This window comes from Cognatishimia sp. F0-27, assembly GCF_020667845.1.
In the GTDB taxonomy this organism is placed as follows: domain Bacteria; phylum Pseudomonadota; class Alphaproteobacteria; order Rhodobacterales; family Rhodobacteraceae; genus JAFMPQ01.
In genome coordinates this window covers 1-57,671 of record NZ_JAFMPQ010000005.1, presented here as the reverse complement: position 1 = coordinate 57,671, position 57,671 = coordinate 1, and the positions used below count along the sequence as shown (strand labels likewise).

43 protein-coding genes (1 of these 43 running past the window's edge) are annotated in these 57,671 nt (G+C 63.3%); 14 read left to right on the top strand and 29 right to left on the bottom strand.

Annotated features, from left to right (window positions below):
* From J1C49_RS04440 to J1C49_RS04425, 4 genes are all read right to left on the bottom strand, one after another.
* Positions 1–236 carry the start of an ABC transporter ATP-binding protein gene (locus J1C49_RS04440; protein ID WP_227444602.1) on the bottom strand. Its footprint begins 1,318 nt before the window's first position, so 236 of the gene's 1,554 nt are visible here — the first part of the coding sequence; its start codon is at positions 234–236; its stop codon lies off the left edge, out of view.
* 40 nt (positions 237–276) lie between these two features.
* Positions 277–1,269 (bottom strand): BMP family protein, encoded by a 993-nt coding sequence (locus J1C49_RS04435; protein WP_227444601.1) that lies wholly within the window; start codon positions 1,267–1,269, stop codon positions 277–279.
* 200 nt (positions 1,270–1,469) lie between these two features.
* Positions 1,470–2,762, bottom strand: a complete 1,293-nt coding sequence (locus J1C49_RS04430; protein ID WP_227444600.1) for an amidohydrolase family protein — start codon at positions 2,760–2,762, stop codon at positions 1,470–1,472.
* Positions 2,763–3,014: 252 nt separating this feature from the next.
* Complete coding sequence (locus J1C49_RS04425) at positions 3,015–6,266, bottom strand: hypothetical protein (protein ID WP_227444599.1); 3,252 nt, start codon at positions 6,264–6,266, stop codon at positions 3,015–3,017.
* Positions 6,267–6,508: 242 nt separating this feature from the next.
* Here J1C49_RS04425 and J1C49_RS04420 point away from each other — a divergent pair, with 242 nt between their 5' ends.
* Entirely contained in the window at positions 6,509–7,039 is a 531-nt protein-coding gene (locus tag J1C49_RS04420) for an RNA polymerase sigma factor (protein WP_227444598.1), read from the top strand.
* Positions 7,040–7,044: 5 nt separating this feature from the next.
* Here J1C49_RS04420 and J1C49_RS04415 read toward each other — a convergent pair whose 3' ends face one another.
* Positions 7,045–7,620 (bottom strand): hypothetical protein, encoded by a 576-nt coding sequence (locus tag J1C49_RS04415; protein ID WP_227444597.1) that lies wholly within the window; start codon positions 7,618–7,620, stop codon positions 7,045–7,047.
* Positions 7,621–7,786: 166 nt separating this feature from the next.
* Here J1C49_RS04415 and J1C49_RS04410 point away from each other — a divergent pair, with 166 nt between their 5' ends.
* The 3 genes from J1C49_RS04410 (at position 7,787) to J1C49_RS04400 (ending at position 16,106) form a co-directional block, all read left to right on the top strand.
* Positions 7,787–8,971 (top strand): S8 family serine peptidase, encoded by a 1,185-nt coding sequence (locus tag J1C49_RS04410; RefSeq protein ID WP_227444596.1) that lies wholly within the window; start codon positions 7,787–7,789, stop codon positions 8,969–8,971.
* Between the two features lie 283 nt (positions 8,972–9,254).
* Positions 9,255–11,249, top strand: a complete 1,995-nt coding sequence (locus tag J1C49_RS04405; protein WP_227444595.1) for a DEAD/DEAH box helicase — start codon at positions 9,255–9,257, stop codon at positions 11,247–11,249.
* Between the two features lie 414 nt (positions 11,250–11,663).
* Positions 11,664–16,106: a hypothetical protein gene (locus J1C49_RS04400; protein ID WP_227444594.1), complete on the top strand. Its 4,443-nt coding sequence runs from the start codon at positions 11,664–11,666 to the stop codon at positions 16,104–16,106.
* 606 nt (positions 16,107–16,712) lie between these two features.
* Here J1C49_RS04400 and mnhG read toward each other — a convergent pair.
* From mnhG to J1C49_RS04365, 7 genes are read right to left on the bottom strand one after another with little or no spacing between them, the layout of a single operon-like run.
* The gene (gene mnhG / locus J1C49_RS04395) at positions 16,713–17,063 is read right to left on the bottom strand and encodes a monovalent cation/H(+) antiporter subunit G (protein ID WP_227444593.1); all 351 of its coding nucleotides are present in this window, start codon (positions 17,061–17,063) and stop codon (positions 16,713–16,715) included.
* A complete protein-coding gene (locus J1C49_RS04390; RefSeq protein ID WP_227444592.1) occupies positions 17,060–17,383 on the bottom strand; it encodes a monovalent cation/H+ antiporter complex subunit F in 324 nt (107 codons plus the stop codon). The genes mnhG and J1C49_RS04390 overlap by 4 nt, the downstream gene beginning before the upstream one ends.
* Positions 17,380–17,862: a Na+/H+ antiporter subunit E gene (locus J1C49_RS04385; RefSeq protein ID WP_227444591.1), complete on the bottom strand. Its 483-nt coding sequence runs from the start codon at positions 17,860–17,862 to the stop codon at positions 17,380–17,382. Before J1C49_RS04385 ends, J1C49_RS04390 begins: the two co-directional genes overlap by 4 nt.
* The gene (locus tag J1C49_RS04380; RefSeq protein WP_227444590.1) at positions 17,859–19,364 is read right to left on the bottom strand and encodes a Na+/H+ antiporter subunit D; all 1,506 of its coding nucleotides are present in this window, start codon (positions 19,362–19,364) and stop codon (positions 17,859–17,861) included. Before J1C49_RS04380 ends, J1C49_RS04385 begins: the two co-directional genes overlap by 4 nt.
* Complete coding sequence (locus J1C49_RS04375) at positions 19,361–19,723, bottom strand: Na+/H+ antiporter subunit C (RefSeq protein ID WP_227444589.1); 363 nt, start codon at positions 19,721–19,723, stop codon at positions 19,361–19,363. The genes J1C49_RS04380 and J1C49_RS04375 overlap by 4 nt, the downstream gene beginning before the upstream one ends.
* A 1-nt stretch (position 19,724) precedes the next feature.
* Entirely contained in the window at positions 19,725–20,144 is a 420-nt protein-coding gene (locus J1C49_RS04370) for a Na+/H+ antiporter subunit B (RefSeq protein WP_227444588.1), read from the bottom strand.
* Positions 20,141–22,537: a putative monovalent cation/H+ antiporter subunit A gene (locus J1C49_RS04365; RefSeq protein WP_227444587.1), complete on the bottom strand. Its 2,397-nt coding sequence runs from the start codon at positions 22,535–22,537 to the stop codon at positions 20,141–20,143. The genes J1C49_RS04370 and J1C49_RS04365 overlap by 4 nt, the downstream gene beginning before the upstream one ends.
* Positions 22,538–22,784: 247 nt before the next feature.
* Between J1C49_RS04365 and J1C49_RS04360 the strand changes: the two genes are divergently transcribed.
* The gene (locus J1C49_RS04360) at positions 22,785–23,702 is read left to right on the top strand and encodes a LysR substrate-binding domain-containing protein (RefSeq protein WP_227444586.1); all 918 of its coding nucleotides are present in this window, start codon (positions 22,785–22,787) and stop codon (positions 23,700–23,702) included.
* Between the two features lie 237 nt (positions 23,703–23,939).
* Here the strand turns inward: J1C49_RS04360 and J1C49_RS04355 are convergent, their stop codons facing one another.
* Positions 23,940–25,751: a methyl-accepting chemotaxis protein gene (locus J1C49_RS04355; RefSeq protein WP_227444585.1), complete on the bottom strand. Its 1,812-nt coding sequence runs from the start codon at positions 25,749–25,751 to the stop codon at positions 23,940–23,942.
* A gap of 43 nt (positions 25,752–25,794) precedes the next feature.
* Entirely contained in the window at positions 25,795–26,367 is a 573-nt protein-coding gene (locus J1C49_RS04350) for a cache domain-containing protein (RefSeq protein ID WP_227444584.1), read from the bottom strand.
* Between the two features lie 310 nt (positions 26,368–26,677).
* On the opposite strand from J1C49_RS04350, the gene J1C49_RS04345 reads away from it, so the two are divergent.
* From J1C49_RS04345 to typA, 3 genes are all read left to right on the top strand, one after another.
* Positions 26,678–28,246, top strand: coding sequence for a trimethylamine methyltransferase family protein (locus J1C49_RS04345; RefSeq protein ID WP_227444583.1), 1,569 nt, complete (start codon positions 26,678–26,680; stop codon positions 28,244–28,246).
* A gap of 66 nt (positions 28,247–28,312) precedes the next feature.
* Entirely contained in the window at positions 28,313–28,642 is a 330-nt protein-coding gene (locus tag J1C49_RS04340) for an SMR family transporter (protein ID WP_227444582.1), read from the top strand.
* A gap of 157 nt (positions 28,643–28,799) precedes the next feature.
* Complete coding sequence (typA, locus tag J1C49_RS04335; protein WP_227444581.1) at positions 28,800–30,617, top strand: translational GTPase TypA; 1,818 nt, start codon at positions 28,800–28,802, stop codon at positions 30,615–30,617.
* Between the two features lie 266 nt (positions 30,618–30,883).
* Here the strand turns inward: typA and J1C49_RS04330 are convergent, their stop codons facing one another.
* The 5 genes from J1C49_RS04330 to recA form a co-directional block, all read right to left on the bottom strand.
* Positions 30,884–31,159: a hypothetical protein gene (locus J1C49_RS04330; RefSeq protein WP_227444580.1), complete on the bottom strand. Its 276-nt coding sequence runs from the start codon at positions 31,157–31,159 to the stop codon at positions 30,884–30,886.
* A gap of 370 nt (positions 31,160–31,529) precedes the next feature.
* A complete protein-coding gene (locus J1C49_RS04325) occupies positions 31,530–32,000 on the bottom strand; it encodes an MOSC domain-containing protein (RefSeq protein WP_227444579.1) in 471 nt (156 codons plus the stop codon).
* Positions 32,000–32,290 (bottom strand): DUF1330 domain-containing protein, encoded by a 291-nt coding sequence (locus tag J1C49_RS04320; RefSeq protein WP_227444578.1) that lies wholly within the window; start codon positions 32,288–32,290, stop codon positions 32,000–32,002. Before J1C49_RS04320 ends, J1C49_RS04325 begins: the two co-directional genes overlap by 1 nt.
* Positions 32,291–34,969 carry an alanine--tRNA ligase gene (gene alaS / locus J1C49_RS04315; RefSeq protein ID WP_227444577.1) on the bottom strand — a complete coding sequence of 893 codons (2,679 nt, stop codon included), beginning with the start codon at positions 34,967–34,969 and terminating at the stop codon, positions 32,291–32,293.
* Between the two features lie 204 nt (positions 34,970–35,173).
* Positions 35,174–36,247 carry a recombinase RecA gene (gene recA, locus J1C49_RS04310; protein WP_227444576.1) on the bottom strand — a complete coding sequence of 358 codons (1,074 nt, stop codon included), beginning with the start codon at positions 36,245–36,247 and terminating at the stop codon, positions 35,174–35,176.
* A 182-nt stretch (positions 36,248–36,429) separates the two neighbouring features.
* Between recA and J1C49_RS04305 the strand changes: the two genes are divergently transcribed.
* Positions 36,430–37,023 carry a gamma-glutamyl kinase gene (locus J1C49_RS04305; RefSeq protein WP_227444575.1) on the top strand — a complete coding sequence of 198 codons (594 nt, stop codon included), beginning with the start codon at positions 36,430–36,432 and terminating at the stop codon, positions 37,021–37,023.
* A gap of 1,114 nt (positions 37,024–38,137) precedes the next feature.
* On the opposite strand, the gene J1C49_RS04300 is transcribed toward J1C49_RS04305, so the two are convergent.
* The 4 genes from J1C49_RS04300 to J1C49_RS04285 all read right to left on the bottom strand — a co-directional run bounded on the left by J1C49_RS04300 (position 38,138) and on the right by J1C49_RS04285 (position 43,893).
* On the bottom strand, positions 38,138–40,330 hold the full coding sequence (locus J1C49_RS04300) for an ATP-binding protein (RefSeq protein ID WP_227444665.1): 2,193 nt from the start codon (positions 40,328–40,330) through the stop codon (positions 38,138–38,140).
* A gap of 198 nt (positions 40,331–40,528) precedes the next feature.
* Positions 40,529–41,686 carry an RsmB/NOP family class I SAM-dependent RNA methyltransferase gene (locus tag J1C49_RS04295; RefSeq protein ID WP_227444574.1) on the bottom strand — a complete coding sequence of 386 codons (1,158 nt, stop codon included), beginning with the start codon at positions 41,684–41,686 and terminating at the stop codon, positions 40,529–40,531.
* Between the two features lie 7 nt (positions 41,687–41,693).
* Positions 41,694–43,142, bottom strand: coding sequence for an IMP dehydrogenase (gene guaB / locus J1C49_RS04290; RefSeq protein WP_227444573.1), 1,449 nt, complete (start codon positions 43,140–43,142; stop codon positions 41,694–41,696).
* 277 nt (positions 43,143–43,419) lie between these two features.
* Entirely contained in the window at positions 43,420–43,893 is a 474-nt protein-coding gene (locus J1C49_RS04285) for a DM13 domain-containing protein (protein ID WP_227444572.1), read from the bottom strand.
* 196 nt (positions 43,894–44,089) lie between these two features.
* On the opposite strand from J1C49_RS04285, the gene speB reads away from it, so the two are divergent.
* Entirely contained in the window at positions 44,090–45,046 is a 957-nt protein-coding gene (gene speB / locus J1C49_RS04280; RefSeq protein ID WP_227444571.1) for an agmatinase, read from the top strand.
* A gap of 141 nt (positions 45,047–45,187) precedes the next feature.
* On the opposite strand, the gene aroB is transcribed toward speB, so the two are convergent.
* Both aroB and J1C49_RS04270 read right to left on the bottom strand, forming a co-directional pair.
* Positions 45,188–46,339 carry a 3-dehydroquinate synthase gene (gene aroB, locus J1C49_RS04275; protein ID WP_227444570.1) on the bottom strand — a complete coding sequence of 384 codons (1,152 nt, stop codon included), beginning with the start codon at positions 46,337–46,339 and terminating at the stop codon, positions 45,188–45,190.
* Positions 46,336–46,908, bottom strand: a complete 573-nt coding sequence (locus tag J1C49_RS04270; protein ID WP_227444569.1) for a shikimate kinase — start codon at positions 46,906–46,908, stop codon at positions 46,336–46,338. Before J1C49_RS04270 ends, aroB begins: the two co-directional genes overlap by 4 nt.
* A 99-nt stretch (positions 46,909–47,007) precedes the next feature.
* On the opposite strand from J1C49_RS04270, the gene J1C49_RS04265 reads away from it, so the two are divergent.
* Genes J1C49_RS04265 through J1C49_RS04255 form a run of 3 tightly spaced genes read left to right on the top strand, consistent with a single transcriptional unit; the run spans position 47,008 to position 49,622 of the window.
* Positions 47,008–47,157: a hypothetical protein gene (locus J1C49_RS04265; RefSeq protein ID WP_227444568.1), complete on the top strand. Its 150-nt coding sequence runs from the start codon at positions 47,008–47,010 to the stop codon at positions 47,155–47,157.
* On the top strand, positions 47,147–48,637 hold the full coding sequence (locus tag J1C49_RS04260) for a hypothetical protein (RefSeq protein ID WP_227444567.1): 1,491 nt from the start codon (positions 47,147–47,149) through the stop codon (positions 48,635–48,637). Before J1C49_RS04265 ends, J1C49_RS04260 begins: the two co-directional genes overlap by 11 nt.
* 55 nt (positions 48,638–48,692) lie before the next feature.
* Positions 48,693–49,622, top strand: coding sequence for a tyrosine recombinase (locus J1C49_RS04255; RefSeq protein WP_227444566.1), 930 nt, complete (start codon positions 48,693–48,695; stop codon positions 49,620–49,622).
* A 36-nt stretch (positions 49,623–49,658) separates the two neighbouring features.
* Here J1C49_RS04255 and J1C49_RS04250 read toward each other — a convergent pair whose 3' ends face one another.
* The gene (locus J1C49_RS04250; RefSeq protein WP_227444565.1) at positions 49,659–50,495 is read right to left on the bottom strand and encodes a metallophosphoesterase; all 837 of its coding nucleotides are present in this window, start codon (positions 50,493–50,495) and stop codon (positions 49,659–49,661) included.
* Positions 50,496–50,564: 69 nt separating this feature from the next.
* Here J1C49_RS04250 and J1C49_RS04245 point away from each other — a divergent pair, with 69 nt between their 5' ends.
* Entirely contained in the window at positions 50,565–51,893 is a 1,329-nt protein-coding gene (locus J1C49_RS04245) for an HlyC/CorC family transporter (RefSeq protein ID WP_227444564.1), read from the top strand.
* A 377-nt stretch (positions 51,894–52,270) separates the two neighbouring features.
* Here the strand turns inward: J1C49_RS04245 and J1C49_RS04240 are convergent, their stop codons facing one another.
* The 3 genes from J1C49_RS04240 to J1C49_RS04230 all read right to left on the bottom strand — a co-directional run bounded on the left by J1C49_RS04240 (position 52,271) and on the right by J1C49_RS04230 (position 57,514).
* Complete coding sequence (locus tag J1C49_RS04240; protein ID WP_227444563.1) at positions 52,271–53,422, bottom strand: sensor histidine kinase; 1,152 nt, start codon at positions 53,420–53,422, stop codon at positions 52,271–52,273.
* A gap of 235 nt (positions 53,423–53,657) precedes the next feature.
* A complete protein-coding gene (locus tag J1C49_RS04235; RefSeq protein WP_227444562.1) occupies positions 53,658–56,078 on the bottom strand; it encodes an FAD-dependent oxidoreductase in 2,421 nt (806 codons plus the stop codon).
* A 176-nt stretch (positions 56,079–56,254) separates the two neighbouring features.
* Complete coding sequence (locus J1C49_RS04230) at positions 56,255–57,514, bottom strand: DUF2254 domain-containing protein (RefSeq protein WP_227444561.1); 1,260 nt, start codon at positions 57,512–57,514, stop codon at positions 56,255–56,257.
* Positions 57,515–57,671 lie beyond the last annotated feature (157 nt).

Here is a 57,671-nt window from a genome sequence, read left to right as displayed (position 1 = left end):
GCGCGGATCGCCGCGCGCGACTTGCCTTGCGGCAGCAACGCGCCATTCACACGCACCGCACCCTCATCAGCCGTGTAATGCCCGAAGAGGATCGACATGAGCGTCGTCTTGCCTGCACCATTCTCGCCAAGCAGAGCGACGATCTCGCCTTGGTCGAGATGCAGCGACACCGCATCATTGGCCAGCGTCGCGCCAAAGCGTTTGGTGATGCCTTCGAGTTCGAGAACCCGTGTCACGCCCGCCCCCCGTCACGGGGGCAGGCCTTGAGCCCTGGCATCATGCGGGCTCGTCGAAATTGCGCGGCACTTCGAATGTGCCTGCCTTGATGGCGGCGCGCACCTCTTCCATCTCGGCCACCGCATCGGCGGGCACCATCTCCGGAACAAAGGAAATATCGTTGCCGCCATCCTGCATCAGGCTGAGCGGGGTGTAGTTCTTGCCAACCGGGTTGCCTGCGACCGCATCGGCCAGCGCGGCATCCACAAGCGGCCGGAAGGACCACAGCGCGTTGGCGAACACGGTTTCCGGATAGCGTGGCGTGTAGTCGATCAGCGACCCGATTGCCGGGATACCGCGTTCCTGCGCCGCGTCGGCCGTGCCGATCCGCTCGCCAAACAGGATATCCGCGCCCGCATCAATCTGCGCCAGACCGGCTTCGCGGGCCTTGGGCGGGTCAAAGAAGGTGCCGATGAAGCTGACGAGGTGCTTGGCGTTGGGATTGGTCCGCGCCACGCCATCGGCAAAGCCATTGATCAGCATGTTGACCTCGGGGATCGGGATCGCCCCGACCGACCCGACGATACCGGATTGTGTCATGCGCCCGGCGAGCATCCCCGCCAGATAGGCCGCTTCCCAGTTCCATGTGCCAAACACGCCGAAATTGTCGCCAGACGCCTCACCTGAAGACCCCATGAGGAACGCCGTGTCCGGATAATCCGCCGCCACCTGGCGGGCTTCGCGCTCCACCGCATAGGATTCACCCACGATCAAGACGTTGCCGGCTTCGGCGAATTCGCGCATCGCGCGGGGGTAATCGGTCCCGGAGACGCCTTCGGAGAAGCTGTAATCGACAACACCTTCCTCGTCGGCTGCCACCATCGCGGCATGCAACACGGAGTTCCAGGCGTTTTCGACTGGCGAGGCGTGGATGCCGGCAAGCTTGACCGGGGCGGATTGTGCGCGCAGCAATGCGGGCGTGGCCAATGCCGACGCCGTCAACGCGGCTCCCGTCCCAAGCAGGCGGCGACGGTTCATCAGGATACGGCTCATGTGGAAACTCCCTTGCTGGTTATTCTGGCGCGATCTGGGCCATCGCCCGGGCGGGCGCGCCACTCCGCGATACGCGTTGACCATGCCGCGCACCGGGACGGAGTCAAGCGCCTGATGCCCGAGACGTGGTCCGCTTTGGCGAATTGACCAAGAATCGCGCAGCCAGTCGCGGCGTCCCGGTGCCTCGGGCGGCGGCTGTTTCAGGTCGCATTGCGGGGCGCGTATGCGGCCGGATCCACGCTCTGCGGTCTCCCCTCAAGCGCGAGGCGCGTGAGCTCCGGCGCGGTTTCGGCCACGACCTTGCCACGGCGGATCACCGCGAGCCGGTTGGGCCGAAGCCTGATGGCCTCCGCGGGGTCACGTGCCTGAAGAAGCACCATATCCGCATGGCAGCCGACGGCGAGGCCATATCCGTCAAGACCCAGAATGCGCGCCGGGACTGTCGTGACCGCGTCGAAGAAGGTGGTCTTGTCGACCTGTGCGCCCATCTGGGTCGCGTGAACGGCCATATGCGCCACATCGAGCACATCGCCCGTGCCCATGGCATACCACGGGTCGAGCACGCAATCCTGCCCCAGAGCCACGTCAAGGCCCGCCGCAAGCAGATCCGGAATCCGGGTCAGGCCGCGACGCTTGGGGTAGGTGTCGTGCCGGCCCTGCAACATCATGTTAATGAGCGGATTGGGGATCGCGGCAAGCTCTGCCTCGGCCATCAAGGGGATCAGCTTGGAGACATAATAATTATCCATGGAATGCATGGAGGTGAGATGGGACCCCGCCACCCTGCCCTGCAATCCGAAGCGCACGGTCTGTTCGGCAAGGGTTTCCACGTGACGGCTGAGGGGATCGTCGGTCTCGTCACAATGCATGTCGACACGCAGGCCGCGATCCGCCGCGATCCGGCACAGCGCCTCCACAGAGGCGCGCCCGGCCTCCATTGAGCGTTCGAAATGCGGGATGCCCCCGACAACGTCGACCCCCATGTCGAGTGCGCGTTCCAAGGCGGCCGCGGCCTCCGGATGCCGGTAATAGCCGTCCTGCGGGAAGGCCACCAATTGCAGGTCGAGATAGGGCGCAACCCGGTTCTTGACCTCCAGAAGGGCTTCGACGGTCACCAGCTTCGGGTCCGACACGTCCACATGGCTGCGCACGGCCATAAGCCCCTTGGACACCGCAAGGTCGCAATAGCGCAATGCGCGTTCGACGACCGCATCCTGTGTCAGCGTCGGGCGCAATTCGCCCCAGAGCGCGATGCCTTCGAGCAGTGTGCCCGAGACATTCATCCGCGGCAGACCGAGCGACAGCGTCGCGTCCATGTGGAAATGGGCGTCCACGAAAGGCGGCGACAGGAGATGACCGGCCGCGTCGATCACCCGCCCGGCCTCCGCCTCGATGGACGGCGCGATCTCGACGATCCGGCCCGCGCGCATGGCCACATCAAGGCCGGTCCGGCCGTCTGGGAATGCCGCGTTTCGAACAAGAAGGTCTAGCACAATGGGGTCTCCCGGACTGTCTTGGCTCTGTCAGACGATTACAGCTGCGGCGCGGCGCTGTCACGGTGGATTGCGCGCCGGGGGTCACATCCGGGATCCGAGTGCCGCGCAAAGCGACACCGCATGCTCTGCGCGGCAAGCCCGATGCCGCGCGCACCACGCAAGACCGACACGCCACAAAGCACCGGGCCAGCCACACGGATGTGCGACCGGCCCGATGACATGCTCTTGGGAATGACGCGCCCGCGCGCGTCAGAGCACGAAATCGTCCACGGTGATGCCGCTGCCAACCGCGTAGATCTGCCCATCCGCGAGACCGTCGCCATCCACATCCATCGAGGCAATCGTCACATCGACACCGGAAAGCACGAAGTCATTGAGGATCAACTCCCCCGCAGATCCCGTGAAACTGTCGCCGGCAAAGACAAACCGCTGATTGCCCGCAACCGTCTCGTCCGCATCGATCAGGAACAGGTTTATCCGGTCGCCCTCCGCGCCGGAGAAATCGCGCAGTTCGTCGCGGTTGAAGCGGCCCACGCCGGTGTCGTCGATGCTGCGGAACACGAAATTGTCCGCCCCCGCGCCGCCGGTCATGAAATCCGTGCCGCCGCCGCCTTCGAGCCGGTCGTCGCCGTCCTGGCCGAGCATGCGATCGACACCATCGCCCCCCAGAAGCGTGTCATTGCCATCGCCGCCCAGCAGCGTGTCGCGCCCGTCCAGCCCGGAGAGCTGGTCGTGGCCGAGAGAGCCTTCGAGCCGTTCGCCCTTGGCATTCGACCCGAAGATCACATCGTCATGGCCGGACCCGAACACCCCTTCGATGCTCGCAAGCACATCGTCACCGCCGCCGCCGGTCGCAAAGCCGCTCTCAAGCGTGACGAAGACACCGGCGGACAGACCGACATACAGGGCTGTATCAAAACCGCTGTTACCAAAGAGCGTATCGTCGCCAAGCCCGCCATTGAGCCTGTCGGCATTGGCCCCGCCGTCAAAGGAATCGTGCCCCTCATCGCCTTCGAGGCGGTCTGCGCCGCCGCCGCCGATCACGATATCGTCGCCATCGCCGCCCGAAACCGTGTCGTCACCCGCCCCGCCGGAAAGCCGGTCGCGCCCCTCTGCACCTTCAAGCGTATCGCTGCCGGTGCTGCCGGTTACCGTGTCCGCGCCGCGCCCACCGTCGATCCTTTGGCCCGCAGCACTGGCGACGATCACGTCGTCGCCTCCAAAGCCAAACACCTGCACGGCATCGACGGGCGGCGTGATGGTCTCTGAGGCATTTGTCCCGAGGATCACGGTGTCATCGATAACCGTGCTCACGGTCACCGTCTGATCGGCGAACTCGTAAAACTCCACGCTGATCGTGGTATCAACGCCTTCGCTCTCCGGGGCTTGGCGCAGATCTCCGATCCGCACTTGGCCAGTCTGGGACCGACCGATGACAAAATCGGCAAGGTCGCCCTCGAATACGGCGCTGTCGCCCTGACCCTGACCGTTGATCGTATCGTCCCCGGCGCCCCCGATCAGGCGGTCAAAGTTGAAGCCGCCGGTGATGCTGTCATTGCCGTCAAGCCCACGGATCGTCACCTTGTTGTTGTTCGAGCTGAGCACGTCGTCAAAGGCCGACCCGGTCAGATGCTCGATGCCGGTCAATGTATCGCCCTCGGCATGCCCCCCAGATCCGATGGCGACCTGTCCGAGCGCCAACGCAACCGAAACAGCCGCGTCAGAAGCGCTGTAATCGGCGAGGTCCTGGTTTCCGCCGTCCCCGTCCATGATGTCTGCGCCCGCACCGCCAATCAGCGTATCGTTGCGCCCGCCGCCGGTCAGCGTGTCGCTCCCAATGCCGCCTTCGAGCAGGTTGCGCCCGTTCAAACTGCCCGTCACGCTGTCATCGCCGTCGCCTCCAATCAGCGTATCCGAGCCCCCGAAACCATTGATGGTATCGTCGCCGCCGCGACCTTCGATGCGGTTTGCCCCGCTATTGCCGGTCAGCATGTCGCCGCTCTCGTCCGATCCGATGACGTTCTCGACATTGACCACCCGCTGAACGCCCGCGCCGCCACCAACCGTGTATGTCTGCGCCGACAGGTCCACGGTGACAAAATTGAACGTGTATCCGCTCATATCGAGCGTATCGGTGTCGCCGCCACCATTGATGTCGTCGATGAAGTTGCCGTTTTCGACAATGATCCGGTCATCGCCCGCACCACCAAAAATCGTATCGATGCCACGCGCGCCGTTCAGCGTATCGTTGCCATTGCCGCCACGCAGCAGGTCGGCACCCAGATCGCCAAAAAACAGGTCGTTGCCATCGGCGCCGTCGAGCGTATCGTCTTCCGTGCTGCCGTTCACGGTATCGTCGTCCACCGTGCCCAGCAGGTCAGTGCCTTGCTCGCCAAGATCGAGGTCCAGCGCCCGCGTGCCCAGAACCGTGCTGTTGAGCACCCCACCGTCGAGGTAGGTGAGCGCTACAAGCCCATCCCCGAGCAGGCTCACCGAGGGCGCCTCCACGCCTGCGCCAGCGGCCAGTTCACCCGGATCGCCCACGGCCACGCCTTGCGCGTCATAGCGTTGCGCAACCAGCCCGGTATCGTCGGTAGCGCGGTCGAAAAAGGCGATGAATCCCCCATCATCCAGCGCGACAAGGGCCGGATCGGCATTCGCATCCGTCGCGTCGTCGGATACGTCGCGTATTACCGAGCGCGCCGACCCGTCGGCGTTGAACACCTGAAGCCGCACGGTCTGAGCGCCCCCGTCGGATTGGAACGCGACAGCAAACCCACCATCCGCAAGCGCAACGACCTGCGGTTTTGACACCGCCCCGCCGGCAGGGTCGGACAGCGTGCCGCGCGCCACCTCGGCACCCGCAGGATCGAGCACCACGAAGGCGGTGTCGCTGCTTGTGCTCGAGCCTGCGCCGTTGGTGTCGATCACGACAACCCGATTGCCATTCCCGAGCAGCACCGCGTCGAGCGCAGAGCCCGGATCCGCATCGACGCTCACGGTATTGGTGGTCGGGCTGGCGGCACCGGCCAGTCCGGTGACCGTCTGAAGCGAGACGGCCCCGCCGCTTGCGTTGAGATACTGCACTGTCAGATCAGTGCTGCTGGACCCGGCCAGGGCCGGGCCGGTGAACGTGCCGGAGATGGACGACAGCGTTGCCGAAACCGTGGTGGTAAGCGTGGCGGTGCCGCCTGAAATATCGAATGACGAGAGTGCAATCGCGCCGCCCGCGTCTTCCAGCGCAAGCACAAGCTCGCTGTTTTCAATCGCCAACAGGTCAAACCGGGCCAGCGGCACGCCGCTGGCGAGCTGGCCCTCGGTGCCGATGGCTCTGCCAAATTCATCGAACTGCTGAAACCGGATTTCGCCCGTGGGCACGGCGAACACGGTGACAAAGCTGCCATCCGACAGCGTCACAGTGCGGTGATCGGGTCCCGGGTTGGCAGAGGTGCTTGCGGGCTGGGATGCAAATACAATCGAGGGTGTGGTAACGGGCGCCATTTCAATTTCTCCTTGTTGGCTGAGCCGCAAATGCACGCGGCTTTCAAGGGCTTGGTCGCAGCCCGAGCACATTGGGTTGAAACTTTTTTGACAAAATTCACAAAGCGCTGATCTGGAATGTCTTTTTTCGCCAAGAGACGCAGAACAGGTGCGGCTCTCCGCAACGGCGCATCGGCTTGCAACACCGATCCTGCGGTGCCATCCTGCCGGGCGGTCGAACCGCGAGGGACATGTCACAGCCGATGATCGAGGATGCAGAATTGCTGGGTCGGATTGCGGCGCGTGACAAGGCCGCCATGCGCGTGTTCTTCGAGCGCCACGAGATGCCGCTTTTTGCGTTTCTGCGCAGCCGGGGAGCCGATTCCGAAACCGCTGATGACGTGGTTCAGGAAGCGATGCTCGCGGTGTGGAACACGGCCGGGCACTACCAGCGCGCCTCGACCGTCAAGACGTGGCTTTTCAGCATCGCCCGCAACAAGCTGATCGACAGGCACCGCAAATCGTCCCGGCTTCAGGTGGTCGAGGACCCGCCGGAACGCGTGGACGACGCGCCCAATGCAGAAGCGCTGCTTATCGCGGCGCAGGATGCCGACCGGGTGCGAGCCTGTCTTGCCAAACTCAAACCCGGGCATCTCAGCGCCATTCGTCTCGCGTTTTATGAGGACCTGACCTACGCGCAGATCGGCGCGATCGAAAGCGCGCCCGAAGGCACGATCAAAGCGCGGATACACTACGCCAAGAAACTGTTGCTGCGCTGCCTTGGGCGGCGTTGAGCTGGCTAGTCGACAAGCACTTCGTCGATGAGGTCGGTCCGGCGCGACAGGGTGGCAAGCGCGTTGTCTCGGGCGGCGGTATCGGCAAAGTGCAGGCGGAAAATGCCCAGCACGCCGGGCCCCTCGGCAATACTTGCACCGAGATTGGTCAGGAGCGCCGCAATCTCGCCGACCGGCGCATCAGCCACAAAGACAACTTGCAGCACCGCCACCTCCGCCTCTGCGGAGGCCGGGGCAAGCCCGCCAGGCTCTGATGGGAAGAGGACCGGTTGCAGAACGCTCCATCCGATCACCGCAGCCACCGCCACGCTTGCGGCCTGCAACAGAGAAAGGCGGATCGGTCGGTTCACATTGGCGGCGCGGTCGGGCGTGCCTTGTGCGTCGATCGCCCGGGACAGCCGGTCCCACCCGTCATCGCGCAGGTCTGGCGGAGGCGTTCCCAGAACCGCGCGCGCGCGCCGCATCACCGCCACCTGGGCCGCGATATCAGGCGATTTTGCGATTTCTGCCTCAAAAAGCGCCACATCTTCCCGAGACATGCGCCCCTGAAGATAGGTTAGGATCTTGTCATCGCGGTCCATTTTGGGGCCTCCTGATATTGCCAGCCTGCACGCAATCCATAATCACGGCAACGCGGGCAATGGCACTGTTTCCGTCTTTGTCGGCCGGGCACGCAAAATGGTTGAAATTTTTTTCAACCATCCCGCCAGCCGCCCGACCAAGACAAGAACGACGTGAGAGGTCAAGATGAGCAAATCCGGTTTGCCCCGCAGCCTGCGCCGGTCTGGCATGTTCGCAGCATTGGCGCTTTTGCTGGCTCTGAGCGGCTGCGGGCTCGTGCGTGACCTCGGGCTGGCGCCCCCCCCGCTGCCCCCTTCGCTTGCGGAGACCGGCCGGGTCTATGCTCTGGTGCCCGATGCCGCGCGCGAAACGGCCCTGCGACGGGCCGCCCGCGCGTTGGGCTACGCGCCCGATGCGGCGGTGCCGCTCGACGCGCTCGACCTGATCATGGTGCCCGTCGACCTGCCCGCGGACGTCTCCGGCGCGGCAGCCATCGACGCGCTCGAGGCGGATGTCACCACCGCCACGGTCGGCGTGAACCACGCCTACCGGCTGCAGAGCCTGCCTTCGGTCACGGACCGGCGCAACTACGCCACGACGCTGATGCGCTGGCCCGAGGGCGGCTGCCGCGCGACCGGGGCAATCGGCCTCATCGATGGCGGGGTCGAGCCCTCCGCCGACGGGCTGAGCGGCGCAAGGCTGAGCCAACGCCAGTTTGGTGCCGGCAGTCCAGCCGGTCTGCGTCACGGCACGGAGGTCGCCAGCCTGTTGGCCGATCCCCGCCGCTTGCGGAACGTGGCGCTCTACAGCGCAGCGGTCCTCACCGAAACGCCCGACGGCGATACGCGTGCAGGCGCCTCCGCGCTCGTTCAGGCGCTGGACTGGTTGGCGGCACAGGACGTCCGGGTCGTCAACATTTCTCTGGCGGGTCCGCCCAACAAGCTTTTGGCGCGGGCCGTCTCTGCGGCCAGTGAACGCGGGATGACAATCGTGGCTGCGGCAGGCAACGACAGGCGTGTCGCGGCCACGCAATATCCCGCCGCCCTGCCCGGCGTGCTGGCGGTAACGGCTGTCGATGCCCGTGGCGCCGCGATGCCGCGCGCGGTGCGCGGATCCCATATCGATTTCGCCGCCCCCGGTGTCGATGTGTTCGTGCAATCCCCTTTCGGTGCGCGCTACGTGAGCGGCACCTCAATCGCCGCGCCGCTGGTGACGGCGCGCCTCGCCGCTGGCGCGCCCCTTGACTATGCGAAGCTGGCCTCCGGAGCGATTGATCTGGGTCGGGAAGGCAAGGACCCCGTCTTTGGTCACGGTCTGGTCCAGGCGGCCGCCGCCTGCCCCGCGGCCCCGTCCGATCGCGTCGTCAATTAGCGCGGCCCGCTCGCCCGCAGACCGCGCGATGCGCTTGGCCGTGACCATCCGGACAACAGCCGAGATCCCGTGCAAACCGACCGTAAGCCCGAAGCAATCGCCCAATAACAGCGACAAAGCGCCCGTCCGGGCCGCTCAGGACCCGCAGGCCCTATACAAACCCCGCGCCATGCATTAGCGCGGCGGTCTTTGGCATGCTGCGTTGCGCCCATGCCCGCGCGCGGCACCCCGCCGCAGCGGGACCGGTATCGCGCCCCGTCCCGCCCCACGAAAGGCACATCCCATGAAACAGGTCCTGCGCGCTGCACTCGACGACCGTGGCTATACAACGCTTACCCCGGTTCAGGAGGCCGTATCGGATCCGGCACTCAACGGTCAGGATCTGCTTGTTTCTGCCCAGACCGGGTCCGGCAAGACCCTCGGATTTGGCCTCGCCATCGCGCCGACGCTGCTCGGTGATGCAGAGCGGTTCGACACGCCCGGCGCCCCGCTCGCGCTTGTGATCGCGCCGACCCGCGAACTGGCGCTGCAGGTGAAGCGCGAATTGAGCTGGCTCTTTGCCGGTGCCGGAGGGGTCATGGCCTCCTGCGTCGGTGGCATGGACATGCGCGACGAACGCCGCGCACTGGCGCGCGGGGCCCATATTGTTGTCGCCACACCGGGGCGGTTGCGTGACCACATCATGCGGGGCTCCATCGACCTGACCGCGATTGCGGCGGTGGTGCTCGACGAAGCGGATGAGATGCTCGACCTCGGCTTTCGCGAAGACCTCGAGTTCATTCTCGGAGAAGCGCCGCAGACGCGACAGACGCTGCTCTTTTCGGCCACCGTTCCGAAACCCATCGTCGCGCTGGCACAAAGCTACCAGCAGGATGCGCGCCGCATCGTGGTGCAATCGGCCACCGATCAACACGCCGATATCCGATACACCGCCATGCATGTCGCCGAACGCGACACCGAAAACGCGGTCATCAACACGCTGCTGTATCATCAAGCACCCAACGCCATCGTCTTTGCGAACACGCGTGCAATGGTCAATCGCATGACCACGCGGCTCTCCAATCGCGGGTTTCAGGTTGTGGCCCTGTCCGGCGAACTGACACAGTCCGAACGGACCAACGCGCTACAGGCAATGCGCGACGGGCGGGCGCAGGTCTGCGTGGCGACGGATGTGGCCGCCCGGGGCATCGACCTGCCCAACCTCGATCTGGTGGTGCACGCGGAATTGCCCTCGAACCACGAGACGCTGCTGCATCGCTCCGGGCGGACCGGCCGCGCCGGGCGCAAGGGTGTCAGCGCGCTGATCGTCACGAAATCCTCGCGCAAGAAAGCCGAGCGGATCCTGAACTGGGCAAAGCTCAAGGCCGAATGGACAACCGCGCCCTCTGCGGACGCGGTGCGTGCCAAGGAAGAAGAACGCCTGTTTGCCGACCCTGCCTGGACGGAGCCGGTCGCCGAGTCCGAGGCTGACGTGGTGGGCCGCCTTCAGGAGACATTCAGCGCCGAGCAACTCGCCGCCGCCTATCTGCGCCTCTATCGCGCGGCACGATCCAGCCCCGAAGACCTTGTCGATCCGGACGCGAAGCCCGCGCCACGCCCGGAATTCGGGCCGAGCGTCTGGTTTGCAATCACCGGCGGGCGCGCGGCCGGGGCCGAACCGCGGCGGGTGCTGCCGATGCTGATCAAGAGCTCCGCGGTGACGCGCGACGAGATCGGCGCGATCCGTATTCAGCAGGACCGCTCCCTTGTTCAGGTCAAGCGCGATGCCGCGCCCAAGCTGCGCGCGCTTTTGGCCAACGGCGGCGAAATCGAACCCGGCGCCGTGGTGACGGAACTGGCCGAAGCCCCGGTTCTGACGGACGGGCGACCACCCCACCCGCCGCATAAGCGGCCGGCGCGCGCCGACGGCCCGCCAAAGCCGCATCGCGGCAAGCGGCCGCCGCATGGGGACCGGCCCGGCAAAGCCCCCGCGTCACGTCCGGAGGCGGGCGAGCCACGGCAAACCCGTGCCGACCGACCCGACGCGGCGCAGACAGAGTCGCGCCAGAAACCCGCGGCGACGCCAAAGCACGGGGCCAAACCGGCGCCAAAGCAGGCAGACCGCACGCACAAGGCTGCAGGCGGCGGCGCCAAAGCGCTCTCGGAAGGCGCCACAAGGCCCAAGACAAAGCCCAAAGGCCCGCCGCCGCCGAAAGGCAAATCGACCAGCAAAAAGAACAAGGCCCGCACGATGGCAGCCAAGGCCAAATCGAAAGGCCCCGCGCACAAAACGAAGTAAGCCGACGGTCTGTTGGTGCCGGAATTGGCGACCGTCGGGTGTTTGCAGTCGGGCGCGCCGCAATTGCGTCGCGGCACCGCAAACCGCCAAAGCCTTTCATGGCGTCAGAAAACGGAACGGCGCATCGCGCCCGCGGTCATCACTCGGATCCGCACGACCCCCGCAATCACCTCGGGACGGGTTCGGAAGGCCGCGCGCGGCAAGCCCCCTTTTTTTGCGGATTCGTCTGGCCCTCGGATGCGCGTCTACCGCTTTGACCAGCGGACAGTGCCCCATCCGCAAGCGCGCCATATCTGGAGATGTCTCCAAAGGCATTTCTTAAAATTGTCTATAGACAAGCAAATGTCGTTTGGGCAATTTCACTGCCAACAAGATGTTGCCTCGCGTAGAGGTTTGTAACCAGTAGGATCGCCAATGACCACCGTTTCAACCCGCTTGACGGCGGAGATTTCCGCGCCATTCACCACCGATGACAGCTTTGGCGATACGTTGGCCTTTATCGGCGATTTCAACGGGGACGGCTTTGGTGACTTTGTCGTGGGTGCCCGTGACGCTGATCGGGGATTGGTTTCTTATGACCCCCACGGGGTTGCCTATTTCCTGAGCTATTTTCAGGATGTCGGGGCGGCAACGATTGTCTACGGGACAGCAAACGGAAGACCCTCCACAACGGACCTCCAGAACCCTGCGCCCGGCACGGGGTTTCGCATCAACGGGTCCGAGCCGTCACAGAATTTCGGGGCATCCGTCAGCGCGTTGGGCGATGTCAATGGCGATGGCTATGCCGACGTTCTGATTGGCGCGCCGGGCACCACGTATCTGGGTGGCGCCGATAACGGCGCAGCCTATATCGTGTTTGGACGCGCGACCCCGGAAAATCCGGTCAACACGGTTCTGATTACCGACCTCGCCGGACCTGCAAGCAGCCGTTTCTTCACGACGACCCCGGAAGAGCGCTTGGGCTCCGAGGTCTTCTATGCCGGCGACTTCAACGGAGACGGCTTTTTCGATCTCGGGGCGGTGGCACAATATGGGCCGGCAATTAACACGTCTGCCCCCAATCAACCGCCCAATTACATCGGCGGCGCCGGCGTCGGGTTCATTCTCGCCGGCAACCAGAGCGGTTTTTCGCAATCCTATTCGCGCCAGCCACTCCCCGCGAACGCGTTTTCCTTCATGTCGATCGGTCAGGATTCCATCCCGAGCGGAAACCCCCAGCAGGGCAACAACCCGACCGACTTTGGCAATTCCGCGGATGGGGGGATTGATTTCAACGATGACGGTCGCGACGATGTGATCTTCGGCGCGCCGCAATACGACGTTTTCAGAAGCGAAAACAACATGGTCTATGTGACCCAGGATGCCGGGCGCGCCTATGTCGTATTCGGCGCCAACACCGACCCGGGCAACGGCGGGACAAGCGGCATCGATACCAATGGCTTGACCGGCAGCAACGGCTTCACGTTCACGGGCGTCAGACCGGTTGACGCGGTCGGCGCCTCGGTTGCTGCCATCGGCGACTTCAATGGCGACGGGTTCGATGACTTCCTGATCGGTGCTCCGGGCGCGGCAGTCGATTACAATACCTACAGAACAACCCGGGTCTATAACACGTATTACACACCGACCTTCGGGACCGGCTCATATACAAGAACCCGTCGCACCTATACCAACCGGTATACGCGCTTTTACACGCCGCCGGGCAACTACACCATGTATGGGAGTTATTCCCCCGGCTACGGCTACACGGCCGGTGGCGGATTTCCGATGACCGAAATTCGCAGCTACACAAACAGGAGCTACGGACCCTACTATTATACTCCGGCACCATCGGGAAACTATCAGCAGGTCCGCACGTTCACGACCAGTACCTACACAGTCGACCGAACCCGGGAAACTGGCCAGGCCTATGTGATTTTCGGGACCGATAGCGGTATGCCGTCGGACCTGACGCGTGAGGATCTGAACTCTGCGCAGGGGTTCGTGATCAGCGGTGCGCCCTTCATCGACGACGGGATTGGCGCGAATCTCGGCCAGACCGTTGCCGCGCTCGGCGATATCAATGGCGACGGTTTCGCCGATATCGCGATTGTCGATCAGGTGGCGCGCGGCCGGAAACAAGACGATCCGGTCGATCTTACACGGGTCAACGTCATATTCGGCACGGACGCAGCACAGACCAGCAACCTTGAAGTGGATGGGCTCGACGGCACCGACGGCTTTCGGTTCGTGATCCGGACGGGCGGCACCAATGGCGAAGAGGTGCTTCGGTCCATTGATGGCGGTGATATCAACGGTGACGGCTTCAGCGACATCCTCATTGGGCGCGCCGCGGGCTTCGAAACAAACGCGCAGACCAACGACGTCACCTCCTACGTCGCGACCGGCTATGTTCTGACCGGTGGTTCCAACACGCGGTGGAGCTTTATCGACTGGTTCGTCGATGGATATTCCGACGGCTATATCGCAGCGGCCTATCTGCCCGATGAAGGGTTCTATATCGGCGACGTGACCAATGATCTGATTTACGGATCGAACCTGGTCTTTGGCGACTACATCAACGGTCTGGCCGGGAACGACACGATCTTTGGCCTCGAAGGCGGAGACCGAATCCTGGGTGGTGCAGGCGATGACAGCGTTATCGGCGGCCCGGGCAATGACGACATGGAAGGCGGGGATGACTTTGACACGCTCGACTTCTCTGGCAGCGCAAGCGCGGTCAATGTCGATTTCGAGAACAACAGTGCAACCGGTCAGGGCACCGATACCATCGGCAGTTTCGAAGCTGCGATCGGGACAGATCAGAACGACACGCTGTTGGGTGCTGAAAGCATCGGGGATCGCCTTGAAGGGCGCGATGGCGATGATGACATCGCCGGTCGGACAGGCGACGACACGTTGCTGGGCGGCAATGGCAAAGACTTCGTCGACGGCGAGAGCGGGAACGACAGCCTTGAAGGCGGGGCAAACGACGACACGCTGAGCGGTGGGGCCGACAACGACACGCTCAAGGGCGGCGCGGGTGAAGACACGCTCTTTGGCGGCACCGGCAATGACAGCGTCGACGGCGGCAGCAATGCCGACCTGATCTATGCCGGTGGCGGTCTCGATTTCATTGATGGCGGAACGAATTTCGATACGATCCACTTCCGCGATGCCACGGCGCGGGTGGAGATCTGGCTCGAACGGGGCGATTACAGCTTTGCCGGTGAAACATCCACCATCACCAATGTCGAACATGTGGAAGGGTCAGGGTTCAATGACCTGATCGTCGGAACGACGATCCACGACAATATCCTCAACGGTCTGGGCGGCATGGACCTGATCGTCGGCCTTGATGGCAACGACGTGATCAACGGCGGCGATGACTTTGACATGGTGGCATTTTCCGCCGCACCGACAGGTTTGACGCTTGCGCCACTCGCCACGGCGATCATGGTCGATCTGAGCACTGGCATTGCGATGGGCCAGGGCCGCGATCGTCTGACCGAGATCGAAGGCGCCATCGGAGGTCTCGGCGGTGACCGGTTTATCGGCGACGATGCGACCGGCAACCTGTTCGAAGGCATTGCGGGCAACGACACCTTTGTTGGGGGCGATGGCGCGGATACCTTGCGCGGCGGTGGCGATGACGACCTGTTCTTTGCCGATGGCGGTGCCGATTCCATCAATGGCGAGGCCGGTTTCGACACCCTGTCCTTCGCCTTCGTGGCATCTGCGGCAACCGTGGATCTGGCGGCTGGCACCGCCAGCAGCGCCACGACCGGCGCTGACATGCTCGAACAGATTGAGGGCGTCATCGGGTCGGCCCTTGGGGACACGCTTCAAGGGGCGGATGCCGTGGCCAACCGGATTGTCGGTGGCGACGGGGCCGACGAGTTGTCTGGCCGTGGCGGTGAGGACACTTTGCTTGGCGGCGATGGGAACGACAGCATCGATGGCGACGCCGAGGCCGACAATATCTCCGGTGGCGCGGGCAACGACACGCTCAACGGTGGAACCGGGAACGACTACCTGATCGGCGCTGGCGATAATGACACGCTGCGTGGCGACGAGGGCTCCGATACGCTTGTCGGCAGCGGCGGGGATGATCGTCTCGAAGGCGGGGCCGACGCGGACTCGCTCTCCGGTGGCAGCAATACCGACCGGCTCGTGGGCGGTCTCGGAGATGACACGATCAACGGTGGCAATGGCATCGATACCGCGATCTATACCGGACTTGCCGCCGCCGTCGAGGTGAACCTCGAAACGGGGATCGCGACCGGTGGTGCCGGCTCGGACATGCTGATGGCGGTCGAGAACGTGTTCGGATCTGCATTCGACGATGTCATCACCGGAACGGCGCTTCATGGCAACCGGCTCGAAGGCAGCCTCGGCGCTGATACGTTGTCGGGCCTTGACGGGCGCGACACCTTGATTGGCGGCGACGGCGCAGACAGTCTTCTGGGCGGTGCGGATGTCGACCGGCTGTTTGGCAGTGACGGCGCTGACCGCCTAGACGGGGGTGAAGGGCGCGATTTCCTGACCGGTGGCGACGACGCCGACACGTTTGTGTTCAGCGACATCACCCATACAGGGGTCGGGATCTTCGCCCGCGACGAGATCGAGGATTTCGACAGCGCAGAAGGCGACCGGATCGATGTCAGCGGGATCGACGCCAATACGGCAACGGTTGACGATGATGCCTTCCTCGTGGTGACGCAGTTTACCGGCACCGCGGGTGAGATCACCTTGCTCGATATCGTGCGCAGTGGCTTCGGCGTGACCATTGCAAGCATGGATGTGGATGGCGACGGCGTTGCCGATGGTCAGATCTACATCCCCGGCGGAGCGGTTGAGAGCGACTTCATTCTCTAAGCCCGCCCCTGCCCTTCACGCATCGCCCTCCCCGTGCCATCCACGCGCCCCGGGGAGGGTTTCTTGTTGGTGCCAACGCGGGGCTCTCTCGGTCCGGTCGCGGCGTGCAAACCACTGGCAACGCGGTATGGGCCCGGTTGCGGCTTGCGCACCACTGGGATCACGGCTTGGGCGCGCAGCGCAGGCCCTTGCAATCCGGAACCGCGATTTGATCCCGATGCGAGCCTCACGCCGAACGCGGATCAGTCCGGAACGCTCCGGCGCGCCTCTGCCGGGGCGGAAGCCGGATCGTCACAGAACGTCGCTGGCTGCGTGCCGGCCGCGGTTTTGCACCAAAAGTCCCAAGGCAGCGGCAAAGGTTGTCGCTTGGCGCGTATGAGGGATGTCAGCCCGGCAGTCCACCGTGAATGGTGGCGCGCCCAAAGCCATGCCGAACCGCCCCGACACGTCCCTCAGTCGTGGCGCGCGCTTGAAAAGCACCTGCACGACCCGCAATGTGGACACCGCCACGCCAGACCTCGTGCAACAGAACGGCGCGCCATGGGGCGTTTCAGCGCGCCTGTCTTTGACCCTTTTCAGCCATCGCCGACGGGAAAGACGGGAGTCTCACCCGTTTGTTTTGGCGCTTTCGGACTTTGCAGCCTCCTCGGCCCGTTTCATATCGTCCGGCCGCCACGGTTCGATCCCGATCCGAAGGGCCGCGCGACCGATCATATGCGCTCCAATCGGCGCGGTCAGGAGCAGGAAGAGCACGGTCAGAACAACCTTGGCGATCACGTCGGAGCTGCCAATGGATACCGCAACAGCGGCGAGGATCAGACCTGAGCCAAGCGTGCCAACCTTTGTTGCCGCGTGCATCCGGATAAACACATCGGGCATCCGCATGAGGCCGATCCCGGCGATCACACAGAACGCGCCACCAAACAGGATCAGGATACCAGACACGATCTCGATCATGGCGCGCCCTCCTCGTCGGTCGGGGTTTCCTTGTTCTCGCGGCGCAAGCGTTGCCGTTCCGCGAAACGCGCCAGCGCCACGGTCGCCAGAAACCCCACAAGCGCCAGCGCCAGCGCAACGTCAAGGAAGGCCGGATCGCTGGCTTGCACCGCGGCAAGCGCACAGAAGGAGACGATCGCGATCGTCATGAGATCAAGCGCGACCACGCGATCCGGCAGGCTCGGTCCGATTGCCAGACGCAGGAACCCCAAGGCAACCGCGACGACCACCATCACGAACCCGGCGTTAACGCTGAATTCCAGAAATTCCGTCGGTGTCATGGCCCCTCCACTGCGTCGATGACCCACTTCTCCATGCCGTTCTTGAGCGCGTCTCGCACCGCGTCCGGGTCATCCGCGAACATGGCATGCACCTTCAGGGTCCGGCGATCCTCGCTCACGTCCAGCGACAGGGTTCCGGGCGTCAGCGAAATCAGGTTCGTCACGAGCAGGATACCCGCATCGGTTTTGACATCCAGCGGGACGTCGATGATGGCCGGGCGCGCGCGATGCTGCGGGGTGATGATGTCCCAGAGCACTTCGAGGCTGGAGACCACAAGCTCGTAATGAAACAGGATGATGAGCTTGATCCAGTAATAGACCTTGCCCGCATAATTGGCCGATCCGCCCATCAGCGGTCCGAGCAGCCAGAGGATCACGTATCCCAGCACAAAGCCCGAGGACAGTGTCAGCCAGCCGAAGCTGCCAAACAGGGCTGCCCAGGCAAGCGCCAGCAGCAGGTTGACCGCCAGGGTGTTCATGCGCCCTCCTCCACTCCAAGCACCGCCTCGATATACCCGGACGGATCAAGCAGTTGCGCCGCCGATGTCTCTGCGAAGGCGATAAAGGGTTCCGGGTAGAACCCGATGATGATTGTCAGCGTCGCAAGCCCGGCAATCGGCCAGAGCAGATGATTGCGCGCGGGCTGACCGATCCGGTAGAGCGTCGGTTCCAGACCGTCAGGATGCGCCTTCCAGAAGGCTTCCGCCCAGATCTTGGTCATGGAGTAGATCGTTAGCAGGCCCACCACCAGCGCCACGGCGGCGATGATCCAGCCCTCGGCATCCAGCGCCGCCGCGACAAGCACGTATTTCGCCCAGAAGCCTGAAAGCGGTGGAAACCCGGCCAGCGAGAACGCGGGGATCAGGAACAGGATGGCCAGGATAGGCGCGGATGTGTAGAGCCCGCCAATGCGGGCAAGGTCGGTTGAACCTGCCGCACGCTGCGCCACACCCGCGATCAGGAACAGGTTCGCCTTCACCACGATATGGTGCACGAGATAGAACACCGCGCCCGCGATCGCCAAAGGTGTGAACAGCGCCAGCCCCATGATCATGTAGCCGATCTGGCTCACGATGTGGAACGACAGGATCTTGCGAATGTCGTTCTGCGCCGCCGCACCCAACACGCCGGTGATCATCGTCAACGCCGCCACCCAGAGCAGGATCGTATGGGTAAACTCCGTGTCCCCGTTGAAAACCAGCGTGAACATGCGCATCAGCGCGTAGACGCCCACCTTGGTCAGCAAGCCGGCAAACACAGCCGAGACCGAGAAAGCCGGGGTGTGATACGCTGCAGGCAGCCAGAAGAAGAGCGGGAACACCGCCGCCTTCACACCGAAGGCAATCATGAACATCATCGCCACGACAGTGACGAGGCCCTGGTTTTCAAGCGTCGGCACCGTGCGGGCCAGATCAGCCATGTTGAGCGTGCCCGTCATCCCGTAGAGCAACCCCACGCCGGACAGGAACAGAATGGTCGAGACGAGATTCAGCGTGACATATTTCACGCCGCCGTCGATCTGCTCCTTCGAGCCGCCGAGAACCAGCAGGCCGAAGCTCGAAATCAGCATGACTTCGAACCAGACATACAGGTTGAAGAGGTCACCGGTGATAAACGCGCCCACCACGCCGCCGATCAAGACGTTGAACAGCGCGTGATAGCCAAGATATTCCTTGCGCTCGTCGATATCCGCCAGAGCGTATACCGCAACCGCCAGCGCGGTGATCGCCGTGATCACCACCATGACCGCCCCAAGGTAATCGGCCACAAGCGTGATCCCGAATGGCGCGCCCCAGCCGCCCATCTGGGCCGCGATGACACCGCGGTCGAGTGTCTCTGCCATGAGAACCACGGCCGCGACAAGCAGCGCGGCATTCCCCAGCACGGATATCATGCGCCCGGCAGGATGACGCCGGAACAGGAACGCCAGGACCGCCGTCAGGAATGGCAGGGCCAGAGGGGTGGCGAGAACCCAGCTCATGAGCGGTCCTCACGCGGTTCGGCCACCCGCATCTCGTCGCTGTATAGCGTCCCGAGCGTGGTATAGGCGCGGAACATCAGGACCAGCGCGAAGGCAAACAGACCAAAGCCGATCACGATAGCGGTCAGAACCAGCGCCTGCGGCAACGCGTTGGCCACGTCCCCCAGCGGGGCCTCCGCGCCCACCGGGATCAGAGGCGGTGCACCCGCCGTCAGACGCCCGGACACGAAGATTGTTAGGTTGGCCGCGTTCGAAATCAGAACGAGGCCAAAGATGAAGCGCAATACATTCCGCGCCAGCATCAAGTAAACCGCTGCCGCAACCAGAACACCAATTGATATCGCGAGGAGCCCCTCCACCTCAGATCTCCTCTTCCATGGCAAACACAAGGGTCAGCACGGACCCGAAAACAACGAGATACACGCCGATATCGAAGACCAGAACGGTGGAAAGCGGCAGGCCCTTGTCGGTCTCCGTGGCCCCGATGAAGAGCCACTGCCCGGTAAAGAGCGCATCTCCGAACAGCGCCGAGGCCAACCCGGCGAGCAATGCCACACCCAACCCCACGAGCGCGATGGCCTGCGGTTGAAACCGCAATGCCGAGCGTGCCTCCGACGTTCCACAGGCAACAGCGAACAGGACAAACCCGGTCGAGCCGATAAGCCCGCCAATGAATCCGCCACCGGGCTCATTGTGACCACGCAACAACATGTAGAGCGAGAAGATCAGCAAAAGACCGGCGAGGTATCGCGTCCCCGCACGCAGGATAACGGAATTCATGTCAGGTCCTTTCCGGGTTGCCCGCGGTCCGGTTCTGCTTGGTTGCGCAGGCCTTCCTCGTTGGTGCGGCGCGCGCGGGCCGGCTCATCGAGTGCGGCGTCTGCGCCCGTATGGTCAGCGTCGACCGAAGACGCCTGCTGCATCTTGGGCGTGGTTCTCAGCAGCGCGTAGGATGCCAGCGCTGCAATAACCACGACGGCGATTTCCCCGAAGGTATCCAGCGCGCGGAAATCGACGAGGATCACGTTCACGATGTTCCGCCCGAACGCTTCAGGCCACGAAGTTACCTCGAAATAATCTGTCAGACGGCGATCGAGCGGCGTGTCGAGAACCGCGAGGATGATCAGCGTCACAGTGCCGCCCACCGCCGTGGCCAGAACCGCGTCGCCCTTGCGGAATTTCCGGCCGCCGGAATCCAGGGTCGGCAAGCGCAACAGCGCAACGGCCACGAGCACCACGACGAGGGTTTCCACAAGAAGCTGGGTGATCGCCACGTCCGGCGCACTGAACACGATGAAGATCAGCGCCACGCCAATTCCCGTGACCCCAAGCCCCGCCATCGCCGCAATGCGCGAACTGGTGATGGTTGTCAGCGCGGCCCCCCCGATGAGGAAGGCGATCAACGCGAAGTATTTCCACGTGACGTCTGACAGATCCGGCAAGCCGACCCAGACGTCGCGCGCGATCATCGTTCCGGCCAGCCCGACCAATGTCGTCAGGAATGTCCAGAACATATAGCTGCGCAGCACACCCGATTGGATCAGGCGGGTCTGCCACGCGGCAAAAGCCTTGAACCCCACAAGGAACTTGTCCCAGCCGCGGTCAAAATTCGGCAGAGCTTCGAGCAGGGATGCCAGGAACGCGCGCAACCGGACATGCGTGAGATAAAGCACCAACCCCAGAGCGACCGTGACAACAGACAGGATCAGCGGCAGGTTGACCCCGGCCCAGAGCTTGAGCTCCTTGGTGTCCTCGATATTGCCGAGAAGGCTCGCCACGGTCGGGGCCACCAGCGCGCGCTGAAGCAGATCCGGATAGATTCCAAACGCCGCGCCCGCGATGGCCAGGAGCACCGGGCCGACAAGCATCGGCCACGGCGCTTCATGCGGTTTCTTGGGCATCTCGCCACCCGCCGGGCGCCAGAATGGCTTGAACGCCACGACACCGGCCACCGCCAGCATCAACGCATTGGCCACCAGAACGGCGCCGGCGACGAAGAGCGGTTCCGATCCGACCGCGAGCGCGCCGGCATATTTCAGTTCCTTGCCGATGAACCCCAAGAAGGGCGGGAACCCGGCCATGGACAGCGCGGAAAGCGCCGCCGCAAAAGCTGTGATCGGCATGAACCGTGCCAAACCACCAAGGATCGCGGTCTCCCGCGTTCCGGTCTCGTGGTCGATGCACCCGACGATCAGGAACAGCGCCGCCTTGTAGAGCGAGTGAACGATCAGAAAGGTTGCAAAGGCCGTCATCGCATAGCCGGATTCCTGCCCGAGAAAGAGCGTCAGCGTGCCCAGTGCCATCAATGTGGTATACGCCAAGGCTTGTTTCAGGTCGGTCTGCCGCAACGCGAGGATCGAGGCCAGAACCGCCGTGACCGCGCCAAAAATCGTCAAGCTCCACATCCACAGATCCGTGCCGGAGAGCCCCGGATGCAAGCGCGCCATCAGGTAGACGCCGGCCTTGACCATCGTCGCCGAGTGCAGGAAGGCCGATACCGGTGTCGGGGCAGCCATGGCGTTTGGCAACCAGAAGTGAAACGGGAATTGCGCTGATTTCGTAAAGGTGCCGGCAAGGATCAGAAGCAGGATCGGGACATAGAGACCGCTGCCCTTGATGGCATCGGGATCGGATAGGATTTCCGACAGCTCGAAACTGCCCGCCACGGTCCCGAGAAGAATGAACCCCGCGAGCATGGCCAACGCCCCGGCGCCTGTCACGAAAAGCGCCTGAAGCGCCGAACGGCGACCCTTGGCCGTTTCATGGCCAAAGCCGATGAGCAGGTAGGAGGTGATCGTTGTCAGCTCCCAGAACACGAACAATCCGATCAGGTTGTCTGCAAGGACAAGCCCGAGCATTGCCAGCATGAAGCTGGTCAGAAAGAGCGCAAACCGCGCAAATTGCGGATGCCCGGCCAGATAGGTGTTAGAATAAAGGTGGACGAGCGCGCCGATGCCCGTGATCAGCAGCGCAAATGTCAGGGACAGACCGTCAACGAGAAATGAGAGCGTGATCCCGAGCGACGGCACCCATGTCCATTGCGTGCGCAAGATGCCGCCATCCGCAACGACGGGCACGAGGGTCAGAAACCAGACAAATAGAATGCCGGAGATCGCAACCGGCAAAAGCCCGATAATCCCGTTTCCGCCATGCGTATGCTGTGGCGTCGACATCAGCGCACCTCGCGGAACAAGCTCTGACCACCATGCGCGTCGTTGCGCCCGACCGCGGCAGACCCTGCCAGATCGCGGTTGGCAAACAGCATGTGTGCGGCCGATGGGCGCGCTCTTGACTGCAATGATTTCATGACCCGACCCTCGTTGACTGTAGACAGATAGGGCGGACAACCCAATTGATCCAATCGAAACCGCACCGTATCCTGATAGAAAATTTCTATGGAAATGCTCTGGAGAGAAGACAGTGCCCACCGTTCAACAGCTGCGCTATCTCGTGGCCCTCGCCGATACAGGGCACTTTCGTCGTGCCGCGGAAAGCTGTCATGTCACGCAGCCCACGCTGAGTGCGCAGTTGCGCCAACTGGAGCGCACCCTTGGGGTAACACTGGTGGAGCGCACGCGCCCGCGGGCCATACTCAACCCGCTCGGCCTCGAGATTACAGAACGGGCACGGCGCGTTCTGCGCGAGATTGATGAAATCAGGATGCAGGCCAGCCTCGGTCGGGATCCGTTGCACGTCACCATTCGGGTCGGCGTGGTGCAATCCCTCGGCTCCTACCTGCTCCCGCTTTTTGTTCCCGATCTGCATGAAACGCATCCCGATCTGAAGCTTTATGTCCGCGAAGGGCTGCCCGATTACTTGTTGCGAAGCCTGCATGACGGCACGCTAGACCTGCTGTTTTTCCCATTGCCGGTGCCGCAGGCCGAATTCGCGAGCAGGCCGCTGTTTCGAGAACCGCTTGCCGTGGTTGCCCCGGCCGATCATCCGATCGCCGCGATGGATGCAGTCCGCGCCGATCAGCTGCGTGGGGAAACCGTGTTGTCCCTGGAGCCCGGACACAAGCTCTACGACCAGGTGCGTCAGCTTTGTGAAGACTACGGCGCGTCTCTTTCACATGATTACGAGGGCACATCTCTGGACACGTTGCGACAGATGGTTGCGATGGGCATGGGGGTTTCCTTGATGCCGGCGCTCTATATCAAATCAGAGGTTGCGCACCAGGATGTCGTCGTGGCCCGCCCCTTCAGCGGCAAGGCCCCTGACCGGATGATCGGCATGATTTGGCGCCGCGGCGCCGCACGCGAGAAAGCGTTTGAAGCGCTTGCCGAACTGATCATCGCGTGCCTCATGCGCCGGGTGCCCGAGGTGCAAACAGTTTAGGCACCCGCTGACAGGGCCGGTGTACGGCAAAGACCTCGGCCTATGCACGCGATGACCGGGAGCCGAAAGCGCCCCCGTGCATGCATGGCGGGCGTCGGTCTCGCGCCGATGAAGGCACTTTTCCGAGATGGTTTAGACATTCTGGCTCTACCGATCCGCACATGACATGATTGGCTCCGTCACGTGTCTCAGGCAGGCCATGGGTCGGCAAGCACCCTTCCCGTCGGTCGCCTGATGTCATGCGCGCTTCGGGACGCGTTGATTGTCATGCTCCGTGGATGCCGGCCAGTCTGAGGGGTCTGCTTGCGCGGCTGTCGCTTGTTGCGGCGCGCCGAATTCAAACCGTGTGACCAATTGCGCAAGCGTGTTGGCATCCGATTTCAGCATATGAACGGCAGCCGTGGCCTCTTCGACCATGGCAGCGTTTTTCTGGGTCACCTGGTCCAGATTGGACACGCCGACATTGATTTCGTTGAGCCCTTGCGCTTGCTCTTCGGCTCCTTGTGCGATCCCTGCCACAAGATTGGAAATCTCTCCGACCTGCGAGACAACTTCTTCCAATGCGCTCCCTGCCCGCTCGACCAACCGAACGCCATCGCTGATCTTTTCCGACGAGCCGGAGATCAGGTCCTTGATCTGTTGTGCCGCATCTGAACTGCGCTGCGCCAATGCCCGCACCTCTGCGGCAACAACCGCGAAGCCCTTGCCCGACTCGCCCGCGCGGGCCGCTTCGACACCGGCGTTCAAAGCCAGAAGGTTGGTTTGAAACGCAATATCGTCGATCACCGAGATAATTTCGCCGATCTGGTCCGAAGAAGCTTCGATATCCGACATCGCGGACACCGCCGCTTGCATCACTTCGCCATTCCGGGACGCCATGCTGCGGGCATCCCGCACAACGCGATCCGCGTCGGCGGCACTTTTGGCCGCATCACGGACCCCGGTCAGCATGGCCTCCAGCGCCGCGGCCGTTTGCTCGAGCGTAGCGGCTTGTGTTTCCGTCCGTCGGGACAGATCGTCAGAGGCAGAGGCAATTTCATCCGAGCCATTCCGAATGCTTTGAGCGCTTTCATTCACGTTCGCAATCGCATCCGCGAGACTGTCGGTCGCGCGATTGTAGTTTTCGCGCAAGGTCTCGTATTCATCTGGAAATGGCGCATCAAGACGGGACGAGAGACATCCCTCCGCAAGCATTGTCAGCGCATCGCTCAACCGATCAACCACACTGCTTTGGGCTTCGGCATGTCGGGCACGTGCTTCTTCGGCATCACGCCCTGTCTGCAACTGGACGACCAATTCCTTGAGTTTCCGAGCGATCCCGCCAAGTTCATCTTTGCGGACTGCCATCGGAATTTCCGCGTCGTAGTTACCTTGGGAAACGGTTTCAATCGCGCTCGCAAGCCTCTTGAGCGGATTTCCAAGCATCCGGCGCAGAACCCACATGGTCACGATCGACATTGCTGCAAACAAGACAAACCCCGTCGCCACCATGGTCATTTTGGGGGCCCACACCGCCGCAAGCGCATCGTCGGCGCTCATCGAGAGGGCAAATGCGCCGATGGCGGGGCTCTCGTCAGACGGTTTTATCGGAAAAGCGACGCTCATCCCGTCCTCTGAATAGGCTGGCGTCCCTTGCTCGATCACCTGCCCCGCGAGCTCCGTGAGGCGCGCGCTGACATCGGCGCGGATTGCCTCGTTGGCATAGACTTCACCGGATTGGGACAACACCAGTCCTCCCCGGAATCCGTCACCCATGGCGCCTTCTGCGTCGTCAATGACCTCGAGGATCTTGGGCACGGCCCCGAAGCGCACCGGCGCCAAGGCGGCCTGCGCCTTGAGATCGGCCGTCTTGGCGGTTTGCTCCATGACGCCTTGTTTGGCCAGCCCATCCACGAGACTTATCGCCTGAAAGGCCATCGCGCCTGCGACAACCAGCGTTGTGACCGCCATCAGCCCCGCCACCTTGAGAAACATCGAATGCAGACGCGTGGACATTCCGCGATCACCCGCGGTCGATGGATCGATGTCAAAATCCTGTGTGTCGCTCATCTGAAATATGCCTTCATTGCTCAGGAAGAACCGGCCAGGGCCGTCACAGAAGCGCGTCAGCCAGCACACCAACCGTGATCGCGCCGATCACTTTGCCACTTTCATCGACAACGGGCATGGAGATCTGCGCCTGAAAGCTCTGGCTGGACTCGTCAAACTCCACGTCACTGAAATGCACGGCATCCGGACCGATGGCGTAGGTCTGCTGAAATTTCGCCTCGTCGCCCTGCCAATAGTCGGAGGTGACACCGGAAGCCGCGACATTCAGGCCCATGGAATCCATGATGAAGATTTCGGTGATCGCCCCACCGGACAGAGCAACCTGCTGACGCAGGAATTCCGAGGCGGGGTTATTCATGACCGCGTCGATCAGGGGGGTCGAACCAGTGCCGACCTGCGCACGCCACTGCTGGTCAAGCGCATCGATCTGCGAAGCATCGTAGCCAGCCGTCTGTGTATTCTGTGCGGCGATTGCCTGCACGATTTCGGGGGCCGCGACCCAAGAAGCAAGGTTCTGCTCCATGTAGCCGCGCATGGCGGCGGAATAATCGACGGCAAAAGCGGCGGTGGCGGTGAACATTGCGGCCATCCCGGCCAGGGCTGTCTTGATACGCATGAACTCGGTTCCTTCGGTACAGTTTCGGATGCGCAGAAGCCTATTGCCGGGGCGCTTACGGGCTCGTTAACATCCACGGTTTGCAAAGAATTGTTCGCAGTATCCGCTGAAAGCGACATTTCGTCGTTTTCCGAGCAGACCACGCCGTCGCTTCATTCGATCCTAATTTTATGCAAGACGACCGCAGTGCCTTTGTGCGTGTATTGCGCACCATCGGGGCTCGCCGGGGAAAATCAGCCCGGGGAAGACCGTGACTCGCGACTGAAGACATGCCGCGATTTACCGATCTTTTGCCCAGGGAGCTTTTCCCATGACAGTGCTCACTCCCCGTCGTTCCGGTGGCCGCGCCGCACGTGTTGCCGCCCGCGCGCGCCCTCTGCCGACAAAACCCGTCAATCCCGGTCAGCGGGGCGGCACTCTGGCGCCGCTCAAGGCAAGCGATCTCGACCGGCTTCATCATGCCGCGCTCGACGCCCTGGCCGAGATCGGCCTGGCTGATGCCCCCCCTTCCGGTATCGCGATCATGACAGAGGCCGGCGCCACCCTTGGGTCGGACGGTCGCCTGCGCTTTCCGCCGGCGCTGGTCGAGGACATGCTCGCAATCGCCAACCGAACAGTGACGCTCCGCGGTCGGGATCCGGTGCACGATCTCGATCTGAGCGGCACACGGGTCCATTACGGCACGGCCGGTGCGGCGGTCCATATGGTTGAGCCCGAAACCGACACCTATCGCGACAGCACGCTGGCCGATCTGCATGACGCCGCGCGTATTGCCGACACGCTCGACAACATTCATTTCCTGCAACGCCCGATCGTCGCGCGCGACGTGGAGGGCATGCTCGCTCTCGATCTCAACACGCTCTATGCGTGTTGCACGGGCACCACCAAACATGTCGGCACGTCGTTTTGCGAGCCTGCATCCGTCGGCCCGGCGCTGGAACTTCTGCACATGATCGCGGGTTCTGAAACGGCCTGGCGCGAGCGGCCTTTCGTGTCCAACTCCAACTGTTTCGTCGTTCCGCCGATGAAATTCGCGACCGAGAGCTGCGAGGTGATGGAAGCCTGCATCCGGGGCGGGATGCCCGTTTTGCTGCTCTCCGCGGGACAAGCCGGGGCCACCGCGCCCGCCACCCTCGCCGGGGCCATCGTGCAGGCGGTGGCGGAATGCCTTGCCGGTCTGGTCTATGTCAATGCCTTGGCACCCGGACATCCGGCGATCTTCGGGACATGGCCCTTCGTATCGGACCTGCGCACCGGTGCGATGTCTGGCGGATCAGGCGAACAGGCTCTGCTCACCGCGGGCTGCGCCCAGATGCATGCCTATTACGGGCTGCCCGGAGGCGCAGCCGCCGGGATCGCCGACAGCAAACGCCCGGACATGCAGGCCGGCTGGGAACAGATGTGCTCGAACGTAATGGCCGGTCTGTCCGGTTTGAACATGGTATACGAAGCCGCGGGCATGCATGCGTCGCTTCTGGGGTTCTGCCACGAAAGCCTGATCCTCGGAAATGACCTCATCGGTCAGGCCCTGCGCTGCGTGCGTGGGATCGAGGTCAGCGATGACACGCTCGACCTCACGCCCATGCGCGAGACCTGTCTTGGCGGCCCCGGCCATTATCTGGGCTCGGAGCAGACCCTCTCGCGTATGCAAAGCGACTATGTCTACCCGACACTGGGCGACCGGTCTTCCCCAAAGGAATGGGAAGAGAATGGCAAGCCGGACCTCATCGCCAATGCCCGGGCGCTCAAACACGCCATTCTGAACACACCAAGCCGAGCCCGATTGGCACCGGACGTCGATGCCGCGATCCGCGCGCGCTTCCCGATCCAACTCGACCCGCCTGATCCGGTGTGTCAGGAGGCCCCGGCCCAGGCGTGATGGCTCGACCTTTGCGCCTGGCCCATGCACAGTCAGGCGCAGCACATCCCAGCGGAGCCCATCCCGATGCCCTATCTGATCCTCGCCTGCGCCGTTCTGGCCGAAACCATCGGCACGTCGGCGCTTCAGGCAAGTCAGCAATTCACACGTCTCGTGCCAAGCGTGATCGTGATCGTCGCCTACGGGGCCGCGTTCTACCTTCTGGCACTTGCATTGCGACATTTCCCGGTGGGCATCGCCTATGCCATGTGGTCCGGGCTCGGCGTGGTCTTCATCTCGATCATCGGGCTGGTCGTCTTCGGCCAGAAACTTGACCTGCCCGCGCTCCTTGGGTTGGGGTTGATCATTGCCGGGATCATCGTGATCAACGTCTTTTCGAATACCGCCCAGCACTGACACGCGCTGCACCGCCACGGCGCGGCAAGCGGCGCGCGGCTGCGCATAGCCCCGTGCAAGAGCGCCACACCGCCGCTGTGTCGCATTGGGCTCTGGTCTTTTGGCGCGCAGGGCTGTAGGGCCGCGCCAACCCTTCCCTATCCGAGCGACATAACTCATGGACCTGCGCAATATCGCAATCATCGCCCACGTCGACCACGGCAAGACAACCCTTGTCGACGAGCTTCTCAAACAGTCGGGCGCCTTCCGCGCCAATCAGGCCGTGGCCGAACGCGCGATGGACAGCAACGACCTCGAACGCGAGCGCGGGATCACCATCTTTGCCAAGCCAACCAGCGTCGAATGGAAAGACACCCGCATCAACATCGTCGACACGCCCGGCCACGCAGATTTCGGCGGCGAGGTGGAGCGGATCCTGTCGATGGTGGATGGCGTCGTGTTGCTTGTGGATGCGGCCGAAGGCCCGATGCCGCAGACGAAATTCGTCACCTCCAAGGCGCTGGCGCTTGGTCTGCGGCCTATCGTGGTGCTCAACAAGGTCGACAAGCCCGATGCAGAGCCAGACCGTGCGCTTGACGAGTGTTTTGACCTGTTTGCATCGCTTGACGCAGACGAGGACCAGCTCGATTTTCCGCATCTCTATGCGTCCGGCCGTTCCGGCTGGGCCGACCCCGAGCTTGACGGCCCGCGCAAGGACCTCTCTGCGCTGTTCAACCTGATCGCGAACCACGTTCCCGCCCCAAAGCAGCTCAAGAAAAAAGACGACGACTTCCGCATGCTCGCCACAACGCTGGGCGCAGATGCGTTTGTCGGGCGTATCCTCACAGGGCGCGTGGAGTCGGGCCGGATCAAGGTCGGTGCCACGGTGCAGGCGCTGAGCCGGATCGGTCAGAAGATCGAGCAGTTCCGGGTCACCAAGATCCAGGCCTTCCGCGGCCTCAACATGGCCGATATCGAAGAGGCCGTTGCCGGTGATATCGTGAGCCTTGCGGGCATGTCCAAGGCCACCGTGGCCGACACGATCTGCGCGCTTGCCGTCGAAGACCCTCTGGAAGCACAGCCCATTGATCCGCCGACGATCACGGTCACCTTCGGCATCAATGACAGCCCGCTAGCCGGTCGTGATGGCAAGAAGGTTCAGTCCCGCGTCATTCGCGAACGGCTCTACAAGGAAGCCGAAAGCAATGTCGCCATCAAGATCGCAGACACCCCCGGAGGCGAAGCCTTCGAGGTCTCCGGCCGTGGGGAATTGCAGATGGGCGTTCTGATAGAGAACATGCGCCGCGAAGGGTTCGAGCTGTCGATTTCGCGCCCGCAAGTGATCATGCGCGAAGACAATGGCACTTTGATGGAGCCGATCGAGGAAGCCACGATTGACGTGGATGACGAGTATTCCGGCGCCGTGATCGAAAAACTCACCGGCGCGCGCAAGGGCGAGCTGGCTGAAATGCGCCCGGCCGGGGCCGGCAAGACGCGGATCATCGCGCATGTGCCATCACGCGGCCTGATCGGCTATCATGGCGAGTTCCTGACCGACACGCGCGGCACCGGCGTTCTGAACCGGGTTTTCCACGGTTGGGCGCCACACAAGGGAGAAATTCCCGGGCGTCGCGCCGGTGTGCTGATCTCGATGGAGAATGGCGAGGCCGTGGCCTACGCGCTCTGGAACCTCGAAGACCGTGGCAAGATGATGATTGGCGCACAAGCCAAGGTCTATCAGGGGATGATTATTGGCGAGCACAGCCGCGAGAACGACCTTGAGGTGAACCCGCTCAAGGGAAAGAAGCTGACCAATGTGCGCGCCTCAGGGACCGACGAGGCGGTGCGCCTGACCACGCCAATCACCTTGTCGCTCGAAGAGGCCATCGCCTATATCAACGATGACGAACTGGTCGAGGTTACGCCGAATGCCATCCGCCTGCGCAAACGGTATCTCGATCCGCATGAGCGAAAGCGCGCCGCGCGTGGCGTGTAACGCTATCCCAACGCCTACAGCTATACAGACGTGAAACAGGGCGACCCGGCAGGGTCGCCCTTTTGCGTCAGCGCATGCGCGCGGCATGAACCCGGACATCGGCGACCGGTTTGCGTTTGGGTCCGGATACCCACGCCGCAACTCATCCAGGACATCAGGAAACAAATGCAATGCCTTGTTTCCATTATGGAAACAATCGTTTCCAAAAAGGAAAAGGCGCGGGAACCGACCCCGCGCCTTTTCATGGCAGTCTATGATGTCTCGACTTAGTCGTGAACGCAGGGCGCCTTGCGCGCGACGTAATGGCCGGGCGTCTTCAGGTGCTTGTGCTCTTTGTAGACAGCAGGGTAATGCACTTTGATCATCTGGCCGTGCTTGTGCTGCCACTCGCTGTGAGCGGCCATGACAAGGGTCTTAGACGTGGTGTACTTCGCTGGCACCCACACCTTGTCGTAACAGGCCACAACTTGACCTTCCCATGCGAACGCGGGCGCCGCAAAGGCCGAAGCTGCGAGGATCGCACCGGCAAGAACTTTCTTCATGATCTATCTCCCAAGACAGTTTTCAAAAGGGTAACGGTAGCTTAGCCAACTGAATTGCGAATGGGCGACAGGAATTCCGGACTTGCTGCGTAGTTTTTCGCACAAACCGTGCATTTTCTAGGGCAGCACCGGCAATGTGTGCCCACAATGCCATAATTTGGCCGCAATTTCCGAACAATCAGCCTGATTTAACGTTTCCGCCAGCGGGAAAATTCTCACAATAACGAGAAATAGCATGACTTATCAACAGACTGAAGCGATCGTCGCACGAATCGCTTTAAGTCTGAAAGCCTCGGATTCGGTCATACGCGAGGCTCCGCCAATGGGGTGGTTTGGTTGCGCGAAAAGGTGCCGAAACTCCGAACGGGGATCATCGCGCCGGATGCACCGGGTCACCCAATCGCAGAAGGCCGCCCTGCTCCACGCGCGCGCACCAACCGCCGTGGCCCCGCATTGCATTGTAGCCGCCCGGTCCCAAGTCTCGTTCCATGCGTGAACATGGCGCACAAGGCGCGGTGATCTCCAACACGACCGATCCGATACGGATCCCGAATTCCCTGAGCGCTGTCAGATTGATACCGGATACAACGATGTTCCGTCGCAGCAACTCGGGCGCCAACACCTCGCGCCCGATCAGCGACGCAATCGCCGGGAGATGCTCCGCTTGGATCAGGGTCAGCGCGCGTTTGCCCGCGCGGCTGTGATCGCCGACCAGACCGGTTTCGGCGACCACGCCCTCTGCCACGGACTCCAACGGCGCCAGACGCTCCGGACGGACACCGATCCAGTCGATCCGCCCCGGACCGGGAAAGCTCCGCCGCAGCTCGGCAAGCGACCGCATCAGATGTCGTCGATCTCCACGACCATCAATTCGCGCTCCGATGCGCCACGCGCATGGTCCAGCGCCGCCTGGTAGGCATCGGATTCGTAACAGGCGACGGCCGCCTCCACAGAGGGAAAGCGCGCCACGACATTGCGCGGTCGCTCCTTGCCCTCAAGCTGCACGAACCGTCCGCCCCGCGCGAGAAACGTGCCACCATGCGCAGCGATCGCGGGCCCCGCCAGCTTGGCATAAGCCCCGTATGCATCCGCATCGGTCACGGTCACATGTGCAATCCAGAGTGCTGGCATTTATCCCTCCATCACGGCCTCAGCCGCCTTGATCGCGGCAGCGGCGTTGCTCACATCCTTGCCACCGCCTTGCGCCATATCTGCACGGCCGCCCCCGCCCTTGCCGCCAAGTTCGGCCACGGCGGCGCGCACCAGATCCACGGCAGAAACCGTTCCGGTCAGGTCGTCCGTCACACCGGCAGCCACGGCGGCCTTGCCCCCCGCATCCGCAATCAGCAACACGACACCGGACCCGATCCGCGCCTTGTGTTCATCAATTAGCGGTGGCAGGTCCTTGCCCGTCACCCCTTGGAGAACCTGAGCAACAAAGGGCATGCCATTGATTTGACGGGTTTCCCCGCCTGAGACGGCATCTGTCGCACTGCCGGACATGGCAAGCTGGCGGCGCAGTTGCGCCACCTCGCCCGCAAGCGCCTTGCGCTCGTCCAGCAACGCCTTGATCCGTGCGGGTGTCTCCGACCCACCGGTTTTCACAAGCCCCTCGATCTCCGACAGCGAAGCATCCCGCGCACGCAGGTTGGCGAGCGCCGCGTCACCGGTGAGCGCCTCGATCCGACGGACGCCGGCACTGCTTGCGGTTTCGGAAAGCAACGTGAACAGGCCGATATCGCCGGTCTGGCGCACATGTGTTCCGCCGCAGAGTTCCAGCGAATATGTCTGGCCGTCGCTGCCCTTGCCCGAGCCTTTCTGTTGACCCATTGAGACGACACGCACCTCGTCTCCGTATTTCTCGCCAAAAAGAGCCTGGGCGCCGATGGCACGCGCGTCATCCGGTGTCATGATCCGTGTGGAAACCGTGCTGTTCTGTCGGATATAGGCGTTGACCTCCTGCTCCACCCGGCGGGTTTCCTCAGGGCTGAGCGCCTTGGCATGGCTGAAGTCGAAGCGCAGCCGATCCGGCGCGTTCAGGGAGCCCCGCTGGGCCACGTGGTCGCCGAGCGCGCGCCGAAGGGCCTCATGCAGCAAATGCGTCGCCGAGTGATTGGCCCGGATGGCGGAGCGGCGCCCGTGATCCACTTCGAGCTGCAGGGCGTCTGCAACCGCAAAGCGCCCCGCGGTCACCGTGACCTGATGCGCGATGAGTTTGCCGTCGCCCATCTTCTGGGTATCCGTGACGGTCGCTATGTCATCTTCGTTTTCAAGGCGGCGCAGCCATCCGGTATCCCCCACCTGGCCGCCGGATTCCCCGTAAAACGGCGTCTGGTTGAGGATCACCCACCCGCTTTCACCGGCCGCAAGCGCCTCCACAGCCGCCCCGTCATGCACCAGGGCGAGCACCTGGCCCTCGGCGATTTCCGTGTCATAGCCGAGGAAATCCGTGGCGCCATGGGTTTCAAGAAGGTCGAACCAGATCGCGAGATCTGCGGACTCCCCCGAACCGGCCCAGGCCGCGCGGGCCTTGGCTTTCTGTTCTGCCATGGCGCTGTCAAAACCGGCGGTATCCACCGAGCGGTCGCGCTCACGCAGGGCGTCCTGCGTCAGATCGAGCGGAAAGCCGAACGTGTCATACAGCTTGAACGCCGTCTCGCCGGGCAGTTCCGCATCGTCCGGCAGCTTCGAAAGCGCGTCGTCGAGAAGCTTGAGGCCACGATCCAGCGTCTGTTTGAACCGGGTTTCCTCGAGATGCAGCGTTTCCTCGATCAGTGGCTGTGCCCGTCCCAACTCGGGATAAGCCGCACCCATCTGGCGCACAAGCGCCGGCACAAGCTTGTGCATCACCGGGTCGGCGGCACCCAGCATGTGCGCATGGCGCATCGCGCGCCGCATGATCCGGCGCAGCACGTAGCCGCGCCCGTCATTGCTCGGCATCACCCCGTCGGCGATCAGAAAGGAGGTGGAGCGCAGATGATCCGCGATAACGCGATGATGGGTCTTGCCCGGACCATCCGGGTCGGTCGATGTGACATCCGCCGACGCTTCGATCAAGGATCGAATGAGGTCCGTTGCGTAGTTGTCATTGGTGCCTTGCAACAAGGCAGCAACGCGCTCGATCCCCATGCCGGTGTCGATGCTCTGCGCCGCGAGTTCCTTGCGGCTGCCATCTTCGAACTGCTCGAATTGCATGAAGACGAGGTTCCAGATCTCGACGAACCGGTCCCCGTCCTCTTCCGGTGTTCCCGGAGGACCGCCCCAGTATTTCTCGCCATGGTCAAAGAAGATCTCGGTGCATGGGCCACAGGGGCCCGTCGGTCCCATCATCCAGAAATTGTCATTGGTCGCGATCCGAATGATCCGGTCTTCTGGAACCCCGGTCTTTTTCCAGATCTCCACCGCCTCGTCATCGGTGTGATACACCGTCACCAAAAGACGCTCCGGCGTGATGTCGAGCTCCTTGGTCACCATCTCCCACGCGAAGGGAATGGCGTCGGACTTGAAGTAGTCGCCAAAGGAAAAGTTGCCCATCATCTCGAAGAATGTGTGATGGCGCGCCGTGTACCCGACATTGTCCAGGTCATTGTGCTTGCCGCCCGCGCGCACACATTTTTGCGCGGTGGTCGCGCGTTTGTAGTCGCGGGTCTCGACGCCGGTGAACAGGTTCTTGAACTGGACCATTCCGGAATTTGCGAACATCAGCGTCGGATCGTTGCGTGGAACCAGCGGGCTCGACGGGACAACCGCATGGCCTTGTTTTTCGAAATAGTTCAGGAAGCTCGACCGGATGTCGTTCAGCGTGGGCATGGTTTGGCCTCTTTGCAGGTGTCGGCGGCAAGTGTTTGCGAGCGGGTGTATCGCCCTCGTTGCACGCTGTCCATGCTCACCACGCCGATCGACCGATCCTCGGGGCGGAAATGAAAAACGGAGCCCTCGCGGGGGCTCCGTTCCTGGCCGTTAAGTCAGGGTCTGCGGGTCGGGCGCACAGCGCTTGCCGCCGCACGACGCGCGTTAACTTTCCATAACGTCGCCATCGTCAGCGCCTTCCGGCATATCGAATTCGAGCCCATGCGCCGCGCGGATCTTGTCTTCGATCTCGTAAGCGATCGTCTTGTTTTCGCGCAGGAATGTCTTGGCGTTCTCGCGCCCCTGGCCGATCCGCTCATCGCCATAGGAATACCAGGCCCCGGATTTCTCGACGACACCGGCCTTGACGCCAAGGTCGAGCAGCTCGCCATTCTTGGAGATCCCTTCCCCGTACATGATGTCGAACTCGACCTGCTTGAATGGCGGCGCAACCTTGTTCTTGACCACTTTCACGCGCGTCGCGTTGCCGACGACCTCGTCGCGATCCTTGATCGCTCCGATGCGGCGGATATCGAGCCGGACCGAGGAGTAGAATTTCAGCGCGTTACCACCCGTGGTGGTCTCCGGAGAGCCGAACATCACGCCGATCTTCATGCGGATCTGGTTGATGAAGATCACCATGCAGTTCGACCGGGAGATCGACCCGGTCAGTTTGCGCATGGCCTGGCTCATCAGGCGCGCGTGAACCCCGACGGAGCTGTCGCCCATGTCGCCTTCAAGCTCTGATTTGGGCGTGAGAGCCGCAACCGAATCCACGACAACCATGTTCACGGCGCCGGACCGAACGAGCGTATCCGTTATTTCAAGCGCCTGTTCACCCGTATCGGGCTGCGAGATGAGCAATTCATCGAGGTCGACACCGAGTTTCCGGGCATATTGCGGATCGAGCGCGTGTTCAGCATCCACAAATGCGCAAACCCCGCCCTTCTTTTGCTCTTCCGCCACGCAGTGCAGCGTCAGCGTTGTCTTGCCCGAGCTCTCCGGTCCGTAGATCTCGACGATCCGCCCCTTGGGCAAACCGCCGATCCCAAGCGCGATATCAAGACCGAGCGACCCGGTCGACGTCGCTTCGATATCGTTGAGCTTGTTGTCGCCTCCAAGCTTCATGATGGACCCTTTGCCGAACTGTCGTTCGATCTGGGCCAAGGCGCTGTCCAGCGCCTTTTGTTTGTCCGCGTTGCGCTTGTTATCCATGCTCAGAAGATCTGCCGTTGCCATGAGGTCTGACCCTTATTTCATACCCGTGAGGGAGCGTCTATCGCCGGTTTTGTTCTTAACTTGTTCTCAACTGTTTGAGACCAAAACAAGAACAATTCAAGTGAATTCTTTGCGTATTCAGCCTGACAAGAACTGGTTAAGCAAAGGTTTAGGCCGTCAGTTAACGCGTCAAGAGGTTGAAAATGCTGGTGTTCTATCCGCAGAGACTGGTTTTCCTGGCCGTTCCAAAGACCGGCACAACCGCCTATGCCGCGGCGTTGGCGCCTCATGCATCCATGGTGATCACCGGTCCGCCCACCCTGAAACACGCACCGCTCTACCGTTATAATCGGTTCTTCCGGCCCATGTTCGACAAGATTGGGGGCGACTCGCTGGAGCTTTTGGCGGTGATCCGCGAGCCCATTGACTGGCTGCGGTCCTGGTACCGGTATCGGCAACGAAGCGCTGTGCGGGGGACGCCCAACTCCACCGAGCACCTTAGCTTCGAGCAGTTTTGCGGCGCTTACCTCGAAGAGGAGCGGCCCGCATTTGCGGATGTTGGCGCACAAGCGAAATTCCTTGAGCCGCGCCCAAATGGCGTATGCGTGAACACGCTCTATCGGTATGAAAACCAGGTCGCGCTTCAAGACTTTTTGCGCAGTCGGCTTGGTGTCGACGTCTCCATCCCGGTTCACAACCCGCCCTGCCAGGAATGTCCGGCGCTTTCACCAAGCATGCAAACCAAGCTCAAGCGGCACTTGGCGGAGGATTATGCGCTCTGGCACCGCGCTCTGTGACCCAACGCGCCGGTCTCCTTGCGCGATCGTTTTCACTGGTATCAAGGGCATCATCGGCTCCCGAAGCAGCGTATTGCTTGTCGTGCTGTGGTTTTGTCTGTCGTGCCGCACTGGCCAACCAGTGCAGCGATGCAGGAAACAGCTACGGCGATCGGTGTGGTCGGTGCAGCCCTTTTGCGGAGCGCGGGATTCGATGGCGATGTTCATTGCCCTGATCGCCAAATCACACGTCATCCGATTGCTGGTCCGCCTCGCCGATGGCGTAACTGCAATGCATGTTCAGGATCACAGGCAACGGTTGCCGCCTACACCGGTCCAGACCCCGCTGATATCGCCGGCTTATTTCTGATTTGGCACTCTACCATGACGTCACGACCCAGCGTGCCCGGTGCTTTCTTGAACGTCGGATCCCTGTCTTTCGTCCCTCTGACGGACTTCGTTCGGAGAATCGACAACCGGTCGAGCGCATCAATCTGCCGACCCGGCGATGATTGACCTCTTGGCGGATCTCCTTGAACTCGTTCGTCGAACATGGGTTTCCGCCTGTGATCAGGGTGAAATGCGATTGTTATTTGACCTGCGCGAGCGTGACCGGATCGGACTGCCCCATACAACCAGCAAGGCGGCTGCGAAACGCGCGCAATCGGCCTGTGCACGGGCTCGCAACGACACAATCGATGCGCTGCGAAGAAGGCTCTGTTCTTCAAAAAAACCCGATCTCATGGAATTCAGCCTGCGAAAACTAGGGGCCTTTTGCAAACCGTTGTCTCCTGCCGGTGGATCCGGGCGTTTCGTCGGCGTCGATCCAGCGCTTTGGCGCGGTCAATATCCTCATTCGACACCACATCCGCATCTTCATGGGTCGCGATCCATTTCTTCAGCATTGAGTTGCCAAAACCCAGATCGTCAGCCACCGGTTTGCGGCGGCACACTTCTGGCCAGCGCGATACTTTTCAGCTGTTGTTGGGATTTGTCCTATTGTTTCAGCCCTGACGTTCGTCTCCTTGGGTGCAGTCATTGCGTTCGAGGCAGACGCATCAAACCCGGGCAGGTCCAACGAAAGATGTCCTGTTTGCGAGCGAGAAAATGGCGTGCCTCTGTCGTGCCAGAGAGATCAGTTGATTTGCTGATGCACTGTTTCCGTTAGGTCATTCAGAGAGAACGGCTTGGGCAAGAACACGGAATTCGGAATCGTGTCCTGGCCTTCGCCAAAAGCGTCTTCTGCATAACCGGAGACGAAAACAACGCTCACATCGGGGCGGCGCTCCCGCGCTTTTCGCACCCAAGTCGGCCCGTCCATCCCGGGCATCACGACATCGGTGACAAACACATCCACCGCCATCTTCTCGTCCTCAAGTAGCAGGAGCGCATCTTCAGCCGTCTCAGCCTCGACCACGGTGTATCCGCGCAACCGCAAGGCGCGCGCCGCAAAAGCACGGACAGGCGCCTCGTCTTCCACCAGAAGAACCACGCCGGATCCTTTGTCGGGCAGCTTGCGCGGTGTGACCGGAACAGGCTCCTTTCGGTCCTCGGCTTGATGTTCATGCGCCGGGAGCAAGAGCGTAAACTGGGTTCCCTGCCCCAGCGTGCTGTCCACAAACACGTAACCCCCGGACTGCTTTACGATTCCATAAACCGTTGAAAGACCCAGACCGGTCCCTTCGCCAGTGTTCTTGGTTGTGAAAAACGGCTCAAAAACCTTTTCAATCTTGTCTGGTGGGATGCCATGCCCCTGATCGATGACACGCACACAGACATATGTTCCCGGAGGAACGGCGAAGCGACCGCGTTCCAGCTTCTCTCGGAGGACACGCCGTTCGGTTTCGATCAGGATCTCTCCACCGTCGGGCATGGCGTCGCGTGCATTGACAACCAAGTTCATCATCACCTGTTCGAGCTGCCGTCGATCTCCCCGAATCGGCGGTAGGATCGGATCGTGGCGCAGCGTCAGGCGCATCTTTTCACCGACCAGCCGATTGAGCAGATGGGTCAGATCCGAGAGCGTGTCGCGCAGATCGAGGATTTCGAGCCGCATGGTCTGCTTGCGTGAAAACGCCAGAAGCTGCCCGACAAGCGCGGCGGCCCGGTTTGCATTCTGGTTGATTTGAACCAGATCGCCATAGTCGGGATCGCCCTGATCGTGGCGCAAGAGCATCAAGTCGCAATGGCCCGAAATCGCCGTCAGGAGGTTGTTGAAATCATGGGCCACCCCGCCCGCAAGCTGACCGATGGCCTGCATTTTCTGGCTTTGTGCAAACTGCGTTTCGAGAGTCTTGAGTTCGGTCGCGTCATTCAGAACGGCGAGCAAGACCGGCTGGCCGTCTTCGGTGACGCGGCTTAAGGTTACCTGAACGAAGACCTCGCGGTCACTGCGCGTCAGACGCAGAAACTCCGAGCGATGCGGCATCCGCCCTTCGGCGGCTTCGCGCAGCCAGTCGGTCAGTGCCCGTCCAAGACCTTCCATGTATTCGGACAGGTTGCGATCCTCTGCCCCTTCGAGGCCAAGCAGCCGGGTCGCCTCCGGATTGGCGCGCAACAATCGCCCGTCGGGGGCGACCTTGATCAAGGGCACCGGCAATGTATCAAACCCACTGTCTTCGCGTGACTTCGCGTGGCCTTCCTCGTTGTCAGCGATGAGAGAGAGTGTCAGATCCTTGCGTCCGGCCCCCGTGTCACGCATCTGGACAAGCGCCCTGCGAAACCCTTCCCGGGTGATCAGACGGTGAACACTGCCCGCACGCAGGGGCGTATCCTCGATGATCTCTTCCACGGTCCGCGCCCGGCGACCGATGATATCGCGCGCAGTGGCATTCATGTAAAGGATCACGCCATTGCGCCCGACCGACAGCGTGGGAACATCCTCGCGTCGCACCCCTTGCCCGCGGATGGCGTCGGTTTCGAGACGCCAGACCGACAGATTGTCGGACAGGGCAAGGACATGCACCCGCACGCCTTCGGCGTGGCTGGTGATATCCTCAAGTGCGCTGCCCTCTTGCAGAGCGCGTTGCAAAAGCCGCCACACCACGCCCTCTGCGCTCGCAAAAAGATCCCGCAATGCCTCTGAAAGCGTTTCGCCAGACTCGGTGTCGAAACGTCTGCGCGCCGCAAGATTGGCCGAGCGAATCGTGCCATCGCGGGCGCAGACAAAGCAATAAGAGGGGTCCTTTTCCAGCGTGCGCGCCAACAAGGTCGCCTGCCAGCGCTGTGACGCCTCACGCAGCCCAATCGCAACGGCCATCCCGATCCCCACCGCACCAACCAATCCGCCCGCGCTCAACATGGCCAGCCGCAGGCCGCTTTCCGGCATCGTAAGCGCAAGGAAAAACGCTGCGCCCGACAACAAGGTCAGGCTCAACGCAAGGCGCAAGGGAAGGCCGGCGCCAAACACGCCGAAGTGGGAACCCGTGGTCACAGCGGTCTCCGCAAATAGACTCTCCCTTGCATAACATCCGGTTGGTATTAAGCGCGGGTTAACTATCGAAAATTACAGCCTAGAGTTGCACTCTCAGAGATTTTCACGCGTGAAGCAAGCAACAAAAAGCCCATCACCGTCACATCCCGGTTCAAACTGCGCGACCGTGGCCGGTGCGAGTTCTGGAAATCGGCTGGAGATCCAGTTGACCTGATTCGCGTTCTCGCACGCCAGCACCGAACAGGTCGCATAGGCGAAAGTGCCACCGGGAGCGACATGCCGCAGACAAGCGTCAACGATGGCGCGCTGGGTTTCAACCAACCTGTCGAGCCGCTCGGGTGACATGCGCCATTTGCCTTCGGGCGCCCGCCGCCAGGCGCCACTGCCGGAACACGGCACATCGGCGAGAACCAGATCGTAAAGCCCCGAAGGTTTGGCAATCCGCTCGATCTGCGCGCCCGCCCGCTTTGCCCGTTCCGGAAGATCCGACATACGGCCCATCGCGCTGTCATGCGCGTCTATCCGGCCCCCTGTCAGGGCCGCCATCGCCAGAGCCTTGCCGCCGCCCCCTGCACAATAATCGAGCACACGCTGTCCCGGACCGAGCGGCAAATGCGCCACCACCGCCTGGCTCGCGGCATCCTGAAGCTCCACCCAGCCCGACCGGAACGCCTCGCTTTGCTGCACCCGGCGCGCGTTTTCCGTCACGCGCAAGGCGGTCTCGTTGCCGGCGACGGGCGCCGTTTCGATCCCTTCGGTTCGAAGCGAAGCCTGCGCGCGGTCGCGGGTCTGTTTCAACAGATTGACGCGCAGGAAGACGTCCGCCCGGTGCCTGAGGACCTCCGCAACGCGCGCGCCCCGATCGGCAAGACTGTCCGCCCAAAGCGGTTGGATCCAGTCCGGCAAGTCGAGGGCTTCGTTTTCGGTCGGCTGGCGTCCCGCCATGCGCTCGGCATCCGTGAGCACGGCAGGCGCATGCCCCTCGCCGGTAAAGAGCGTTTCCGGTGCAATCCGCTGTTGGCGCACCAGCCCGACCATCCGCGCGCGGCCGGTTTCGCCACCGCCCACCGCCGCCACGCTCCGCCATCGCCGCAAGCAGTCGAAGACGTGGTCGCGCACCGCCGCGCGGTCCTTCGACCCGGCGTAGCGGGCATTGCGCGCCCAGGACAGAAGCGCCTTTTCCGCCGCCTCTCCGGAAGCGACGCGGTCGAGCACCTCGATTGCCGCCTGAACGCGCGCGCCCGGTGTCATCCTCGGGTCAACCGATCCGGTAGTTGGGGCTTTCGCGGGTGATCTGCACGTCGTGCACGTGGCTTTCCTTCAACCCGGCCCCGGTGATCTTCACGAATTTGCAGTTGTGGCGCATCTCCGCCACCGTGGCGCAGCCGGTATAGCCCATGGCTGCGCGCAGCCCGCCGACCAGTTGGTGAATGACCGCGCCAGCCGAGCCCTTGTAAGGCACCTGCCCCTCGATGCCCTCCGGCACCAGTTTGTCGGACGCGGCATCTTTCTGGAAGTAGCGGTCCGCGGAGCCACGCGCCATAGCGCCAAGGCTGCCCATACCGCGATAGGCCTTGAAACTGCGGCCCTGATACAAAATGACCTCTCCGGGGCTTTCATCCGTGCCCGCGATCATCGATCCCACCATGGCGCAGGAGGCCCCCGCCGCGATCGCCTTCGCAAAATCGCCGGAAAACTTGATACCGCCATCGGCGATCACGGGCACGTCACCCGCGCTTGCCGCGCAATCCATGATTGCGGTGAGCTGTGGCACCCCGACGCCAGCGACCATCCGTGTGGTGCAGATCGAGCCCGGGCCGATCCCGACCTTCACCGCGTCGGCGCCCGCGTCGATCAGTGCCCGCGTCGCCTCCGCCGTCGCCACGTTGCCCGCGATAACCTGCACGCCATTGGACAACCGCTTGGCGCGGCTCACGGCGTCAATCACGCCTTGCGAATGCCCGTGCGCCGTGTCGATCACGACAATATCCACGCCCGCATCCACCAGGGCTTCCGTGCGGGCGAACCCCGCATCGCCCACGGAGGTGGCCGCCGCGACGCGCAGCCGACCGAGCTCGTCCTTGCACGCGGTCGGGTTCACCACGGCCTGTTCGGTATCCTTGAGCGTCAGCAAACCGGTGAGCTTGCCCCGGGCATCGGTGACGAGAAGCTTTTCGATGCGACGCGCTTTCATCAGGCTGATCGCCTCTTCGCGGTCCGCCGGTTCGGTCAGGATCGCGAGATTGTCCGAGGTCATCATCACCTTGACCGGGGTGTCGTCCTGCGCCGCAAACCGCATGTCGCGATTGGTGACGATGCCAAGCACGCGGTGCTGATCGTCAACCACGGGAAAGCCGGTAAAGCCGTAGCGATCCGTCAGCGCCTTGGCATCCGCCTTGGTCTGATCGGGATGCAGCGTCACCGGGTTGTAGACGATCCCGCTCTCGAACCGCTTCACCCGGCGCACCGCGCGGGCCTGTTCCTCGACGCTGAGGTTCTTGTGCACCACGCCCATGCCACCGGCCTGCGCCATGGTGATGGCCATGCGCGCCTCGGTCACGGTATCCATGGCCGAGCTCAGAAGCGGGATGTTGAGGTCAATGGACCGGGTTACCTTCGTCCTCGTGTCAGCCATGGATGGCAGCACCGAGGAAGCGCCGGGAACCAGCAAAACATCATCGAAGGTCAGCGCCTCGCGAATCTCCATGGGGGTCTCCTTTGGAGGGGTTCGGTTGACGCGTCCCTATCGCATGGGATCGGCGCGGGGGAAAGAGCGCCTATGCAGTTTTTCTTGGCCTCGCCCCGGGACAAGGGCGCGTCTGCCTGCTTTTCCCGCGATGCGCCACGCGACGCAACGCGCCGCAGGGGACCGATCCCGGGGCCCCGCGGCGCATCGGCGCGGCGCGGACAGGTTGCATCGCGCAGCAGGCACCGTGTCAGAGGCCCACACCGCGAAAACCGGGAGGCCGGATGCCGGATCGGCCCTATTGGCGGTATTGACCCGCCGTGATGAACTCGGAAAACGCCTCGCACCAGATCACGGCAGTGGTGTATCGCGTCACGTCGACGCCCTCGGGAATGTCGAGCAGGAAGCCGCCGAAGCTGTCCACATCACCGATCAGTTGCGCGCGATCCTTGATCGGGAGGAATTCGTCCTCGTGTTCGACGAAGCTGTCGACGAGGTAGAGCTTGTAATCCGGCCCCGGCGCGAGCGCACCCATATGAACGATCTGACCATCGGTGATGCTGATCGTTCCTTCTCCCCAATGCAGGAAATCGCTGCCCCGGAGATCGCGGGTCAACGCTGCGGTGAAACTTGCGTTCTGCGCCCGGCTTTCCAGCATCGCGGCGTCCGGCGAGGCCGGCGCGGTCAGGATCGGAAGGAAATAGACGCCGAGCCCGAAGCCAACGGCAAGCGCGGCGCCATGCGTGACGAGGGCGAGGATGAGCTTGCGCATGGAGGACCCCTTTCCTGCGGTGATGACGCAAGACTGCCAGAATGCGGCGCGCGGCACCAGACCGGACAGACCGCCTGCCACATGCTCCTGCATGGCCCTGGGGGTGTCACCGGTTTGCACGGGGCGGGCTTTTGGTGTCATCTGGGCCGCGGCGCGTCCCAGCGCGCCCTGACATCCCAGAAACAAGGAGCCTGTCATGCATGGCTATGCCACCGGACGGTTGAACCTGCCCTTCACCGGCATCTGCACCTTTGCGAAAAAGCCGCACGTGTCGGACTGGAGCATGATCGACGCCGATGCCGCCATCCTTGGCGCGCCCTTCGATGCGGGCACACAATGGCGCGCCGGCGCCCGCTTTGGCCCGCGCGGGGTGCGCGAAGCCTCGACCCTGTTCAGCTTTGGTCATGCCGGCGCCTACGATCACGAGGACGATGTCACCTATCTTGGCGAAGACGTGCGGATCGTCGATATGGGCGACGCCGATATCGTGCATACCGACACCGTCCAGAGCCATGCCAATATCCGTGCGGGGGTCGAGGCGGCGCTGGCGGCGGGTGCCTTGCCGGTGGTGATCGGCGGCGATCACTCGGTCAACATTCCCTGCATCGAGGCTTTCGAAGGAAAGGCCCCCTTCCATGTGCTGCAGATCGATGCGCATCTCGATTTTGTCGATGAACGCCACGGCGTGACCCGAGGGCACGGCAACCCGATGCGCCGCGCGGCGGAAAAACCCTGGGTGACCGGGCTGACCCAGGTTGGTATCCGCAATGTCTCCTCCACCGCGAAGGAGGGATATGACGATGCGCGCCGGATGGGCTCGGACATCCTGTCGGTGCGGCAAATGCGGGCGCTCGGGGTCGAGGCCACCGCACGGCGCCTGCCGAAGGGCGCCCCGGTCTACATCACCATCGATATCGATGCCTTCTGCCCGTCCATCGCGCCGGGCACCGGCACGCCGTCTCATGGCGGGTTTCAGTATTACGAGGTGCTTGAACTCTTGCAGATCGTTGCGGCGCAGCACGCGGTGGTCGGGATCGACCTTGTGGAGGTGGCCCCGGACTATGACCCGACCGGATCGACATCGGTGCTGGCGGCCCAGCTTTTGATGAACCTTCTCGGCTTTGTTTTCCACGCCAGAGCCAATACGTCTTGACGGGCGCCCGCCGTTCGCGCGCCTGCGCCTCGGGGCACGGGTTGCGGGGGCCCTGCCCCCGTCCTTGGCAAGCCAAGGACTCCCCCGGAGTATTTCGCGACAGAAGAAACCCGCCACCGCTTGGGCGGCAAAGCGGGCAAATCAGGGCAGGCGGTCACGCAGAAGATCAAGCACCGCGTCGCCCGGCACGTCGGATGTGACGAAGGCCTGGCCAATGCCCCGCGCGAGAACGAACCGCAACCTGCCATCGATCACCTTCTTGTCCTGGCCCATCAGGTCCAGGAGCGCGTCTGCGGCAGGCAGATCGCCGGGAATGTCCGCAAGGTCGGTTTTCATCCCCATCGCCTTCAGATGCGCGCGCACGCGGCTTGGCTCCTCCTGTGGACACAGACCGAGGCGCGCGGAGAGTTCGAAAGCAAGGGCGCACCCGATGGCCACGCCCTCGCCATGCAACAACCGGTCCGAATAGCCCGTCGCTGCCTCCAAGGCATGACAGAACGTATGCCCAAGGTTCAGGAGCGCCCGGTCCCCCTGCTCGGTCTCGTCGCGCAAAACAATCTCCGCTTTCATTTGCACCGACCTTTCCACCGCGCGCAGGCGCGCCGCACGATCGCCGGCTGCCGCGGCGGCGCCATGCTCTTCCAGCCAGTCAAAGAAGGCCGCATCGCCCAGAAGCCCGTACTTAACCACCTCACCATAGCCCGCCAGAAAATCGCGCGGCGTCAGCGTGTCGAGCATGGCAATGTCGGCGAGGACCAGGGAGGGCTGGTGAAAGGCCCCGATCAGGTTCTTGCCATGGACCGTGTTGATCCCGGTCTTGCCGCCCACCGAGCTGTCCACCTGGGCCAAAAGCGAGGTCGGGATCTGAACAAAGCGCACGCCGCGCCGCAGGATCGCCGCGGCAAATCCCACGAGATCGCCGATCACGCCGCCGCCGAGCGCGATCACGACATCGCGGCGCTCGACCCTGGACTCGAGCAGGAAGGCAGAGACTTCTTCGAGACAACGCCAGCTCTTTGTCGCTTCCCCGGGCGGCAGGGTGAGCGCGTCGGACGCGATCCCGGCCGCCGCGAGCGCGTCACGCAGGGTCTCAAGATGCAGACCGGCCACATGCGCGTCGCTGACGATGGCCACGCGCGGCCGCGCCAGAAGCGGCGCGATCTCGGTACCCGCCCGGTCGAGCAGACCCGCACCGATGCGCACGTCATAGGCACGCCCCGGCAAAGGAACGGGAACCGTGCGGATCGACTCTGCCGACGGTGCTGTGAAGGAGGGGGCGGCATCGCGTGTCATCGGGTGGGTTCCAATACGTCAGGGCGGCGATCGGCAAGCTGTTCGGCCACCCGTATGGCCATTTGTTCGAGGCTCAGTCCCGGCTCGGAGCGCACGGCAATATCGGCGAGCGCGTAGACCGGCACGCGCTGTTCATAGAGCGCCTGCAGGGTTCCATAGGGGTCGGCCCCGCGCAAAAGCGGTCGCGTGTCCTTGTGCCGCACGCGGCTCCAGAGCAGATCGAGCGACGCGTCAAGCCAGACCGAAACCCCCGCCGCCGAGATCATCGTCCGGTTATTCGCGTTCATGAAGGCGCCGCCCCCTGTCGAGAGCACACAGGGTGGCCCGTTCAGCAGGCGTTCGATCACCTGTGTTTCTTTGCGGCGGAAGAACGGCTCGCCATCCCGCGCAAAGATTTCTGCAATGGTCCGGTCGGCGGCTTCTTCGATGGCGTGGTCGCTATCCCGAAACGGCACGCCAAGGCGGGCGGCCAGCGTGCGCCCGACGGCGGTTTTTCCCGCGCCCATCATACCGACCATGACCACGGTTTTGTGAAGCGTTGCCCGATTGTGCCGTTTCGCGTCGGCCATATGCTGCCCATTCGTCATACAAGTTGCGTGAATGACGTGAACCGGCCAAAAAGGCTAGGTATAAGTCGCGAAAAGCAGTCAGGCGAGCAGGATCGGGTCATGGGGCGTATCATCAAGTGGTTGTTTTATCTGGCTGTCCTGGGCGGTATCGCCCTTGTCGCCTATGCCTATATCGGTCCGTTCTTCGGGGTCGACTTCTCTCCGCCGCAGACCGAGATTCGTCAGCCCGTGGAACTCGATGCGAATTGACCTCCTCTTCATAACCGCAGCACTTCTGTGCGGGCAAGCCACCACGGCCCTGGCGCAGACCGGTCTGACAGACCCGGGGCGCGCCCCGGTGGCAGGCAGCGCCACCGTGCCTCCCGTCGAGAGCCTGCCACTGGAAGAGATCGATGTGGCCTCGGCGGGGCTGCTGCCGAGCCGGATGACAGGGCTGCCGGTCTCGCTCTGGCAGGGCTCTGATCCCGAAGCGTTGCGTGACCTGATCCTTGCGGTTCAACCGGCGGTGCCCGCCTTGCGCGATCTCATGCGCGTGCTGATGCTGGCCGAGGCCGATGCTCCGGCGGGCGGGGAGGCCGCGGACCGGCATCTCGCAGCCCGGCTCGATCGGCTCATGGGCGCCGGGTTCATCGAAGAGGCGCAGGCGCTGCTGCAGATTGCCGGGCACCGCTCCACCGAACTCTTCCGTCCCTGGGCCGATGTGAACCTGCTGCTGGGCCGTTCGGACGCGCCCTGTGCCGCGCTTGAACGCGCGCCGGCGCTCTCGCGGGACACGGCGCTTCAGGTGTTCTGTATTGCCCGCTCGGGGGATTGGCCGCGGGCGGCGTTGATCGTGCAGACCGCGGCAACACTGGGCACCATCCCGGCGCGCCGGATCGACCTGCTGGAACGGTTTCTTGACGGGGAGCTGCATGAGATCAGGGCACCGATCCTGCCGCCCGTGCGCCCCACGCCGCTGGAATTCCGGTTATTCGAGGCGCTGGGCGAGCCATTGCCGACAGCACCGCTGCCGCTGAAATTCTCCGTGCTCGACCTGACTGGCGACAATGGCTGGCGCGCGCAGATCGAGGCTGCCGAGCGTTTGGCCCGCGCCGGTGCCCTGCCGCCCAACCGGCTCCTGGGGCTTTATACGCTGCGCAAGCCTGCCGCGTCCGGGGGCGTCTGGGACCGGGTGCGCGCCTTGCAGGCGCTCGAACGCGCGCTGGAGCGGGGCACGCCCGGCACCGTGGAACAGGCGCTTATTCGGCTCTGGCCGCAGATGGCGTCACAGGGACTTCTGGTGCCTGTTGCAGAGCTCTTTGCCACCGATCTGGTGGCGCTCGATCTCGACGGGCGCGCCGGTCGGATCGCACGACAGGCCGCGTTCCTGTCAACCGCCTACGAGAGCCTCGCCATCAGCCTCGACGGCACCGACCCCGAGGTGCGGTTTCTGACTGCGATTGCCCGCGGCGCTGCACCGGAGGCCCCCGGCACCCTGCCCCATGCCGCCGCGGTGGCGCGGGCGTTTTCCGGCGCGACCCCGCCCGACAGCCTTGTCGCGAAGCGCGCGGACGGTCGGCTGGGCGAGGTAATCCTGCGCGCCATGGCGCTTGTGAGCAGCGGAGCGGAAGGAAACGGTCAGGACCTCACCGATGGGCTCGCGACGCTGCGCGCGGTGGGGCTTGAGGATGCGGCGCGGCGTACCGCGTTGCAGTTGATGGTGCTTGATGCCGAAAGGGCGCGAAGATGAGCCGCGACGACATGCCCATGTCTCCCGCGCGGCGCCTTGTTGCAGGGCCAGGGCGATGAGCGGGCGCTGGATCTCCGGTTTTCTGGACGCGATTGCCGCTGAACGCGGGGCGGCCGCAAACACTCTGGCCGCCTATCAGCGCGATCTTGACCACGCGCGCCATTGGCTGGCCGGGCGCGACCGTGATTTTTCCGATGCCCAACGGGCCGACCTCGAAGCCTATCTCATCCAATGCGATGCCGAGGGGCTGTCCAAGGCGACCCGCGCCCGCCGCCTTTCCGCGATCAAGCAGCTCTATCGCTTTGCCTTCGAAGAAGGGTTGCGGACCGACAATCCCGCCGTGCAGATCGCAGGGCCCGGCCGGGACAAACGCCTGCCGAAAACCCTCAGCGAGGAAGAGGTCGACCGGCTGCTCGCCGCCGGGGCCGCGCATGGGCGCTCGCCTGCGGATCGGATGCGCAATGCCTGCCTCATGCAGCTGCTTTATGCGACGGGCATGCGGGTCACCGAGCTTGTCTCGCTTCCGGTCGCTGCCGCACGCGGCGATCCGCGCATGTTGCTGATCCGCGGCAAAGGCGGCAAGGAGCGCATGGTGCCTCTGTCCCCTCCGGCACGGACCGCCCTTGCGGACTGGCTCGGACATCTGGACGCGGCGGCGGAGGCTCATCGGGCCGAAGGCCGGCCCGCCTCGCCCTTTCTGTTTCCGTCGCGCGGCAAGGCCGGCCATCTGACGCGGCACGCCTTCTACCTGCTGATCAAGGAATTTGCGGTCCGCGCCGGCGTGTCACCGGAAAAGGTCACGCCACACACATTACGCCATGCCTTTGCCACGCATCTGCTCGCCAATGGGGCGGACCTGCGCGCGATCCAGACCCTCCTCGGTCACGCGGACGTGGCAACCACGGAAATCTACACCCATGTGCTCGATGCACGCCTGCGCGAACTGGTGCTGGACCACCACCCGCTCGCGCGCGACACCGACTGAGCCGGGCAGAGCATCGCGCACCGACCCGGCCAGCCGCTAGCCAGATCGCGTAACCGCATCTGCCGTTGCATCCCGGCGCAGCCCGTCTGGCAGCACCTCCTCGGAGGGCCACCACCCAGTCACAAGCGAGTCGTGATAGCCTTGCGTGAGCCCGGCCGCGACCATGCTGCGGGCAGACGCCGCGTGGTTGTAGCGCAAGCGTGCCAGCTCCGGAGGCCGATCCGCATGCAGCAGCGCAAACCGGGTATCCGGAGAGCCATCATGCGGTGGCAATCCGATCACCCCCGCGTTGATCCACAGATGCCGCCCGATCCGGCGTGCGAAGGCAAAACCGCAATGCCCTGCAAGCACCGCATCCACTGGTCCCACGAGGGCCTCCAGCGCAGCGATTTCCTCCGCAAAGGCCGCCTCCTCTGAGACGGGCCAGAGAAACCGCGCCACATCCGACACGCCGCCATGGATCACGCCGTAGCGCATCCCGCCAAGCTGAAACACAGCCAGATCCGGCCGTGCCGCCATCCAGGCGCGGCTTTCGGGCCCGATATCGGCCGATGCGTGCCCATACCAAGCCGCCGACAACCGATCACAGGTGGTGCCGGGCTCGAAGCCGCAGCCACAATCCGACGCGTTGCGGGCCAATTGCTTTTCGCAATTGCCGGCAATACAGATCGCCCCCCAATCGCGCATGCCAGAAACGCAGATCTCAGCCTGCGCCCCGTAGGCCACCACGTCACCGGTGCAGATCGCCGCCTCCGGCACGATTCCGCGCCGCGCCGCCTCGGCACGCAGCGCGGCCAGCGCCGGACCGTTGGAATACGGGCCGCCAAAGCCCAGCACCGGCCCGGTCAGCCGCCCAAGATCCGCCACCTGCATCCGCGCCTCCCCTTGAAGCCGGGGCAATGCCACCCCATAACCCAATCAGCATAAAGGACGCTGACACTCATGGATACTGCCCCCGAAATCATGGACGCCGCTTTCTGGATCACAGCCGGGTCGATCCTTGTCCTGCTGGCGCTCTCGGGCTTTTTCTCGGGATCGGAAACCGCGCTGACCGCCGCCTCGCGCGGCAAGCTCCGTGCCGCGATGGACAAAGGCTCCAAGGGCGCAAGCACGGCGCTCGAGATCACCGAGGACAACGAACGGCTGATCGGGTCCGTCCTGCTTGGCAACAACCTCGTCAACATCCTCGCAACCTCCCTCGCCACGGCGCTCTTTACGCGGGCTTTCGGCGAAAGCGGCGTTGCGCTGGCCACGCTGGTCATGACGCTGCTGGTGCTGATCTTTGCGGAGGTCCTGCCCAAGACCTACGCCATCACCAATCCCGAAACCGCAGCAGCCCGGGTCGCGCGCCCGATTTCGGTGATTGTGCGGCTGTTTTCTCCCGTCGTGTCCGCGGTGCGCATGCTCGTGCGTGGCGTCTTGCGCATCTTTGGCGTCAAGACCGACCCGGACAGCCATATCCTCGCCGTACGCGAGGAGATCGCCGGAGCCCTTCAACTCGGGCATTCGGAAGGCGCCGTCGACAAGGAAGACCGCGACCGGATCCTTGGTGCGTTGGACCTCGCCGAGCGCACCGTCGAGGAAATCATGCTCCATCGGTCCGGCATCGAGATGATCAATGCCGACACACCGCCGCAGGAAATCCTGCAGCAATGCCTTGAGAGCAACCACACGCGCCTGCCGGTGTTCCGCGACGATCCGGAAAACATCATTGGCATGATTCATGCCAAGGACCTGCTGCGCGCCATGTACAAGCTGATTGAAGGATCCAAGGACGCCATGGCGGCGCTCGACGCGTTTCGGCTCACCGACGTGATGATGAAACCCTATTTCGTGCCGGACACCACCTCGCTTGACGACCAGATGCGCCAGTTCCTGCGACGCCGGACGCATTTTGCGCTGGTGGTCGATGAATACGGCTCGCTTGAAGGGCTGATTACCTTGGAGGACATCCTCGAAGAAATCGTCGGCGAGATCACCGATGAGCACGATCCGCAGGCCGAACATCAGGTGAAGATGGCCGATGACGGCTATTTCTGGGTCGACGGGGCGATGACGATCCGCGACCTGAACCGCGCGACCGACTGGCAGTTGCCGGACGAAGAGGCAAACACCGTGGCCGGTCTTGTCATCCACGAAGCCCAGATGATCCCGATGCAGGGCCAGGCCTTCAGCTTCCACGGGTTTCGCTTCGAGGTGGTCGGGCGCGAGAACAACCGTATCACGCGGTTGAAGATGCGCCCGCTCGACGCGGTGGTCGGCGCGCGCTGACGCGGGCGTGCCCGGTGTTTCGGGGCACGGGTTAGGCCAACTTGCACAGCCCCCGCGCTGCTCTGTGCATGGCTCAGCATTCCGCATCGCTCATGACGCATCGAGGCACAACCGGCCTGCTGGTGGCCATGCACAGGGTGCACAGCGTGCCGAGACTTGGTGAGAGGCCGGGCCGCGCGTTGGCGACAGGTCACGCCACGCGTTGGCGAAAGACCGTGCCGAGCATCCGTGGCAGGGCAAGACGCGCGTGTGTGACAGGCCAAGCGACCCGTTGGCGACAAACCGAACCAAGCGTTGGGGACAGGTTCGGCGGGGTGTTGAAAACAGACCCAGCCGGGCAACGGTGACAGGCCGGGACAGCCGCCAGCGAGCCTGACTTATTCGCAGACGGCCACTCTGGTCGAATCGGCTTCGGGCTCTGGATCGGCCGATGACGGCATCTCGGGCACGACCGGCACATGCAGGCGCAGCCTGTAGCCGTCGGCGCTGCTGCCCATCTCAAGCTGGCCTTCGATCTGTTCGGCTGCGGCTTCCATGATCCGCATCCCGATACCGGTGGAGGGCGCCGGGGGCGACTTTGTCGGTTTGCCCGTATCCGAACAGGTCATGACAAGACCCGGGCCTTCGCGGTCGAGTTCGAGACGCACAACGCCGGGGCCGCCGTTGGGAAAGGCGTGTTTGAAGGAATTCGCCGTAAATTCCGCAAGGATCAGTGCCAGCGCATTGGCCAGCGCGGCCGGTGCGACAATCGGGGCAATATCCGCCTCCAACCGCACACTTTCGGGGGCCTGGGATTGCAACAGACGCATGGAATTGCTCAGGAAATCGGCCATATCCACCGCGTGAACCGCGTCATTGCGATACAGCGCCTCGTGCAGATCCGAAACCGCCGACACCCGCACCAGCGCGGCATTGAGCACGCTGCGGGTTTCCTCGCTCTGGGCCGCACTTCGATAAAGCCGCAGGAAGGACGCCACCGATTGCAGCGAATTCTTCACGCGATGGTCGATCTCCGCACGCAACGCCACCTCATTGGCCAGCGTCCGGCGCAGTTCAAGCTGATGCATGACCTGGCTGGCCATCACGCGCAAAGTCGCCCGCTCGTCCTCGGTCAGCTTTCGCGGCTCGGTATCGAGCACGCACAAAGTGCCCAGCTTGCGCCCCGAAGGCGTCATCAACGGCGCGCCGGCGTAGTATCGCATCTGTACGAGCGGCCCGTTGACAAGCGGGTTGTCGCAGGTGCGTGGATCATCCAGCGTGTCTTCGATCTCAAGAAGCCCGTCGCCGAGAATGGCATGGGCGCAGATCGATTGTTCGATCGGCGTTTCCGAGATGTCGACCCCGACGCTGGCCTTGAACCATTGCCGGTCGCTGTCCACCAGCGAAATGAGCACCACCGGCACGTCCAGCAACCGGCGCACAAGCTCGACGATCTCGTCGAAGCTCTCTTCGCCATCCGTGTCGAGAATGTGGTAGGCGTTCAATTCCGCAAGGCGACGCTCCTGATCTTGTGGTATTGATGCGCGCATCACGCACCCCCCTCTCTCAACCGTCCGGACCCGTGGACTCACGTTCTATGCGGCGAAGGTGTCATTGTCCACGCGACTGTCGCAGCGTCAACGACGCTTTACACCTTGTGCTCATTCAGCACCGGCAAGCCGGGCTCGACGCGCCATTGGGCACCGGGACGCGCTCGGGATACCCTCGTTTCGACAAAGACCCGCTCGGGGCTCGCAGCGCCGCGCGTTCACCACAGGCCTCGGCCTAAGCGCGCAAACGCGCGCCTTCCGGATCGAATGGCGGCTTGTCCAGCACAACGGCCCGGTGAGGCCGTCCCAGCACCATGACGTCGACCGCGTCCCCGGGGCGCACGCTGTCCGCGGTCACATACCCAAGCGCGAGGCTCATCCCGACGCCATAGCCATAGCCGCCGGATGTGATCCGACCGATCCCTTTCCCGTCGTGGAAAATCGGTTCGCCGCCGCTGGCATCCGCATGCGAGGCCGCACAATCCGCCTCATCGAGCGCCAGCATGACCAACGTCTCGCGCGCCGGTTCGTCGAGGACGGCCAGAAGCGCTTCGCGGTTGAGGAACGCCTTGTCCGTCTTGCACAAACGCGCAAGCCCCACCTCCTGCGGCCAGTATTCGGGACTGTATTCGCGCGACCACGACCCGTAGCCCTTCTCCAGCCGAAGCGCCATCAGGGCGCGACTGCCGACCGGACCACCGCCATACGACGCAGCGGCCCCGATCAAAGCCGCATAGAGCGCGTCCTGATCCTCTTGCGCGCAATGCAACTCCCATCCCAGATCCCCGGTGAATGACACGCGCAGGGCAAGGCACGCCACGCCGGCGACCCTGATTTCAGCGGACCGCATGAACGGAAAATCCGCGGTCTGGAGCGAGGCATCGGTCAGGCCCGCAAGCACGTCGCGCGCTTTCGGCCCGGCCACGTTGAATCCGCACAGTGCCTCTGTCAGGCTTTCCCAAAGCGTGCCGTCCGGAAGCGGGACGGCATCGAAAAACCGCTTGTGGTAGCGCTCTGCGAGACCCGACCCAATGACCCGGAACTCCCCCGACTGCAGCCGCGTCACGGTGAAGTCGCCGGCAATCCCGCCGCGTTTGCCGATCAGCGGCGTCAGGCAGGACCGCCCCGCCTCGCGCGGCATCCGGTTGGCAAACAGCGCGTTAAGCCAGTCCTCCGCCCCCGGTCCGGCCACCCGGTAGACCGCGAAATTGGAGATGTCGATGATCCCCGCCGCCGCGCGCAGCATGCGGGCCTCGCGTCCCACCACATCCCACCAGGGCTGGCGCGTAAACCCGGCGCTGTCGGCAACATCTGCATCAAAATAGACCGGGTGCTCCCACCCCGCATTGAGGCCGAACACGGCACCCAATGCGGCCTGCCGCGCATAGACCGGCCGTTGCCGCAAGGGCCGGCCTGCGGCGCGTTCCTCGCCGGGAAAATGGATCGCAAAGCGATGCGCGTACTGGTCGCAGACGCGCGCCTTGGTAAAGGCATCGTTGGCCCAGTCGCCGAACCGCGCGAGATCCCACGCAAACATGTCGTAGCGCATCTCGCCGGTCACGATCCAATCGGCCACCATGAGCCCCATGCCGCCGGATTGCGAAAATCCGGGGATGATCCCGCCGCACACGAAATACCCCGGCTTTTCGGGAACCGGGCCCATCAGCACATTCGAGTCGGGCGACCAGATCATCGGGCCGTTGATCACCCGCTTGATCCCGGCGGTGCCAACCGCGGGCACCCGGTCGATGGCCCGCATCATGTTGTCCTCGATCCGTTCCAGATCGTCGGGAAAGAGGTCATGGGCAAAATCGAGCGGCGTGCCCTTCTCGGCCCACAAGCGCACATCGCGCTCATAGGCGCCCACCAAAAGCCCCTGCCCCTCCTGGCGCAGGTAATACTCGCCATCGCGGTCCGCGACCGACGGCAAACGCCGGTCCAGCGCCGCGATCTCGGCAATGGTTTCAGTAACAAAATACTGGTGCTCGGTTGGCTGCAGCGGCAGACGGATGCCTGCCAGCGCCGCCACTTCGCGGCCCCAAAGCCCTGCCGCATTGATCACCCATGGCGTGGCGATATCGCCCTTGGGTGTGCGCACGATCCATGTGCCGTCCGCCTGCGCCTCGGTGGCCATCACAGGCGTGAAGCGGTGGATCTGCGCTCCGTTCGCGCGGGCACCGGCCGCATAGGCTGCCGTCACACCCGACGGGTCCACATTGCCGCCATCCGGCTCATACATGATGCAGCGCACCCCGTCGAAATCGACCAGCGGGTGCAGCCGCTCCGCCTCGTCGCGGCTCACCTCGTGGAAATTCATCCCGTAAAGCCGCGCCTTGGCTTCCTGAAGGCGCAGCTGATGCTCGCGCGCCTCGGTCTGGGCGAGATAGAGCGAGCCGGGCTGAAACACGCCGCAGCTCTGGCCCGTCTCGGCTTCCAGATCCTTGTAAAGCGTCATCGTGTAATGCTGGAGCCGCGATATGTTGGTGCTGTCATGCAGACCGTGAATATTCGCCGCCGCGTGCCACGTGCTGCCGGAGGTCAGCTCGTCGCGTTCAAGCAGGACAACATCGGTCCAGCCCAGCTTGGTGAGATGATACAGGATCGAACATCCAATCACACCGCCTCCGATGACGACAGCTTGGGCATGGGTCTTCATGAGGGCGCCTTCATGTTGAGGCTGCCCGTCGGGCAGCCGATATGACCCACATTTGAAAAAGAGAACCTCTCGGAACACTAGTGCGCAAGCGACGCTCCGTGTCGCGTTTGGATGATCCGGCTTTTGTCTGATCCGGCCCGCCGTGCCCGGCCCCCGGGATCACGAGGAGACCGGGATCAGGTCTGCTGAACCGCCTGCTCCAGCGCCTCAAGATCGGCCTCGAAACGGATCGCCGCGCGCGCCCGTTCGAGGCAGCGCGCCTGCATGGCCCTGGCCGCTTCGCGCACACCGTCATCCTGTGTGGCCGTCGCGACCTGTCCCAAGGCGCGCAAAACCGCCCGGTGCACCTCCACCGCTGAGCCGGCATAGCGCGCAATCGGGTCGTAACTTGCGTCGAACAACCGGTCCGCTTCCAGCGGCGGCGACCAGATCCGGTCGTGCACACCGGTTTTTCGGGGCACGCCAGTGCGCGCGGCAGCCAGCACAGGCGTCAGCCGATGCGCGATGTCGATGGCGGTGCCGGGATCGTTCACGCCCGGCGACAACGCGCGCGTGGCGATCTCCGCCAGCACGGTCAGCCCGAACACCGGGTCTTGCTCAAAGCTGCGCGCGTCGTCGATCATCATCGCTTGTCCGATCCGGGTCAGCGCATCCGGGTCCGGCGCACCGCTGTGCGCGGCAACAAACGCCATGACCTCATCGGTCAGAACATACTGACCAACCGACACGACGATATAGACCCGCAGGTCATGCTCTTCGGCCGCCTCCTGAACCGTCGGCTCGAAGATCTGCTGAAGGTAGCCTGCTTGTCGCGCCTTGATCGCAACGGCATCGTTCGGGATCTGCGTGCCCGGATCGGTCAGTGCGTGCCCCCCGTGGCAAGGCGTCAGCGCCGCGGCTTCCAGCGCCGCCCGGGCTTCGCGTTCGATCACCCGCGCGGTGAAGGGCAAGGAACCCAAGCCCTCGAGATGCACGATCCAGCGGATCAACGAGACGACAATGATCACCACCACCACGATCGTCATGCCGAACAGCACCACGCTCTCGCGCGGATCGAACAAATCCGCCGCCCGCAGAATGATCGCCAGAAGCGCAAAAAGATACGCCCCGAGGAAATTCGCCAGAACCGAATGCGTGACCGTGTCCTCGCGCAGGATCAAATGGCTGCGCGGCGTCCAGGCGCTGGCGGCGTTGGCGAGGGCGGATTGCATGATGGTCAGCGAAAAGATCGTCACGGCCAGCATCGACGACGCCATCGTGGCAAGGATCGGATCGAGCGCGTCCGCCCCGATCCACTCACCCAGCCGCTCGGGGATCAGGGGGCCCATCGGCTTGGCCATGGCCAGCGCCACGAGAACCAGCAGGGCAAAGAGGATCACCCGCACATGGATGCGCCGCGACAGCTGCCGCAACCGCCTGAGAAGACTCCCGATCATGCACATCGCTCCCGCAGCATACCCAGACAGTGTAACCCGTTTGGCGCGCACGACCAGTCACCGCTCCCGGCTCCCGGCTCCCGGCTCCCGGCTCCCGGCTCCCGGCTCCCGGCTCCCGGCTCCCGGCTCCCGGCTCCCGGCTCCCGGCTCCCGGCTC

What these genes read in the sequence shown, in the direction of transcription:
- J1C49_RS04435 (WP_227444601.1), bottom strand. Translation starts at nt 1,269, where the DNA reads ATGAGCCGTATCCTGATGAACCGTCGCCGCCTGCTTGGGACGGGAGCC.
- J1C49_RS04425 (WP_227444599.1), bottom strand. Translation starts at nt 6,266, where the DNA reads ATGGCGCCCGTTACCACACCCTCGATTGTATTTGCATCCCAGCCCGCA.
- J1C49_RS04420 (WP_227444598.1), top strand. Translation starts at nt 6,509, where the DNA reads ATGATCGAGGATGCAGAATTGCTGGGTCGGATTGCGGCGCGTGACAAG.
- J1C49_RS04415 (WP_227444597.1), bottom strand. Translation starts at nt 7,620, where the DNA reads ATGGACCGCGATGACAAGATCCTAACCTATCTTCAGGGGCGCATGTCT.
- J1C49_RS04410 (WP_227444596.1), top strand. Translation starts at nt 7,787, where the DNA reads ATGAGCAAATCCGGTTTGCCCCGCAGCCTGCGCCGGTCTGGCATGTTC.
- J1C49_RS04405 (WP_227444595.1), top strand. Translation starts at nt 9,255, where the DNA reads ATGAAACAGGTCCTGCGCGCTGCACTCGACGACCGTGGCTATACAACG.
- J1C49_RS04400 (WP_227444594.1), top strand. Translation starts at nt 11,664, where the DNA reads ATGACCACCGTTTCAACCCGCTTGACGGCGGAGATTTCCGCGCCATTC.
- mnhG (WP_227444593.1), bottom strand. Translation starts at nt 17,063, where the DNA reads ATGATCGAGATCGTGTCTGGTATCCTGATCCTGTTTGGTGGCGCGTTC.
- J1C49_RS04390 (WP_227444592.1), bottom strand. Translation starts at nt 17,383, where the DNA reads ATGACACCGACGGAATTTCTGGAATTCAGCGTTAACGCCGGGTTCGTG.
- J1C49_RS04385 (WP_227444591.1), bottom strand. Translation starts at nt 17,862, where the DNA reads ATGAACACCCTGGCGGTCAACCTGCTGCTGGCGCTTGCCTGGGCAGCC.
- J1C49_RS04380 (WP_227444590.1), bottom strand. Translation starts at nt 19,364, where the DNA reads ATGAGCTGGGTTCTCGCCACCCCTCTGGCCCTGCCATTCCTGACGGCG.
- J1C49_RS04370 (WP_227444588.1), bottom strand. Translation starts at nt 20,144, where the DNA reads ATGAATTCCGTTATCCTGCGTGCGGGGACGCGATACCTCGCCGGTCTT.
- J1C49_RS04365 (WP_227444587.1), bottom strand. Translation starts at nt 22,537, where the DNA reads ATGTCGACGCCACAGCATACGCATGGCGGAAACGGGATTATCGGGCTT.
- J1C49_RS04355 (WP_227444585.1), bottom strand. Translation starts at nt 25,751, where the DNA reads ATGAGCGACACACAGGATTTTGACATCGATCCATCGACCGCGGGTGAT.
- J1C49_RS04350 (WP_227444584.1), bottom strand. Translation starts at nt 26,367, where the DNA reads ATGCGTATCAAGACAGCCCTGGCCGGGATGGCCGCAATGTTCACCGCC.
- J1C49_RS04345 (WP_227444583.1), top strand. Translation starts at nt 26,678, where the DNA reads ATGACAGTGCTCACTCCCCGTCGTTCCGGTGGCCGCGCCGCACGTGTT.
- J1C49_RS04340 (WP_227444582.1), top strand. Translation starts at nt 28,313, where the DNA reads ATGCCCTATCTGATCCTCGCCTGCGCCGTTCTGGCCGAAACCATCGGC.
- typA (WP_227444581.1), top strand. Translation starts at nt 28,800, where the DNA reads ATGGACCTGCGCAATATCGCAATCATCGCCCACGTCGACCACGGCAAG.
- J1C49_RS04330 (WP_227444580.1), bottom strand. Translation starts at nt 31,159, where the DNA reads ATGAAGAAAGTTCTTGCCGGTGCGATCCTCGCAGCTTCGGCCTTTGCG.
- J1C49_RS04325 (WP_227444579.1), bottom strand. Translation starts at nt 32,000, where the DNA reads ATGCGGTCGCTTGCCGAGCTGCGGCGGAGCTTTCCCGGTCCGGGGCGG.
- J1C49_RS04320 (WP_227444578.1), bottom strand. Translation starts at nt 32,290, where the DNA reads ATGCCAGCACTCTGGATTGCACATGTGACCGTGACCGATGCGGATGCA.
- alaS (WP_227444577.1), bottom strand. Translation starts at nt 34,969, where the DNA reads ATGCCCACGCTGAACGACATCCGGTCGAGCTTCCTGAACTATTTCGAA.
- recA (WP_227444576.1), bottom strand. Translation starts at nt 36,247, where the DNA reads ATGGCAACGGCAGATCTTCTGAGCATGGATAACAAGCGCAACGCGGAC.
- J1C49_RS04305 (WP_227444575.1), top strand. Translation starts at nt 36,430, where the DNA reads ATGCTGGTGTTCTATCCGCAGAGACTGGTTTTCCTGGCCGTTCCAAAG.
- J1C49_RS04300 (WP_227444665.1), bottom strand. Translation starts at nt 40,330, where the DNA reads ATGCCGGAAAGCGGCCTGCGGCTGGCCATGTTGAGCGCGGGCGGATTG.
- J1C49_RS04295 (WP_227444574.1), bottom strand. Translation starts at nt 41,686, where the DNA reads ATGACACCGGGCGCGCGCGTTCAGGCGGCAATCGAGGTGCTCGACCGC.
- guaB (WP_227444573.1), bottom strand. Translation starts at nt 43,142, where the DNA reads ATGGAGATTCGCGAGGCGCTGACCTTCGATGATGTTTTGCTGGTTCCC.
- J1C49_RS04285 (WP_227444572.1), bottom strand. Translation starts at nt 43,893, where the DNA reads ATGCGCAAGCTCATCCTCGCCCTCGTCACGCATGGCGCCGCGCTTGCC.
- speB (WP_227444571.1), top strand. Translation starts at nt 44,090, where the DNA reads ATGCATGGCTATGCCACCGGACGGTTGAACCTGCCCTTCACCGGCATC.
- aroB (WP_227444570.1), bottom strand. Translation starts at nt 46,339, where the DNA reads ATGACACGCGATGCCGCCCCCTCCTTCACAGCACCGTCGGCAGAGTCG.
- J1C49_RS04270 (WP_227444569.1), bottom strand. Translation starts at nt 46,908, where the DNA reads ATGGCCGACGCGAAACGGCACAATCGGGCAACGCTTCACAAAACCGTG.
- J1C49_RS04265 (WP_227444568.1), top strand. Translation starts at nt 47,008, where the DNA reads ATGGGGCGTATCATCAAGTGGTTGTTTTATCTGGCTGTCCTGGGCGGT.
- J1C49_RS04260 (WP_227444567.1), top strand. Translation starts at nt 47,147, where the DNA reads ATGCGAATTGACCTCCTCTTCATAACCGCAGCACTTCTGTGCGGGCAA.
- J1C49_RS04255 (WP_227444566.1), top strand. Translation starts at nt 48,693, where the DNA reads ATGAGCGGGCGCTGGATCTCCGGTTTTCTGGACGCGATTGCCGCTGAA.
- J1C49_RS04250 (WP_227444565.1), bottom strand. Translation starts at nt 50,495, where the DNA reads ATGCAGGTGGCGGATCTTGGGCGGCTGACCGGGCCGGTGCTGGGCTTT.
- J1C49_RS04245 (WP_227444564.1), top strand. Translation starts at nt 50,565, where the DNA reads ATGGATACTGCCCCCGAAATCATGGACGCCGCTTTCTGGATCACAGCC.
- J1C49_RS04240 (WP_227444563.1), bottom strand. Translation starts at nt 53,422, where the DNA reads ATGCGCGCATCAATACCACAAGATCAGGAGCGTCGCCTTGCGGAATTG.
- J1C49_RS04235 (WP_227444562.1), bottom strand. Translation starts at nt 56,078, where the DNA reads ATGAAGACCCATGCCCAAGCTGTCGTCATCGGAGGCGGTGTGATTGGA.
- J1C49_RS04230 (WP_227444561.1), bottom strand. Translation starts at nt 57,514, where the DNA reads ATGATCGGGAGTCTTCTCAGGCGGTTGCGGCAGCTGTCGCGGCGCATC.